We start from the raw sequence: 57,671 nt of genomic DNA on the forward strand, positions 1-57,671 counted from the left end.
ATCAATGTTTCTGACTTATAACTATGGTACTTTTGTTCATATAAAATCAACAATATTATGGCAACTAAAAAAGTAGAAATAGTAGTATCTCCAAGACCTGCACACTTCGTAGGTGATGGTTTTAGAGTTCATAATTTTATTCCAGGCGTACAGGGACTAGACATGAAAAGAATGGACCCGTTCATTATGCTTGATTATAATTCAAAATTTCATTTCAACGGTTCAGAAAGACCAAGAGGCGTGGGTGTTCATCCACACAGAGGTTTTGAAACGGTAACAATAGCATATAGTGGTAAAGTAGAACATCATGACAGTGCCGGTGGTGGCGGTGTCATTGGTGAAGGTGATGTACAATGGATGACCGCAGCAAAAGGTGTTCTTCACAAGGAATATCATGAAACAGAATGGGCAAAACAAGGAGGAATCTTTCAGATGGTTCAGCTTTGGGTAAATCTTCCTGCAAAGGATAAAATGAGTACGCCAAAATATCAGGCTATTGAAAACTCCAAGATGGAGAATGTGGATTTAGGAGAAAATGGATTGGTGGAAGTCATTGCCGGAGAATATAACGGACATAGTGGCCCTGCCGATACTTTTACACCAGTTCATATGATGAATGCAAAACTTAAGGCGGGAGGAAAGGCTGAATTCAATTTTCCTGCTCACTTTAATACAGCAGCCCTAGTTATTGAGGGCAATATCATCATCAACGGAGATGAAAACATTAAGGCAGATCATTTTGCCCTATTTAAAAACGAGGGTGAAACGTTTACCATTGAAGCAAAAGAAGATTCTGTAGTTTTAATCATCAGCGGAGAACCAATTAATGAACCTATCTATCCTCACGGACCTTTTGTGATGAATTCCAGAGAGGAAATCATGCAGGCATTTGAGGATTTTAATACCGGAAAGTTTGGCTATCTGGAGGATTAGTAAAATTAAATTTTCCTTAATCTTTGATTGTTCCTTTTTTATTAACTTTATATAATGATGTCGGGTTATATGTAAAGGAACAGGATTTATATTGTATTTAAATGATGCAACGGACAAAGTTTATCGATTTTAAAATCAATAAGATTCCGTTCTCAACAACAATTAATAAGATCTTGTTCCTTTATAAAACCCATAACTTTTAATACGAAAATTATGAAACCAGAATTTGAAAACATACCCCTTACAAAAACCGATAAAAGATTTGAAATTGATGTCAATGGACACTTTGCTTTCATTAATTATCGCGAAACTACTCATCAGATTGCTTTAATTCATACGGAAGCTGAACCAGAGCTTGCAGGAACAGGTGCCGCAGCAGCCGTGGTGGAAAAAACCTTACATTATATTGAAGAAAGCGGTAAAAAGCTTCTTCCGTTCTGCCCCTACGTTTTTGCCTTTATTAAAAAGCATCCTGAATGGAAACGTATTGTGGATGAAAAATTTGAAGGATATGATAAACTTTAAATTCTTCTCAGGAACATTCATTTAAATAAAATTTTAAAAAGCATTACATCATTATGTCAAATATTGGACTTATCATCGAAGAAAAAGCAGCAGATATAGGAAATTTTCTGGTAGGAAGGCTTCTTCCGTTCCGTGAAAAAAGAGCGGTCGGACCCTTTGTTTTTATTGATCACATGGGACCTTCTGAACTAAAGGATTATCAAAATCTTGATGTTCCTCCACATCCGCATATCGGATTATCTACATTAACGTACCTGCTTGAAGGATCTATTTTCCACAGAGACAGTATCGGAAGTGCTGTAGAAATAAAACCGGGAGCTGTAAACTGGATGACTGCCGGAAAAGGCGTTGTGCATTCAGAAAGAACTCCTGAATACCTTAGACATAGCGATAAAAGACTACACGGGTTTCAAATCTGGGTAGGTCTTCCAAAGCACCTTGAACAATCTGAACCTACTTTCCATCATATTGAAGAGAATGACATTCCTGTTTGGGAAGAGGACGGAATTCAATATAAGCTCATTGCAGGGGAAGCATTCGGAAGAACATCTCCTGTTCCGGTACACAGCAAGCTGTTTTTCCTTGAGATCAAAACAAAGGAACCAAAGAAAATCAGCATTGGGAAAGATCTTTATGGAGAAGCGGCCATGTATGTTTTGGATGGAACGGTAACCACAGAAGGGAATTCTTATGGTTCAAAACAACTTATGATTGCAAAAGATACCAAGCTTTGTGAATTTGAAATGAGTGAAAACGGTACGGTTTACTTATTTGGAGGGGAACCTTTCGATGAGGAGCGTTTTATATTCTGGAACTTTGTGAATTCTGACAAGGAAATGATTGATCAGGCTAAAATAAACTGGAACGATCAGAATCATGATGCATTTCCGCTAGTTCCGGGGGATGAGCAGGAATATGTTCCACTACCAAAGTCCATTTTAAACAGAAAATAAACCCAGACCACGATAAAAACCATGAAAATATTAGCGTTTGCAGGAAGCACCTCATCTACTTCAATTAACAGGGAGCTCGTAAAATTTGTATTAAAAGATTTCCAGAATGAAGAAATCAATCTGATTGACCTTAACGATTTCACGATGCCTGTTTTCTCCGTAGACCTTGAAAAGAAAGGATTTCCGGATGAAGCCCATCATTTTTTAAAGGTGATTGAAGAGTGTGATGTCATTATCTGTTCACTGGCTGAGCATAACAGATCTTACAGTGCAGCATTTAAAAATGTTTTCGATTGGTCATCAAGGATCAATGTAAAAGTATTTCAAAACAAGCCTATGCTTCTGATGAGTACTTCACCCGGAGGTTATGGTGGCGGAAATGTTATGAATACAGCAAAAACATTTTTCCCACAGTTTGCAGCAGATATCAAGGATACTTTTTCGTTATCTAAGTTTTATGAAAATTTTGACCTTGAAAGCGGGGTGATTAATCCTGATATGCTCAGCGATCTGAAAGCAAAGATTGAAAATTTTAAAAACCAGATTAAAACCAATGACTAAAGGAAGGCTGGAGGCATTCAGTGATGGTGTATTAGCGATCATCATTACAATTATGGTCCTGGAATTAAAGGTTCCCGAAGGATCGAGCTGGGGAAGTTTGAAACCGCTTCTTCCGAGGTTTTTGGCCTATATTTTCAGTTTTATCTATGTAGGAATTTATTGGAACAACCACCATCATTTATTCCAAACGGTAAAAAAGGTAAACGGCAGTATTCTTTGGGCTAACCTGCATCTTTTGTTTTGGTTATCCCTGATGCCTATTGCTACGGAATGGATAGGAACAACCGGCTTTGCAGAAAACCCTGTTGCCGCCTATGGTATAGGTCTTATCATGTGTGCTATTGCCTACACCATTCTGGAGAACCTTATTATCCGAAATGAGGGTGAAAATTCAAAGCTAAAAGAGGCTATAAATTTTAAAGCAAAAGAGTATATCTCCATCATATTTTACGTCCTTGGAATCGCTACTTCATTTTTTTATCCTTATATTGCCATAGGTTTTTATTATCTCGTGGCTCTCATATGGCTGATTCCGGACAGAAGAATCGAAAAATCATTAAAAGACAATTAATATGGAAACACACGAATATCCCAACGGCGACATTACTGTTATCTGGCAGCCTCAAAAGTGTATCCACTCGGCTGTATGTGTAAAGCTGCTTCCCAATGTCTATAATCCAAAAGACAGACCTTGGATAAAAGCAGGAAATGCTACTCCTGAAGAACTAAAAAAACAAATAGACCAATGCCCTTCTGGAGCATTAAGTTATACATTCAATACAGAAAGATAATGGCGGTAACGGTAAAAGCAAGTTTAGGAAAAACAAAATATTATACTGAGGTAACGGCCGGTGAAAACACCATCATTACTGATGAACCTATAGATAAAGGCGGACAGAATAAAGGGTTCAATCCCATGGAAATTCTGGCAACATCTCTGGCAAGCTGTACAGCAGCAACCCTTAGAATGTACATTGAAAGAAAAGAATGGGATGTAGAAAACATCAATGTGGAAGTAGAACTCGAAAATTATCCATTAACCAAAAGAGCGATTTTCAAAAGAGATATCAGCTTTGAAGGAATTCTGGATGATGAGCAGATGAAAAGACTACACACCATTGCAGATGCCTGCCCTGTTCATAAGATATTAACAAACGACATAGAAATACTAACTAAATTCTCATAAAATATGATCGAAGTAAAACAAAACAACGACGAGAAACACGGAAGTTTTGAAGCTTTCATAGATGGAAGACGCGCAGGAATGATGACATACACTTGGGCAGGAGAAGAAAGATTTATTATAGACCACACCGAGGTGGAAGAAGCCTACAACGGAAAAGGTGTAGGTAAGGAAATGCTTTTGGCAGCTGTAGGTTTCGCCAGAAAGAACGGGAAGAAGATTATTCCTCTCTGTCCTTTTGCTAAGGCTAGTTTCCAGAAAAGTGAGGAACTACAGGATGTTTTGGTGAATTAATCACTGCTTTCCACCCTTACAATACAAACCTTTCAGAGTATGAATCTGAAAGGTTTTTCTTTTAAAATAAACTCAGAAACAGTACATTTCTCTACTTTTCCTTACCTAATTGATACCAGCAGGTCTATAAAAACTGACTATGAAGTAAATTCAGTATTCCCGATGGTTCTTTTTTATATATTTGCTAAAATTTAAAAATTAAGCATGAATCCAGGAACTATCCTTTTGCTATTTGTATTTATCTACTTTATCGGCCTTTTGGTGATTTCTTATTTCACCAGCCGAAACTCTGATAATCAGTCATTTTTTATTGGTAATAAAAAAAGTAAATGGTGGCTCGTTGCATTCGGAATGATAGGAACCAGCTTAAGTGGGGTTACCTTTATTTCAGTTCCGGGAACAGTCGGAAAAATGACAGGCTCTGAGTATATCTACGGCGGTTTTGAATATTATATGATGGTGATTGGTTTTTTCATCGGATATTTTATTGTTGCAGCCATATTGCTTCCCTTGTATTATAAGATGAATCTAACCTCTATTTATACTTATCTAGGAAGAAGATTCAATGTAGAGGCGCATAAAATAGGCTCTATATTCTTTATTATTTCCCGAGCTATTGGTGCTACGGCAAGGTTATACCTGGTTGTCAATGTTTTGCAGATATTCTTATTGGAAGGCCTTGGAGTTCCGTTTTGGGTAACTTCCCTTGTACTCCTGCTGATGGTGCTTCTCTATACTTTCGAGGGCGGAGTAAAAACCATTGTCATTACAGATACTTTACAGACTTCTTTTATGATCATCAGTTTGGTAGCCTGTATTGTTTACATTCTATCCAATCTAAACTTATCTTTCGGTGAGGCATATACCATCTTGGAGCAGAAAAATTATACTCATTTTATTAATTTTGATCCAAATTCCAAGACATTTTTCCTAAAAACAATTCTGGGAGGAATCTTTATTACCATAGCCATGACAGGATTGGATCAGGAAATGATGCAGAAAAACATTTCTGTAGATAACCTTAAGAATTCAAAGAAAAACATGCTAACCTTTGCAGGAACACTACTTTTGGTTAATCTGGCTTTCCTATTCTTAGGAGGCCTACTCTATCTTTTTGCTCTGCAACATGGCGCAGAATATGGAACAACAGGAACTGATCCTGTGAGCAATATTTTTGGTTTCAAAGATGCTGCAGGAAATATTAAGAATATTATGGGAGATGACCTTTTCCCAGCCTTATCTCTTCAGGGATACTTCCCAATGACTATTTCCGTTATTTTTATTATTGGATTAATTTCAGCATTATTCCCATCTGCTGATGGTGCATTAACGGCTGTGACAAGTTCCTACTGTGTAGATTTATTAAACCTTAATGAAGATAAAACCAAAACTGAAAAAGAGAAAAAACGTCTTCGTATGAAAGTACACTTGACCTTTACTGTGGTTTTCTTCATCCTAATTATGGTTTTCAAGGCATTAAATGATAAATCTATTGTTTATCTGATTATGGAAATTGCGGGATATACCTATGGACCACTTCTAGGGCTTTTTGCTTTCGGAATTTTCACCAAATTTCAGATTTCCAAAAAGTATTCTATACTTACTGTTACCATTTTGGCCCCCATAATAACTTACTTCATCAACTCTGCAGTTACCAATTATACAGACTATAGAATTGGAGTTGAACTTATTGTCCTTAATGGGCTGCTTACATTCATCGGACTATGGCTGGTGAAGAATAAGCAACATTTAAGGGTTGTTTAATACACACAATCAACAAAAATAAAAAACCATGAAAAAAATTATTTCATTTTTCGTATTCGTTTTGGCATTTGGCTTTATAAATGCTCAGGAAAACTTTGAGGTATCTACTTTAAGAATCGGGCCGTATAAAGTTTTTATGCCAAAAGCTGAAGCTGAAAAAATTGCAGGGATAAAACTGAAGAACTCAGACGGAGAAAAAAAAACTATTGTAAAATATACCGGAGAGACTATTCAGCTTGATATTTATGATAATTATATCAACGAAGCTAATCCAAGTGTCCCGTCTATTACCTACATCACAACAAGCAGTAAAAAATTTAAAACCAAAAGCGGAATTGGAGTAGGCAGTACAAAGGATGACCTGATTAATGCCTATAAAAATTATCCTAACTTCAGTGTTAATGAGGATTGGGATGACAATGGCAAACCTGTGAAGAACGCCGGATATTTTAATCTGGAAGACAGGCAGGCAGGAACACAATTAAGTTTTAAATTTGTTAATAATATTGTTACTGAAATTTCAGTTTACCTTAACGAAGGCTGTTAAAAGCAGAAAAATATTCAAATACATAAAAATCCGGATTTTTAGATCCGGATTTTTGCATTTCCATAAGCCAGTAAAAAATTGTAAATTCGCGTGCAAATAAATCAGATATAATGAGTAAAAGTATTGAAGAGTTAAAATCTCTTACTACGCAGATCAGAAGAGACATTTTAAGAATGGTTCATGCTGTAAATTCAGGACACCCGGGCGGAAGTTTAGGTTGTACAGAATACTTCACAGCACTTTACGGAAAGGTAATGAACTATAATCTTCCTTTCACTATGGAAGGCAAAAATGAAGATCATTTTTATCTATCAAACGGGCACATTTCACCGGTATTCTACTCTACTTTGGCAAGATTTGACTTCTTCCCGGTAGCTGAATTGAGCACTTTCAGAAAGCTTGATTCAAGATTACAGGGACACCCTACTACTCATGAAGGTCTTCCGGGAATCAGAATCGCTTCAGGTTCTCTAGGACAAGGACTTTCTGTAGCTCTTGGTGTAGCTGAAGGTAAAAAATTGGATGGAGATCAGTCTCTTGTTTACACTCTTCACGGAGATGGTGAGCTTCAGGAAGGTCAAATCTGGGAAGCATTAATGTATGCTGCTGCTAAAAAAGTAGATAATATCATTTCTACCATTGACTACAACGGACGTCAGATTGATGGAGATACTGATGATGTATTAAGCTTAGGAAATCTTCATGCTAAACTTGAAGCTTTCGGATGGATTGTTTTGGAAGAGAAGAACGGTAACGATCTTGAAGCTGTAATTGGTATCCTTGAGAGAGCAAAAACAGAAACAGGAAAAGGAAAACCAGTAGCAATTATTCTTCATACAGAAATGGGTGCCGGAGTAGACTTTATGATGGGATCTCATGCTTGGCATGGTAAAGCTCCAAATGATGAGCAATTAGACACAGCATTCAAGCAATTGTATTTAGAAGCTCCTGCTGATTACTAATATCTTAAACAATCTCGATTAATAAAAATAAAAATGAAATATACATATACAGAAAAAAAGGACACTCGTTCAGGATTCGGAGCCGGATTAGCGGAACTTGCTGACAAAAATCCTAATGTAGTAGCACTTTGTGCAGACCTTATCGGTTCTTTGAAAATGGAGAAATTCATTGAAAAAGCTCCTGAAAGATTCTATCAGGTAGGTATTGCAGAAGCAAACATGATGGGACTTGCTGCAGGTCTTAGCATTACAGGAAAAATTCCTTTTACTGGAACTTTTGCTAACTTCTCTACTTCAAGAGTATATGATCAAATTCGTCAATCTATTGCTTACTCTGGGAAGAATGTAAAAATCTGTGCATCTCACGCAGGTCTTACTTTAGGAGAAGATGGAGCTACTCACCAGGTATTGGAAGATATCGGTATGATGAAAATGCTTCCTGGAATGACGGTAATCAACCCTTGTGACTACAACCAGACAAAAGCAGCAACTCTTGCAATTGCTGATCACGATGGCCCTGTATATTTAAGATTCGGTAGACCAACTGTTCCTGTATTCATCCCTGAAGATATGCCTTTCGAAATTGGAAAAGGAATCTTGCTTCAGGAAGGTACTGATGTAACTATTGTTGCAACAGGACACCTTGTATGGGAATCTCTTGTAGCTGCTGATGAGCTTGAGAAAGAAGGTATTTCTTGTGAGGTGATCAACATCCACACTATTAAGCCTCTTGATGAAGAGATTATTTTAAAGTCTGTTGAAAAAACAGGTAAAATTGTAACTGCTGAAGAACATAACTACCTTGGTGGTTTAGGTGAATCTGTTGCAGGAATGCTTGCAAGAAAAAGACCTACAAGACAAGAGTTTGTAGCAGTAAATGATACTTTCGGAGAATCTGCAACACCAGCTGAATTGATGAAAAAATATAAAATTGATGCTGAAGCAGTGAAAGAAGCTGTAAAGAGAATTTTAGCGTAATCATTTAGCCTAATAATATAAACCCCGGCTGTTTCTTTGAAACAGCCGGGGTTTTTGTTTAAGAATTTAACCACCCGTCAAATCTTTGATTTGCCACCTCTCAAGTGGAAAGTAATGGTTGTACTTATAATTGTCATGGTTGTAGTTCCTACCCTACTTACTTATTATTTGTTATTGATCAGATTGATTCAGTGGAATTCCTACGGCAATCAGAACAGGACATAATATTTCCTTTATGTATTCCTCTTCTCTTCTGATTGAAGCCTTAGAACCCGAAAAGTAATTACTGATCCTGTAGTTTTTCACAAACTGATTTCGCTTCTTTCCGATAGCATAATGAAACGATCCACTTTCATCACTAATGAAATAAGTCATTTCATCAAAATCCATAATTTTCGTGGCAATAAATCTTTTTTTATAAATACATTTTTGGGATTTGTCAAAGATATATTTCACAGGCACTCTAAAGATAAGGTCAAAAAGCAAGTATATCATGTAGATAACCCATATTCCAAAAACGATTTTAAAGTTAGCTCCGGACATTTTATCCATAAAGTAATAGATGATCACCATAAAGGCAATTACCCCCAATGCCAGCCACCATACCAAGGTTCTCAGGAAGTTGTAATTGGGCATGAAACTTATTTCACTTCCGTTTTCCTCAAATTTATACCGGTCTGTTACGTTCATTACCAGATTCGTTGATGTTCATGATATCCTCTGTCTCATTTACCATCTTTTGGATCCCTCTTTGGTTCAGAGCCTGTCCTATAGTAAGATGTTTTTCTTTACCATCTACTTCGAAGTAAATAGAAAGTATCACATTCGTGGTAAATAAGCCCAAATATTTGGTTGACAACACATCAAAATTAGTAAAATCCTGAATATTATAAGTTTTAGATGGAACAAAAATGGTATGCTTGCCGGTAATTGTTTTTCTATCCATATCGATAATGAACTTCTTCGTAAAGAAATTGATGATAATAAGAACAACCGTTGCAATAACAATAAGGCTTAAGATTCTGACATTATTAAAAATAAAAACTGCAAATGCAAGCAGAAGAATAGAAAGTACAGTAATAAACACTGGTTGATTTTTAAAGATGTACTGATTTCCTTCTTTTTTATAAAATTTATATGAACTCATAATAGATTGGTTTTATATTTTTGATTGGGTATTTTAATAGATATTTTTTTATGAAAGTGAGTGGCCTTTACTGATAGCGACTGGCAATTTCATCTTCATTAATTGTCTTCAACGTATTAAGATCTGTTTTGAAATAAGTATCGTGAATAGAAAAATAAGCATCTGTTTTCACACTTATCTGTTCTGATGCCTTTTCCCAACACTCAAGAAACCATTGTTCAAACAACTTATACTTTTCGTCATTATACTCATCCAGAATTTCATCAAAATCATCATCTTCATAGTTATCTTGAAACTCTGCAGCAGTTGTCCATATTTTTTCTGGGATCAATGCATTCCATTTTTCATTTTCATGGGCAGCATTGTTTTTCTTCGTAGGCAGTTTTATTATTTCTGTAACCAGTTCACCAGTTCCGTCTACTCCCCAAAACATAATATTCAGATAATCATACTCATATTCAAAATAGAAAGCTTTGATATCAGATTTTACTTTATTTTCAAGATAAACAATATCTTCTCCTTTAAGCAGATGAATCAAATCTTCGGTAAGCTGTCCTTTAATCTCTTCAAGATATGTCTTTAATTCGATATTGAGCTTTTTAAGGTCTTTCATAGCCTGAAACTTTTTAAAAGTTTAATTTATCTGTCTATTTTTCGTCCTACCAGTTTTTCTAATTCTGAAATATTGGAGAGAATCAAATCATAAGGATCACTACTACTGTGAGATGTCTCTGAGACAATTATTTTATCTTGCTTCATATTATTATATATTGAAATGTGTGTTTTTTTATCTCATTCTTTTAATTGCCCCAGGTATCCATCCACTCCAGATATTCACCTTTATATTCATTATCATTAAGTCTGATAATAATATCTTTCAGATCTTGTTTTTCAAATTCATAATCTGAAACGGTAAAAATCAGGAAAATATCTTTGCCTGTAATATTCTTGAAGAAATTCTCATTTTTAAGTTTTTCCAATACTTCGATGCATGTAGAATAAAGCTTACCCTGAAATTCATTAAACCACTCATCATTATCTTCATTTCTATCCAGTTCTTCTCTTAATTGGGTACAAATATTATTGAACTCATCATCTGCCCCTTGCATTTCGTATGCCCATTCTGCAGGTTCATATTTATAATATACAGCATCATCTTCATCAATATTCTGAAGGGCTTCCAGAGTGTTGGACGACGGGCATACTGTCATTGCTCCCTCATCACTATACAATGCAAAACTGTAAATATTGTCAGTACCATGCTTTTCATACATTTCTAAAAAAGCATTTTTCGCAGCCGTTTCTATTTGCTGTTTTAAAATATCAAAATCCATATTCCTCTTCTTTTTTAAAATGGGCGGTAAAAGTACGTCTATCCTTTTGAATCAGATCATTATATTCTATAAAGGTATAGCCAGATTCACGATTATAGCTACCTATTTTTATTATATAGTATCCATCCGGGAATCAAAATAGCAGCCCCAGCAAGCATGGGAGCCAGTTCTCCGTATTTGAACAACCAGGAAGTTTCTCTGGATGGTCCTATTTTAATAACCACTACCAGGCAAAAACCTATAATAATGAGAATAATTCCTAATGCTTTTTTCATAATATTAATTTTAATTGTTAGTAAATTAGTCTACAAAAGTGTTGTAACTGCTCAAAACAAAACCAGCTTCCCTTTCTAAAGCATCAAGATCATTATTAAGTTCTTTATTATTTTCATTCAGACTGCGTTGCACAATTCTCATTTTACCTAGAAAATCATTAACAGAATTATTAAAAGCTGTATAACTCTTCTCTTTTTGCTCCTCAGACGATGGAATTTTTTCATCAACATTTCGTGTGTATAGTTTTTCCATCTGTATATATTGCTGGGAAAATTTTTGCTTATAGGCATTCAGATCTGTAACATCATAGGATTCATCAATGATTTTCTGAGCTAGCTCCATTGTTTCTCTTGATTGGATAATCTGCTTTTTCAGTGGATGATCCTTAAGAACTTCTACTTCTGCCTTATCAGTCCTTGGTGTAAGTTTTGCAAACAATTCATTGGCTGAATTACGATTTTCCTGAATAAGTTTTTTTGCCTTTTCATTAATTTCAGTGACTTTTTTTCCCTTATCATCTTTCCAGTCTTCGGCATCCTTATATGCTTCGAGTTCTTTCTTTAATAACTGTAGCTGTGAGGCAGAGTCTTTCATCCTATCAACAAGTACCTGAAAATCTTTTCCCAGGACATTGGGAGCCTTTATTTCCTGTCCGGCCCACATCATTACCGTAGGTGTAAATATTGGAGAGATTCCGGAATATTGTGGATTAGCCACTACATTCTTTACATATTCATCCATCTGCATCAATGAATTCTGAAAGTTTTTAATAAAGTCTGAGTGGGCATCATCCATCTTCACCACGTTATTGTTAAAAGAAATAATATCCCTGTTATCATCTCCTGAATTAACACTAAAAAGATCCACTTGTCTGGTATCATTCTGAGAAAGCTTCTCTTTAATTTTTTCCAGTTTATCACAAGATACAGCAGAAAAAGTAAGAATAAGCATTCCTACAACAATCAATGATTTTTTCATAATCTAATATTAAGAGTTAAATAGGTGTTTAAATATACATTTTATTAAGATCTTCCAATTCATTTACAACCTCCTGCATGGTTTTCTTCCTGAAAGACTGAGAGACTAACGGACGCTTAAAACGAGATACATTTTTAAAATTGGCATATAGATTACACCCCAAAGGAATAATTCCATATCGAAATGTCTGCAGTTCAAATCCCTCAAATTCAGTTAAGTTGTAGATTGCCTTTCTACTGTTCAATCCTGAGTTCTTAATAATAAGTTGTCTGGATATCGGATCAAAATAAATCTTAGGTGGAATAAAAGAAATCACCGTCAATAACAATGAAAAAATCAATATAACAATTCCGGTCTTCAGATAACTGGTATATAAGATCACTATTATTGAAATGAAAACCCACAGCAAGATAAGAATTTGTGGAAATGAGATATATTGTTTCACCCAGTAGCCCTCATTCTCTTTTTTTAAATGTTTAAAATTTTCCATAATCATTCAGAAAATTTATTACCCTATAAATGAAAATTTATCTTCAAACATTTTTCCGATTAAAGGTAAGGGTTTTTCTACTTCATTGGCGGCATTAATAATCCCAATAATGGCAAATATCAAAGGTAAAAAACCAAATATCCCCAAAATCCCTAGGCTTGTAACAATAAATAAGATGTTGATGATAATAGATAAAGCAATGGAAAAAATCACCAATCCTAAAGATTGCTTCAAATGATATTTTAAAAGGCTGTTAGGTTTTTCTTTTCCCAAAATAAAGGAAATTAGCCATCCGAAAACAGTAATATACGATACAATAGATAATGTTTTGTTGTCCATAATAATTCAATTTTTTGTTGATATTTTTGATTTTGTTAATGAGCCAAAATTGCAACAGGATAGCTCTGTTTCAATTTTCTATGTTACTACAAAACAACCTCAACTCAAAATACAAGTGTCTACAAAACGTCTACAATTAGAAGTAAAACACTGGTTTACAACAATTTGAAAAATAATTTAAATTTCACTTTTTTGAAATAGCAATTGATGAATATCTGTGATTTTTGTACTTTCACCTTATGAAACTGAAGTACTCTTTTTTATACTTTATCTTTTTCCTATCTACTTTGTGGCCGGCACAGAATACTTTCTTTGATGACCTTAAAAATCAACTGAACAAAGACAATATTTCCGTCGTGGAAAAATTTAAAATCTATAATGAACTTACGGAATACTACAGAGTCAGCGACCAATATCCTATTGCTGAAAAGTATGTTCAACTGCAATTAAAACTGGCTAAAAATGAACGTAATTACACTGAAGAAGTAAAGGCACTCGTTCAGGATGGAATTATCAAACTTAATAAATCTGAATACAGTAAGGTTCCCCAGATCATTGATGCCGCCAATGCAGCTGCTCATAAAACCAACGATGACATCGCTCCTCTATATGCTGCTTACTTGAACATCTATTATAATAATACCTTAGGAGACATTGAAAATACGATTAAACTTATTCAGAACGTTCTTCCATCGGTTGAAAAACATCCTACAGAGATTCTCTTGACCGCAAAGCTCAATTATCTTTTATATGGAATTCATTCGGAACTTAATGATGCTGAAAACGCAACGAAATATGCACAGAAAGCAGTAGAACTCGCTCAAAAATCCGGAAATAAAAATATGCTGAGTTCATCGTATTCTGCATTGGCTGTCTGTTACTCTTTCCGGTATGATAAAACCGGTAATATAAAGGATCTGAAACCCGTTATAGAAATATGTAAAAAAGCAGTTGCTCTTTATCATCAGTTTCCGGGGCATGTTTCGGCCCATGCTTATGCTATGGCCCTCCTGAATCTTGCCAACTACTATCTAAGCTACCCAACCATCACTCCGGAAATCCGAAAGGAAATTCAGGATAAGGCTAATGAAGTCCTAATACTTACAAAACATACTACCTATAATCAAAGTCTTCAGGCAGGAGCACTCGGAATTTTGAGTAACCTTGCTAATCGTGATCAAAACGATGCTTTATCTGAGCAATATCTTTTAAAAGCGGAACAAACCCTTCTTACACAACAGCCTGTATATTATCATGTCATGATTAATGTAGTTTCTGATCTTGCAAAACTATACGTACATCAAAAAAAATATCAAAAAGCTTACGAGTATCAGACCAAGGTAACGGAATACAACAATCTTCTTTATAATAAGGGACAGGCAGAAACTACAAAAAGACTGGAAGCACAGTATCAATCTAAAAAAAAGGAATCTGAGCTGAAAGTTCTTACAGAAAAAACTTCCAGTTTAAGGAAAGAAAAGCTTTTATATATTGGCTTAGGAATTATAGGCTTAATCGGAGCATTTTTTATGTTCAGGTCCTATCATTACAAATTGAGATACTCTATAGAAAGAGAAAAAAAACTGAATACAGAAAAGCATGATGCTGAAATTCAGGTAAAGCTACAGACGGAAGAACAAGCTAGATTAAAAGCAGAGCAGGAATTACTTACCTTACAACAGCAAAAACTTCAAAGTGAGGTGTTGGCTAGCCAGCTTCATATCCAGCATAAGAATGAAGTTCTTCAACTACTTCAAACAAAATTATCTGATGCCGACGTCAATATTCATCGGGTTGTAAAGGAGGAAAATCGTGTAGATAATGACTTTGAAAGGATTAAATTTACTATTCAGGAGCTGCATCCTGACTTTTTTAAAAATATTAATGACAGGGCAAAACAAAAACTTACCCCTTTGGATCTAAAATACTGTGCCTACATCTATCTTGGGATGGATACCAAACAGATAGCCAATCTTCTAAATGTAGAACCTAAAAGTGTAAGAATGACCAAATACAGGCTGAAAAAAAAGTTTGGACTGAATGAAAATACAGCTTTGGATGTCTTTTTCCAAAGTGTATTTTCTAATTAAATTATATACATTGTAGCAGCTTCTTTCTAAAGACAAAAATCAAAGATTTTATATTACTTTTTACCGGTATCTAAATTTTCTTTTATAGATAAATTATCTAGTCCTGATACACATTTAACAAAACCTACTATTGTGTACAATAGAAAATATTACAGCCTCTATCCCTTTGAATAATATTTCATTTACATACAATGAGATATTCCATTTTTCTTTGATCAAAAACATTTCCTTTTTATTAAATTCTTTTCCAAATTCCTTAAGATAAGGATGTACATTTTTGCAAAAATTTCCCTGAAAATAATAATGAAAATTACATACAATTTGCAAATTTTATCACATTAACGTGATCTAATTATTTTTAGTTTTGAAAACATCAACGTTGATGAAATAATCTTCTATTTAGGTTGTATGTGTACAGTACAAGATAAATATACAGATTATGCAACCCAATGCCAGGGGATTCTATGGCACAAATGATTTATTAAATTAAAAAATTTATTAACATGAAAAAATTAATTGGAATGAAGAGAAACTTCTCTTCTTTAGAAAACAAAAAAATGAAAAATCTTCAAATGATTAAAGGAGGAGATGGTACAGCAGTAAACTATGTGGTTACTAATCGTGGAGAATGCTATGACAAAGAAACCTATCTGGATCATGAGTATGCATCAACATTAGAAATTTGCTAAAACATATTACTCTAATCACTTGTAAGGGAGGAGCAATCCTCCTTTTACATTTGAATAAACAGGAGAAAACTCTTATAATAAATTGATGCTACAGATGGAAATAAAAATACCACGGAAACCACGCCTCATGACATGCACCTTATATCTGCTTTTGACAGGTATACTCATTTTATCCTGTAAAAGCAAAAACCATAATTACATAGTTTATTACAATAGGGTAAATGAAATTGACAGTATTTATAGGATGGCCAATCAGCCTGAAGAAGCTATAAAGCAATACCGAAAATTATTCAAAAGATACAACCCAAAAAATCAGGAGCGTATTAAGGAATATGAAACCTACATCATACTTGCAGAACAATATCATCAAAATTTTGGTGGAAAGAAAAGCCTTTATAAACTTATTCCCTTGCTTGCTCCTTATGAGGGTTCCTATAAAAAGTATTTTGGCTTATATCAAAAATACGAAATAGACAGCAGTGAAGTAAAGCAAAAAATTACTGATTGGAAGAAAGGATTGAATAAAAGATTAGTGGACTCTTTTAGCATTGCTTTCATCAGGGATCAGGCAGAGGGCAGAAAAAACCCTCAATTGATGGTAAAAAACGATAAAATAAACGCTCAATTATTAAAATGGACCTTTGATAACTATGGTTACCCATCAATGCAAAAAATAGGGCTTATTGGGAATAATGGTGTATTCATGCCAATGCATCCCTTGTTCAGTCATATGGTAGATGCTGAAGAGTATTCTTATTTAAAAACAAAAATGTTGGAATATATAAAATCTGGAGACTGTGTCCCCCGGGATTACGCCAACATGGTAGACAGATATAGTCTTCAGATAAGCAAAAAAGGAATGGTGTACGGAATATATCCCAGCTATGATGCAATGATAGACACTGTAAAAGTAAATCGCAACAGAAAAAGCATAGGTTTGCCCAGCTTTAAGCACGCCTCCAAAATCACAAAAGATTATTTAAAGAAATGATTCTTATTATTTCCAATAACAGCGAAAGAACTACTGTTAAAATCATCAAATGGCTTTTGAAAATGGATAAAAAATTTATCCGTGTACATGAGAATGAAGTCTTTGAAATTAAAGTGATTAATAAAAGTATTTTTTTGGAGAGTAACAGAAACTCTTTTTTTCTGGAAGATATCTCTAGTGTATGGTACAGAAGAGGAAGATTGAAAATAAAACGTTTGAGATATGAAAACCAATCGGTTAATGCCCATATGAATGAGGTACAGCACTGGCTGGAAGACTATGTAAGGAAAACTCTGGAATCTAAAAAACACATTAACAAGGAAAGCAATAGTGATATCAATAAGCTTTTGGTCTTGGAAAAAGCACAGAAAATAGGATTGGACGTTCCCAAGTATTTTTTGGCAGACCATACAGACACTATTCTATTGGGTGATACTATTATTAAAACAATTGCAGGAAATCCAATATTAGATTCAGTAGATACAGATTTGAATGGCATTATGTATACCACGGTTGTTCAAAAGAAAGAAAAGTCCAGCTTCTTTATTACTTTTTTTCAGGAGAAAATTGACAAAAATTTTGAAATCCGAACCTTCTATCTCAACGGAAAATGCTGGTCTATGGCTATCTTTTCTCAAAATGATGAACAAACGAAAACAGATTTCAGAAAGTATAATTTAACAAAGCCCAACAGAAATATCCCTTATCAACTTTCCAGTGAAATTGAGGAGAAAATTCATCTACTGATGCTTTCTCTTGATCTCAATTGTGGTTCCCTGGATTTCATCAAGGGAAAGGATGGCCGGTTTTATTTCCTTGAAGTAAATACCATTGGTCAGTTTCTGGGTATGTCCTATGCATGTAACTATTCGCTGGACAAAGAAATAGCTGATTATTTATGAAGATAAAAGTTAAAGAAAAAAATAAGTTACCTCTAACCTTTAAACATATAGACGTTTTTGAGGATCAAAAATTTAAACAGAAAAGCGATATCATCTATTTTGTAGAATGTAAAAAGTACCAAACAGACTTCTACATAAGAGAAAGGCCTATAAAATCTTTAAATCGTCTATTATGAGGTATTTTAATTTATTTTCTACCCTAAAGATTACAAAAGGAGCAGGCAGAATACTAATCTCAGACCTGCAGAGAAATGTATCAGAGTTATATCCTCTGGAACTTAATGAAATGATTGAGGAATTAAAAAACCTTTCCATTGAAGAGGTTTTAGGAATGTATGATGAAGAATCAAAAAAGATAGCTCAGGAATATCTGGATATACTGCTGGAGAATGAATATGGGTTTATTACAGATAATTACCGGGAAGAGGGTTTTCCGCCCCTATCTCATGAGTATTTTGAACCGAGCATAATAACCGATCTTTTTTTGGAGATGGCAGATATCAGTATACTGGATCAACTTAAAATTTCAGTAGAGAATCTTGAAATTAAACATCTGGTTATTTACAGCTCAAAATCATTACTCATAGAAGATTTTATATACATTGACAAGATATTTAAATCTTCCGTGTTATCAGGAATAGAAATATTTTCTCCATTTTATGAAGAAATAAATGACATATTCATACAGAACCTCAACAAAGGAACAGAGAGAATATACAGTCTTATTTTTTATAATTGTGCTAAGGAAGCTTTCAAAACCAAGGATGAATTCAGGTTTACTTTAAACTTTTTGGAAGACCATTTAAAAATATCTTCCTGCGGAAAAGTAGATATGAAATATTTCAATACGAACCTGCCTAAAATTCTGGAAGCCATCAATCACAATTCCTGTCTGCATAAGAAAATAGGAATTGATAAAGATGGCCATATTAAAAATTGTCCCTTAATGCAGGAAAACTTTGGGAATATCCGGAATGTAAGCCTAGAGGAAGCATTGCAACACCCAGACTTTAAAAAATACTGGAACCTCACCAAAGACCATATAGAAGTTTGTAAGGACTGTGAGTTCAGATACATCTGTACAGACTGCAGAGCTTATACGGAAAGCTCTCATTATACTCCCAATGGATTAGACCTCTCAAAGCCTCTAAAATGTGGCTATAATCCCTATACTAATGAATGGGAAGAATGGAGTGAAAATCCACTAAAACAGAAAGCCATCCATTCTTACAACTTATAGTATTTCTCTTTACCTCTTATTTAAAAAACTTCCATTTTGGAATAATCGCCAACATCCCAAAACCTGTAAAAAGGAAAAGGTTGGTAACATCGGTATATAAAAACGTTGATAAGTAATAGTTGTGCATGAAAAAATGCAGTACCAATAGAACAGGAAACATAATAATTCCTATTTTTTTATAGAAAAACATCAGCACCAGACCTAGCATCATCAATACATCAATGGAGAAGATGATATAAAAATACCATTTTGGAATCTCAAGAAATTCATGTTGAATATATTCATCAACATCTATTCCCAGTCCCATTACTGTAAACAACATCAAGGCAGCAAATGCCAGTACAAATCCCCATCCTTTCTTCGGATCTTCGTCAAAATACGTGTATTCTTCCATAGGTACAAAAATAAAGAACTTATGAGAGATTTCATAAGTTCTTTTATAGTTATTCGTTTAAAATTTGAATTAAATAGAGATAGCGTTGATCAGTCTATTTTTGTCACTTAAGTATTCTTCCATAGAAATCATACTTTCAGTTCTCATTACATCCTGAATATCATCAATCTGATAAATAATTCTTTTGGCATCATCTGTATTCTTTGCTCTTACTTTACAGAAAATATTATATTTTCCGGAAATAACACTTGCCTCGATTACGTTAGGAATAGTTGACAATTCTTTCAATACTTCTTGAGTACGGTTTGATTTTGTCAAAAGGATTCCGATGAAAGCTGTAAAGTGATAGTCCAGCTTACCATAATCGATGTTAAGAGATGATCCCAAAATAATACCTGCATCTTCCATCTTTTTCACTCTTACGTGAATTGTTCCAGCAGAAACGTCCATCTGCTTTGCAATTTCAGTAAAAGGCATTCTTGTGTTTTCTACTAAGAAATCAAGAATTTTCTTGTCTATTTCGTCCAGTTGATAGTTCATATTAGTTAAATTACAATTTCTTTAAAAAATCTATGTATTTTTTGCAAATTTACGAAAAATAATTTAACTAAAAAATATATATCAAATATTAACAATAATTAACACGGATGATAAAAATCATTAAAATATTCTGATTATTTAGCATTTGATTTTATAGAATCTGTTTTTATTTCAGCTTTGTCCGCAACGGTTTTTTTGTCTTTTTTCTTCTTTTTAAACAAAGAATTGAAGCTTTTACTCCACATAACCCCTACTCCATAGGCTTGATTAGCAGCTCCATTTGTACTTATCATACCGATGTTAGTAGGCTTAGAATACCCTCGTAGAACCAAAGTACCATCATTTTTCTTAGAAAGATCATATTCAATGGATCCTTCACCCGAAAGATAATTATTTTGTACTCCACTGTTATTGGCATCAGTTTTAGACAATGGAATTCCCAAGCCAGTTTTTATGTTTATTCTAGGTGAAACAGCAACACTAAGTCCTGCATTGGCTCTGTCTCCAATGTTAGAATTTTGATCACCTTTTACATAGTTCAAGTCAATCTGGAATTCATTACTCATCGTATTCAGGACGGATCCCAACTGCTTTAGAAGCATATTATATCCTGAGGATTCAGCAACGCTACCTACGTTTACATCTACTCCACCTGTGTTGGACACATTGAAGGTACTCAAAAGAAGCACGGAACCAAACTGAAGTACTTTTTCTCCTTCCTGGCTCATTTTAGCTGCCAGTGTTTCTCTTACCTGACTGGAAACATCCATTGCTGTAAGGTTCAGTTCCACCTTAGGATCCATCAAAGACTCGGTAATGTTGGCCTGCAACATAATACTGATTGGCTGAAGTTTTCCCATACTCAGATATTCTCCTGCATTAGAAACCATTCTTACATAGTTGGCTGTAATATCCAGCGCCGGCTTCATAGCGTCACCATCCCATCTGATACTACTATTCTTTTCAATTTGGAAAGTCTTGTTAAGGATTGCTTTAGAAACAAATGTACCGTTATCCACCTTATATGTTCCGCTCATGGCAATATTTCCTTGTCTGTTCATCTGGAACTTCAGTGGATCTGCCACTCCTTTTACAGTAATATTTCCTACATCATCACCAACAAGTACATTTACAGTGGTTCCTTTATCCACAGCCAAATTGAAATCAATATTCATATTGGCACCTGTCTTTTTCTTTTCTTCCAGGGTTACTAAACCATCTTTTCCTTCTTTCAGGAACCTCAGCATCTTGAATTCTTCAACATTGGATGTAGAACTGGAATTAAAAGTAAAAGTACTTCCGTTAAGGGCTTTCATATTAGGGGTTGTAATACTCAATCCCGAAACCGGTCCGTCCACATAAAGATCTCCCTGTCCATATACTCTCCCCCAAAATAAATCAAAGTCTTTTTGAGCAGTATTAAGCATCAACAGGTTATCTGCTCTCATTACGAGAGATACCCCCATTGAAGAAAGCGTTTCAAACTGGATCGCCCCAGAGATATTCCCTTTCGAGTTTGATCTCCCGTCGTGAACCTCAATATTGTTGAGGATTGCCAATCCTTTGGTTAGCTGGATCACTGTATCATCAAATGAATAATCTACTCCTGTAAAGAGAAGCTTTAATCCAAAATCTTTTAAGGCTATATCTCCACTATAATCAAGGTTACGAAGTTTCCCATTAATTTTAAGATCTCCGGTTGCCTTACCTCTAAGATTTCCAAAAATAGTCTGAACAAACTGCTGTGTAAATGATAAGTCAAAGTCTCTCATTTCTGCTGTCAGATCAATAGTTGGAGAGGCTGTATTGTTATTAACTGTACCGGTAAGGTTCAGACTATTGTTTCCAAGCACTCCTGCTGAATGAACTTTAACATCAATGTCATATACATTCAGTGAGAATCCATTGGTGGCAGAAATAGAGATATCTCCCATTTCATTACCATTCATTTTAATATCATCTACGGTAAGATCTACCAATGGCTGTAAAGTGCTTTTATCCATTCTGATCTTTACACTTCCGTTGGCAAGACCTTGTATATCCATACCATTTCCTCCGGATTGCATCTCCAGAAGTTTTTCGATGGCAAAATCACTAATATCAGCATCTACATAAAAATCTTTGGCGGATTTAAATTGTGCTTCTTTGATAAATAAAGCACTTTTATCAGAATAAACCCTCAGATTCCGAATGTCAAAATCTGCAGTTTTCTTTCTATAAGTAATAGAATGATTAAGCTCCGGACTGGTATCTATTGCCCATGTAACTTCATTGAATTTAACTTCAGTAGGTTCAAACTTAAATACATAATCACCTGCAGCATCTGTAGACTGATCAACGTTAATGGCATATTCTTTAAGCTTTTCGTTGAGCTCATCATCCGGACTTCCATGTTTAAATACGGTTGCCAAATGAAGAGTATTTCCATTTTCATTGTTCCCTTTAAGTTCAAAATCCTTAATAATATTCTTATTGTATTCTAATCTGTTGATTCTGGCATACAATTGCTGATCAAGATTGGCTGTGTTTATTCTTATTTTGACACTATCTACCGAGGCACTATCTTTATTAATATTCTTCCGATCATTAATTTTATAGTCAGGATTAGAGGATGCTAAGGCTTTATCGGCATCAGTAATCTCTTCCTCTTTTGTCATGATGTACTTTAAAGCTGATGCATCAAGATTCAAGATCAGGTTATTGGAATTCCCATCATATTCTCCTTCTACCAATGCTCCATGAGGCAGCTTCAATTCGGGTAGGAAATAATTAACCAATCCTTGTTGTACGTCAAACTTCATCGCAAAATTCTGGTCTCTGTATAATTTTCTTGGTGGTGGACCCACCAGTATTCTTCCTACTCCATTCTCTACCATTCCTGCCAGATCAGCAAGACTGTATTTACCAGATATTTTCCCTGTAGCAGCCCCTGGTGCATCTACATCTATCACACGTCCTCCGGCTTCTATAAAGGTCTTTACTTTAGCATTGGGAATATCATATTTTTGAGTGGCTGTGGCAAAGTGCAGGTTATTGGCATTAACATCCAATGTAAGATCATTAATGGACGACATAGACATTTTACCCTCCACCTGGCCGCTTACAATCTGGCTTCCTGGTTTATTGGTAAAATAGTTCATGTTCAGATGGGTAACGTCAGCATTTACATCCATAGCTACTTTAGAAGTACTGAAGTCTATCAGTCCTTTGATAGTAGCCTTAGCCTGCTCATCGTTAACCGTAATAAGCCCGTTATATTTCTTATGATCCAGTTGTCCGTCAAGATATAGATTATTGATAACCTTATCCATAATTTCAATGCTGGAAATCTGGGATTTAGTAGTAAGACGCATTGTATTTACATCAAAGCTCTGCCCATTCAGATCAAATTTTCCGGAGATTAAACCTACTGTTTTATTTTTTGTAATTACAGAGGTATTTAAATCTTTTACATCAAGATACCCTGAATATTTTGGCATTGCAGTACTATATCCTGTTAGAGTAAGCTTGGAAATTTTTGCCTGCCCAATCCCTGTCATCAGATTTCCGTTATCCACATAGATTTGGTCCGGATTTACCTTTGCTGTTCCGTTATATTTTAGCTTTCCAAAATCATCGGCAAAATTCTTCATCTTGCTGGAGATAAAAGTAGGCATCATTGCTTTTAGGTCTTTGTAGGTAAAGTCTGTCGAAAGATCCTTTGTTTCGATGGAAAAGTGCCCATCCAGAAGATTGTCAACCTTCATCGTTTTGGTCGCAATATTCACGTCAGGATTTCGGATCAGGAAATTTTCAAGGTGAAATTTATTTAAAGGACCTGTCATTTTCCCTGCAAGGTTAAATGGCTTGAAATTATCCCAGTTCGTCACAAAATAGCTGATATCATATCCGCTCACCTGACTTCCCTGTTGTATATTCATATCCCAACGAACTTTATCTGCAAAATCTGCCCAAGAGCCATCGTGAAGATTGAATTTAATATCTCCCTGAAGCAAGGTATGATCCGTATTTAAAGTAAGATCTTTTAAGGATAAAAATTGTTTAGTTAAGGATAATTCCGTTGAAAAAGTATCAACGATATGAGATTTTCCCCATCTGGAAGTCACAAAGGACATATTATTAATAAGCGCCGAAACATTGGGACCATTTACCTTAACGTTGGGAGCTTTTAAGTTGAAATTTGTCGCAGTAAGCCATTTCCCCTGTTCTCCGGAAGAGTTTTCATTAATAATAGAAACCTTAGAATCAAGGATCTGTACTCTCGAGTTTAATTGAAAGGGAGGTTTTTTGGGATCTCTTTTTTTCCCATCATCAAAGAGTTCTGTAAATCTGACAAAGTTGGAGATACTGTCTCCTTTATAAGTAATGACTTTTACTTCTGCATTAACGAGTGTCAGGGAATTAAAGCTTAAAGAATTACTCTTTCCTGAAATAGCATTTACAGCCAAAGATATCCAGTCGGAGTCTGCACGAAATTCACGTGCTTTAATGAAATCTAATCCTTTATAGTCTTTTACTTTTAGTCCTTTTATTGTTACATTTCCGAAATAATTCACATCTACACTTTCCGTAGAAAATCCGGATTTAAAATCATTATTCACAAGCTTTAGAGCCTGATCTGCCGCCCATTGTTTGGTCACCGGAAGGTTAACTGCAACCAGCACTCCTCCTACCAGAACAATACCTAACCAAAAGAGAATCAGCAAAAGCTTCGCCCACCAGCTGTAACTGGTCACATCTTTTATAGCCTGTTTCCCAAACTCTTCTGCCGTTTCTATGGGATGATTAATTGCATCTGAAGCCAGCTCAGATGCCTCTTTAACTGTTTCCCGAACCTTGCCCTCTACATTTTCCACAGTCTTCTGTACCTGATCACCTAGGTTTTCAGTTACGGATTTTTTATTCTCATTCTCGTTATTATTCTCTAACTTTGCCATTATTATGAGCGACTCTATAATTTTAGGTATTGAATCGTCTTGCGACGACACCTCAGCAGCTATCATCAAGGGGAATTCTATTCTTTCAAATATTGCTGCGAATCAGGCCATCCATAAAGAATATGGAGGTGTAGTGCCTGAATTGGCTTCGCGAGCCCATCAACAAAATATAATCCCCGTTGTTGAAAAATCTTTTACCAAAGCAAATATACAACAAAATGCTATCTCTGCTATAGGATTTACACGCGGCCCCGGACTTTTGGGATCACTTCTTGTAGGAACATCATTTGCTAAGTCTTTGGCTATGAGCCTTAATGTTCCATTAATTGAAGTTAATCACCTTCAAGCCCATATTTTGGCCCATTTCATCGAAGATGCAAATCCTATGCCGCCTACTTTTCCTTTTCTTTGTCTTACCGTAAGTGGTGGACATACCATGATTGTATTGGTAAAGGACTATTTTGATATGGAAATCATCGGAAAAACAATTGATGATGCCGCAGGAGAAGCTTTCGACAAGATCGGAAAGATCTTTGATCTGGATTACCCTGCAGGACCTATTATTGACAGGCTTGCAAAGGAAGGAAATCCTGATGCTTTTAAGTTCAACAAACCGAAGTTGGAAAACTTCGACTATTCTTTCAGTGGTATTAAAACTTCTGTTTTATATTTCATTCAAAAGGAAGTTAGAAAAAACCCTGATTTCATTAAGGAAAACCTCAACGATCTTTGTGCTTCGGTACAAAAATGCATCATTGAGATCTTAATGAACAAGCTAGAAAAAGCGGCCAAGGAACTTGATATCAAGGAAGTTGCCATTGCCGGTGGTGTATCTGCCAATTCTGCTCTTAGAAAAGCTATGGAAGATAACAAAGAAAGACTCGGCTGGGGTATTTACATTCCAAAATTTGAATATACTACTGATAATGCTGCCATGATTGCCATGGTTGCACAACTGAAGTTTGAAAGAGGAGAATTTACAGATTTGAGAACTTCAGCAACTGCAAAATATGATTTATGAAAATACTCTTAGAAGAAAAATTACTGGGAACACATTCTAAAAAGAACTCAAAATATTACTGGATTTTAGAAACAATTACAGGAAAAAATGAGAACTCAGAGGATTCTTTAGATTATTTTCCGTCAAGTTCTGAAAAAGGATATATCCAGGATATAAAAGAGGAAATTTTAAAATCAATAAATTCTGAACATCTTTTCAGTTTTCCTTACACTCCAAAAGAAGGAGATTATTTGTCCATTAAAAATAACCTGAGAAAGCAGGAATATTTAAATCTGATTTTCATTAATAACAATTGGATAGAAGAAATATTTATGTGCTCTTATCGGGACTGTGATGGCGATATATACACAACCATCAAAACAGGAGTTGCATTTTTAACTCAGGATATATGAAATTATTTTACGGAGAAATAGCTCATCAACAAGTTATTATCAATGATGATGAGCAACAACATATGGTAAAGGTTCTTCGCATGAAAGATGGAGAAGAAATTCATGTGACGGATGGAAAAGGGAAACTGGCTTCCGGAAAACTTATTATAGAGGGAAAGAAAGCGAGTATTGATGTAGCTGAAATTAAGGAAGACCTCCCAGACTTTAATCCCAGACTTCATATTGCGATTGCTCCAACGAAGAACATTGACCGTATAGAATTTTTTGTAGAAAAGGCTGTAGAAATGGGAATTTCTGAGATCAGTATTATTGTGACTGAAAAAACAGAACGTAAGAACATCAATATAGACAAAATCAGAAAGCAGGCTATTGCTGCCTCAAAGCAAAGTTTAAGGTTCCATTTTCCGGTCATTAACGACGCTATAAAGCTACCTGATTTTCTGAAAAGCATTGATCCTGAAACTACTTTTGTAGCGCATTGTCATGAAAATCTGGAAAGAATAGATCTTAAAAATATACCTTCTCTGGAACAAATTACTTTCTTAATTGGCCCTGAAGGTGATTTTTCTGAAAAGGAAATTTCATTTCTGGCAGAGAATAACATCAAGGCTGTTTCATTAGGTAACCAGAGATTGAGAACTGAAACTGCCGGCGTGTTCGTCGCAGCCTGGAATTATTATAATATGATATAAAACTTATTTTGAAAAAGGTGGATAATATATGATTATTCTGTAATCCATTTACCATTTTTTCTATACTGATAGGTTTCCCCGTGTTCGTCATTAATTTGGACGCTTTGAAGAACCAATTTTCCTTTTTCCCAGGCATAAACCTTGAAGTAGGTATCTGTAGGCCCAATGTGATAATCAGAAACGATTTTCTTTTTTACAGGATCTATTTTAGGATTAATAATGGTATCCATCGGTTTATAGTATTCATACTTTCTGGTATTTTTGTTATAAAGCCAAAAGCTGGACGATGAAGTATAGTTTCCTGCCTGATTAACAAGTTCTATATCATTTAATCCGTCAAAATTAATATCCTGATTAATACTAAAAAAGGCTTCTCCTTCATTTAAAACCGAAATGGTATCAACAATAATTTTTTGATGAAGAATCCCTTTATCAAATATTTCGATGGATTTAAAATCAATGGTTTCATTGGATCTTTTTATTCCTTCAAGTGTATAAACATACCCATTTCCTCTTAGGGTTTTTGAAAAAGGGATGGTGACTGTATCTACATCCTCTTCCACTTGTAAGGGTTTAATAATACTGCTCTTCATTAGCCATATTTTCTTTTTCGGCTGTTGCTTTTTTACCACAGCTCATTAAGATTATTCCAATGAAGAGCACTATTTTTTTCACACTTCCAATAGCCTGTTTTTGCGTTTAAAAATATGATAAGGGAAAAATGCGGCAATCACAAAAGGGATTAAATTCAGGGCACCTGCAAGAACAAATTCGTAGGTGTATAAATGGAATATAATGATGAACAGCATAAAAAATGTAAGCAGTTTTCTATTAAAAGCTCCTGCAAAACAAAGAAACTGAAGTCCAATCCCCGTTACAGTCAGTACAACCCAGAAATTATCATAAGTATAGACTTGTTTTATCCATTCCGGGACTACTCTGTCTGCCATCAGATAGTTTTCATAGGTATTTAACTTTGCGGCATCTTTGTCTATCCACAGCAGTTTATCTGTATGTTTAAGAATATTTTTTGCAGTTCCTAAAAACTTACTCATCCCAGCCAAACTGTATGTTATTAAAAGTCCAAGATAAAAATACTGAACCTGTTTATAATCTTTTTCATCAAGATTCTTGGGAAGCAGAAAGATGCTCAGGAAAAATCCGAGTATTATAAGATGATTGGTATGACGGATTCCAAAATTTGCAGATATGGGAAGATTAATGACCGTGATCAGTAAAAATATCAGCACATTAAGTATATAAGATTGTTTGATAAGCGAAGCCACGATGCATATTCCACAAGCAACTAAAAGCCCTATGAAAAGCGGCGCACCCGGATACTCCGGAAACATCATTTTCTGAATCCACAAAGCAGGTTCATAAAGTTCCTTTGGCCTTCCCGTAAGTTCAGCAAATCTCCCATATTGAGCCACCAACCAATACAAACCAAATATTCTTATGGCATAGTAAGCAATTTTATAATTGAATACAGTAAGCTGAGCGTATTTCATTAGAGTTTGGTAATAAATGTTTTAGTAATATTCATCTTTTTCTCATCCACTTCTATTGGCCTATACTTCTCCTTGTACAATAGATATCCTTGGAACTCCGGTAGGGCATCTTTAGCAAAAATAAGAAGCTTTTTCATATTCCCGTTCCTGTCATTATTTTGATCTATCTCTCCTCCATAGGCATTGATAATACCATCCATATCGTTATCCGTATAGTATTTCGTATTGGTATTTAAAATTCTTAAGGTATCGCCATTTTTAACTCCGTAAAGCTTATACCTCTGTCCAAATTCTTCTCCCCCGCAAGGCACTGTAAACAACTTCCAACTGGCAAAAGGATATATTTCCTTTCTTCCAATTTCTCCCATAACAAGGCTTATTAAAGACATTATGAAAGAAAAAATGAATAAATATTTGGTGTATTTTTTCATGAATCTAAAGTATATTTTGTTCGGCTAAATATTTTGCATAAATCTCCTTTCCGCTACTGATGGAGTTTACTGCCCATCGGACTTGCATTTCCAAAAGCTTTTGTTCATTAAGCTTATAGTCAATATTTGATTTAAGAAGCTTCTGCTTTAGCTCATACATGCAGATTCCTGCCGCTACAGAAACATTATAACTTCTTGTAAAGCCAAACATTGGAATAGCCAGTGTTTCATCTGCAAAATCAATTACTTCTTCAGAAACTCCTGCCTGTTCAGTTCCGAAAACAAGGGCTATAGGTTCTGTAATTTCATATTCAGGAAGCATTACTGCATTTTTTTCAAGAGATACAGCCAAAATTTTATATCCTCTGTCCTTAATATTCTGCAGAGAGGCAATATTCTTAGGCATTTTTTCAACTTCAACCCATGTTTCTGCCCCTTTAGTAACGGTAAGATTGGGATTGAAAACATTCTCTTCCTCCATGGCAACTACCTTATGGAAAGCACAGGCTTCCACTGATCTTATGATAGCCGCAGCATTTCTGAACTGGTACACATCATCCATCACAGGAAGCACAAAATCAGAACTTTCTTTAGAGAAATGTTCAATCTTTGCCAGTCTTTCTTCTGTTAAAAACTGTTTTAAATATTCAAAAGTTTGTGCTAAATCTTTCATTCATTTTCAAATCTTTGCAAATTAACGTAATTTTGGAGTATGAAGCCTAATTGAGGCCCAATTCTTAATTAAAAATAGTACATGAAGCGAAAAGTCCTGCTCATCTATACCGGAGGAACCATCGGTATGGAAAAAGATTATGAAACCGGTAGTCTACGTGCCTTTGATTTTGGTAATATCTTTGAAAAGATGCCTGAAATGAAGCTTATGGAATGTGAAGTTTTCGTACATCCCTTTGCAAAACCACTGGACTCTTCGGATATGGGGCCTGAAGAATGGAAAGTAATTGCTAACTATATTCTAAAAAATTATAATGACTATGATGGTTTTCTGATTCTTCACGGAACAGATACTATGTCTTATACTGCTTCGGCACTAAGCTTCATGTTAAAAGGTTTAAGGAAACCTGTGATCATGACCGGTTCCCAACTTCCTATTGGCGATCTGAGAACGGATGCCAAGGAAAATCTTCTGACCAGCCTTTATTATGCAAGTCTTTATGAGAATGATGAAGCGGTTATTCAGGAGGTTGCCATTTATTTCGAATATAAATTATTACGCGGTAACAGAACATTGAAGTATTCTGCGGAGTATTTTGATGCCTATTCAAGTCCTAATTATCCTATTTTAGGGCAATCCGGTGTTCATTTAAACATTATCAAGGATAATCTCTTCCGTTGTGATCCTGAAGTAGAGTTTCACGTGGATGAACATATTTCCGAAGATATTCTATTCTGGAGAATTTTCCCGGGTATGCATTTGAGCCACTTTAGAGAAATTCCTAAAATGAAAGTTCTTATTCTGCAGGTTTTCGGTTCAGGAACGATCTTCAGTAGTTCTAAAACACAGGAAACGCTTCAGGAAATCAGAAATAACGGTACTGAGATTGTGGTGGTAAGTCAATGTATTTCAGGAGGTATATCGTTCGGAAAATATGAGAACAGTAACATTTTTTCAAGAATAGGAGCCATTAGCGGTAGAGATATGACTGCAGAGACGGCCATTACTAAAGCTATGCACTTGATAGACAACCCTAATTACTCTGGAAGTTTCGCAGATAACTTTACCAAAAGCCTTTGCGGAGAAATTACTGCTGAAAAAATGCACTAAAAATTTGGTATTTAAATAAAATATCCTATTTTTGCAATCTCAAAAAGAGAGGTGTCCGAGTGGTTGAAGGAGCTACCCTGGAAAGGTAGTATACGGGTAACTGTATCGAGGGTTCGAATCCCTTCCTCTCTGCAAGAAAATAAAAGTCTGTGCTAGTTTTAGCACAGACTTATTTTTTTGGTCCAAACATCTTATTTATTTTCAAATTTCATACCCATAAGTATTTCTACTCAATACAAGAATTGGTTATTTATACTATATTGAATTTGCGCTGTTCTTCGTTTCTTTGGAGTATAAACTAACCATCTAAAATCCAAATCGATATGACATCAACTAGCGTAAACGCAAATTCTTCCGGCCAAGTAACACTTGGAAACGGGGCACAGTTCTGGGTGTATCTTTCACCGCAAAATGATACTTCTAAAATGATTTCTACCTGGCGCGTAACTTTTTCGCAGGGAAACTGGAGTGATTTCATCTCAAGTGAAAATCCTACTAAGCAGATTCAAACTCCTCATCTTTCAGGAATCTTTGATATTAAGGTAGAATTATTAAGTGGATCTACGGGTACATGGCGTCAGATTCCGCCTCAAACAGGAAGTAATAATGAAATAGGTTGTAATTCCAACTGCGCTTCCATGGTAGGCATCGTTGCAGACAGTCAAAATCCACTTATCGGTTCCATCAACGCCCATTTTTGGACAACATGGGACGCTATGTGCGGTGTTGGAGCGAATTAAACACAAATAAACCAGTCCATAAAACCAAATTGCCACAGTATTTTACATATTGTGGCAATTTATTTTTCTCTATTATCAGGTTCAATAAAGCAATCCCTGAGTACAGGAATTTGTTTATTTACTTTTTTACTAAATTCGCTTATTCAAATAGAACTCCTCAATATGTATAAATTCCGGACAGTATTCTCACTGTTATTATTTTCAGTTTTCTTTCTATTCCCACAATTGGCAAAGGCCAGTGCTTATTGGATGGAAATTCACGGATCCGGAAAAGTAAAAGATCCTGTTAAGATTCAGGTATGCTACGGATTTATTGATGATCTCAGTGAGAGACATCGTACTACAGGACCAGAGTTTCAGGAAATCAAAAATTTCAACTTTTTTGTTATTAATACTAAAGGAGAAAAATTAAAGATTGTGCTACAACCTAAGGGAGATCATTGGGAGGGTTCTTTTATTCCTAATCAAGAGGGAACCTATCGTATTCTGGGCATTAATGACCAGCAACCCGTTTTGGTACGTTCCAAAAATCAACAGGAAAATGTTCGTCCCATTGATTTTATGTGTGGCGTCTATGACATTGGCACTCATTCTGAAAACAAATCTCCTGTACAGTTTATGGATATCATTCTGCAGGAAAAAAACGGCATCTACACCATTTTCCCTTACCGAAATATGAAACCTGTTGAGAAAGGAACAATGCTACGAATTTTCAATCCCGAAAACTGGGAGAAGAATATTCCTGTGGACGAAGACCATAAGGCTGTTTTTAAACCTACTATGCCAGGGCTTTATGTTATCAGACAAGACTGGAATGAAATGACACAAGGAACATTTCTGGGCAATTTCTATGGCAAAATACGTTACCGTAATAATTTTTGTCTTTGGATCAATTGAATAGAATGATATAAAATAAAAATCCCGGACTCAATAATCCGGGATTTTTTATATGGTTACGTTTGAAGATTTATTTTAGAATTTCAAAGAAACGCTTCCAAGAAAACGGGATGGAGCTTGTGGCGTTAATCTCACAGACCAAGCTTTTTCATTGGTAATATTGTCAAACTTCAATCCTACTCTATATTTTGGCTGATCATAGAAAATACCCAGATCAAACATTTTATAAGATGGTATAATCACTTTGGCTGTTTGTGTATTGGTTTGGTAGGAAGAAGATCCCATATTTCCACCACCACCTATTCCAAGGCCTTTTAATTTACCTTGTGGAATTCTGTAACTGACCCAGAAATTAAACATATTGGCAGGACCGGATAAGGCAGGCCTCAACCCGTTAACAGAAGGGTTTGCATTGGTAAACTTACTATCGTTGTAGGCATATCCAGCAACAATATTTAATCCGTCAAAAGGATTAGCCGTTAGTTCTGCTTCTATTCCCTTGCTCAATTGGGTTCCGTCCTGGATAGAATAATTGATATCATCAGGATTTGTTCTCAGTATATTATCAACACGGATGTTATAATAGCTCAATGTCCCAACAAGCTTGTGATTGAAGATATCTGCTTTTACTCCAAATTCCAGTTGATTGGCATATTCCGGTTTAAATGAGTTTCCATTGATATCTACTCCGCTTACATTATTAAAACCGTTCATATAGTTTCCAAACAATGAAACTTTATTCTTCAACACTTCATAAACAAGGCCAAATTTTGGAGAAAGTGCGGTTTGCCCATAAGGCCCCGACTGTGTACCACTATTACTTAAACCTCCTTTTATTTCACCTGTAGTAATATCATAAACTCCCTTAAATTGAAATCTGTCTACCCTCAAACTGGCCATTACCATAAGCTGATCGGTCACATTAAAGACATTTGATACGTATGCAGCATAGGTATTATCACCGTTGTTTTCTTTTCTAAATGCCGAGGTTGCCGTAAGAGCATCAATGATATTACGGTTTACTCTAAAGTCTGCTGACGGATGAACGAAATTAAACACCTTTGTATTGGTATGGTATCGGTCAAAATGATTAGAGTTGTTATAATAATCTAATCCTACAACCATTCTGTTTCTAAAACGTCCGATATGAAAATCTCCGATAAAGTTCTGTTGCAAATTGGTCGCTATAAACGAGGTAGTCCCCACCATCACCTGAGCACTTGCAGTAGAGTCTGTTTTCCCGTTAATAGCAGAAATATATCCATTAATTGTTGATCTTGCACGAGACATAATCGTCTGGGAAGTCCAGTTTTCTGAAACTTTATAATTGAGCTGGGCAAAAATGTTCATCATTTGTGTTTCATAGGCAAGGTCATCACCTAGGAAATTTTTATAGTAAGGAAACTTCATGTCTGCAATAGACTGGGTTTTATTACCTCCTGTATAAGGATTAAAACGTACTACCGAGGTTCCTTTTGCCTGATTAAACTCTACATCCAAAAGAAGCGACATACGATCGTTTATTTGATAAGAAAAACTTGGGGCAATAGCTAATGAATTGGTAAAACCCAGATCCTGAAAACTCTTTTCAAACGTTCCCGCTGCATTAAGACGAAAAAGAGCAGTTCTGTCTTTATTAATTGGAGTGTTTACATCCACCGTTAATCGATTATAGCTCCAGCTACCACCAACATAACCAATTTCACCTCCAAAATCATTATAAGGCTTTTTAGTAACACGATTATAAACCCCGCCATAGCTGCTGGCAACACTTTTCCCGAATAAAGTTGCTGAAGGTCCTTTAATAGCTTCTATACGCTCTAAATTAACAGGATCAATAACTGAAAATGCAGCTCCTGCCACTCCATTTCTGGCATTGGGTTCTGTTTCAAATCCTCGTGAACGAAATGTAACTCTTCCTTGATTGGCTATCATAGGAACTCCTGCACCGGGTACATTTTTAGATATACTTCCAAGATCTACTGCGACCTGCTCTTGAAAAAGCTCCTTGGTTACAGTATTGTACACTTGTGGATTTTCCAGATTCTTTAAGGGTAATCTTGCCACAAATCCGCTTTCTTTCTTAGAAAACCTATTGGTATTTTTCATGATTACAACTTCCTGTATTGCCTGAATATTTTCCTTGGTCAGTTGATAATCCAATGTTGTCATTTCACCAGTTTTCACCTCAACCGGAATACGTACTTCTTTAGATCCTAAAATTTGTAATTTTATCGTATACGTACCTGCATTCACGTTAGTAAAGCGATAGTTCCCCTCATCATCCGTCAACGTTTGGCGATTTGCCTCCAATAGCGAAACCGATATAGCCCTCAGGGGTTGCCCATCCACCATATTTACTCTACCAGCTATCCCGCTTTGTATATCCTGTGCATATATTTTTGTTAAACTTATCAGGGAAAAGAAAAAAATCAGAAATGGTTTACCCCATTGTGTCATTTTACCTGTTAAAGCGCCCTCCTGCTCTGCTTCTTTGACATGGAGCATTGGCTTCGTTGGAAGCTCATTCTTACTTGATTGTATCATTTTTTCAGCCTTATTTAAAACAATTATAAATAAAGGTGCAAAATAAAGGAATAGTAAACTTTCTTACAATATTAATTTAAACTATTCTAAATAAAATCTTAAAATTACACTATTGAGCCAGTTAATTCATTTTTGTTATATTCTTATCGTATTATCTACATCAGGCTCTATAAGCCTAATTAAAGCATCTCTATTGAAACGAATTATTAGTTATCCATATTTTACTAACAAGTTATCAACAATTCTATTTTTATAGGATCTATCTAAGCTCTTATATTATTAAATATTATAATCAGTTTTTTATTATTCCTAAATCTATCCTAAATCACCCTTTACTTTTGTCTTGTTTTTAAACAGTATTACATCTGTTTACATAATTACTCAATACATAAAGCATCTAAATTTGTCATGATAAAATATTCTCAAGCGGGATTTCAAGTTTCCTTATCTAATCTTATGGTTGTACAAGCTTTAACATTTATAGTAAAACAATTATCTGGTATATTCAATATGAGGAAAGTTATTGTAGCTTTTAGTATATTAGGTTGTATGGGAAGTGTAGTCAATGCACAGATCAGTCCACCCGGCTTGGGAGATGCCAATACTGCTTTTTGGTCTGCCTTTGGAGTAAAACGAGAACTGGATTCCCTGGGGAAAAAGCAAACAATGAGCTATATTGCTCTAGGGCGAAAAAGCAGTCCGGATAATGACAATCTACTGGCTAAACAAGCCATTTTTGTATTAAATCATGAGATTTACAATTCCTTTGCTCCTCACCAGCAATACAGCTATGCCATCAGCTACAGAAGACAGCCTCAATACGAAAGTGATGCTCCTTATGAAAAAGAAAACACTGAACAGGAATTCAGGATCTACGGACGATATGCCTATACTTTTAATCTTGGAAAGAAATTTAAACTCAAAAATACTGTCCGACAGGAATTCAGAAAGTTCTTTGATGCAGATTTTCATAAGGTGGAAGAGGATTTTCAATTAAGAACCCGTATCAAAAGCCAGTTGACCTACAATTTATCTCCTACAAATAACCAAAAACTGGCCTTAAGTGCCGAAGCTCTGTTTTCTGTGAGCCATCTTAATGAACCGGATCAGCACTGGAATTCTTTTGGTTATCGGGAAATGCGACTTTCTGCTTATTATATGTTCAATATTCCGCATTCTCCTTTTACTGTAGATATCGGATATATGGATGATCTGATTCGGGGCAGTAAAAGTATTCACAAGGGTGGCGTGCATTATCTGGCGGCTGATCTGATCTGGAACATACCTTATAAAAAATAATATTCAATGAATATAAAAATCCCGACCATTTCTGACCGGGATTTTTGCTTGGAAAATATAAGATTTTCCACAATATAATTAAGTATGAATGTTTGGTATAAAATTTTAATTGCATAGGGTCAAAAACTGACGGCTCATCTGTACTTTGAATTTTGCTTCAGCTCTTGAATGATGATAAATAGAATGTTCAAATGCTCGTACTGTTTTCAGTTTCTGATCAATAAACTCAGCAATATCAACAATGGAAAAAATAAAATCCTTGTAAGTCTCCATATTCACGGTCTGCCCATAATAAGGCAGATAGGCTTTCAAAAATGGAATTACTTTCTGATGACGATTGTAGCTGATACAATATCCTACTCCTTCTACGGATGTGACAATATGATGATCATTGATATAATCCAGAATATTTTTATTTCCGTTTAAAGCGTTATTGTTTTTCGAACAATGTTTGTTGACTTTATCCAAAATATGCTGTGCATACTCCATCATTGAAATATTTTTAAATTCAAATATATGGTTCAATGCTTTTTTAGAAGAAGTTCCTTTTTCGCAATCGGTACAAAAAGAGATACCGATTCTCTCGTGATAAGGAAAAAAACAGTCTTTAATTTCAATGAAAGCATCTGCCTTTAGCCTATTCTCTGTAAAGTTGTAGTACAGATAAGGGCTATATAAAGCTACAAGAGCTTTTAGATAGTCTGTTTCATTTGTATTATAATATTCTTCAAACCATTTTTCAAGGTTATCATAATAATTTCTTTCAAAGTCTTTAAAGTTTAAGTAAAACGGCAATTCCATAGCTCTGTAATTTTGATATGACAAAGCTATTACGCTAATGCGACAAAACTTGACGCAATATATTTTTCTTGTGAAATGTAATGAAGAACCAAGATCCTAGAATCGAAATGCTTGACTTTAGGAAACAGATTTTCAGACTGAAATATGAGCTTACAATCTCAATATTAACAGAGATTTTGGGATAATCTGATATAGAATTGGTTATAACCTAATTAGTTTCTCTTTTCTAGCCAACAACTAAGTTCAGAACATCGCGTCTACAACAATTATTTATCGTAATTTTTCATCAAATACTCAAAATAATGGATCATTTTCATATAGTTTTCAATGCTTAGATATTCGTTGGTACTGTGGATACTTTGCTGCTCTGAGCTGTTGATTTTAATAGGCATAAATCTGTATACATTTTTACTTACAATTTCATATTTACCGGCATCAGTACCGGCCATGGTAAGGTAAGGAGATACGATGGCTCCGGGATGAATCTCTTTCACTCCCGCTTCTATTAATTTGAATGCTTTTGTATTGGTAGGAGATACTGCAGAGGCTTCTCTTGTATTATCAATCTCTTCTACTTCTACGTCAAAGCCCTTGGTTGCCTTTGCAATATGCTCACGAACATCTTTCACTGTATTCCCTGGTAGAAGTCTGAAATTAACGACAAATTCTACTTCGGGAGAAAGTACATTGGTTCCATCGCTTCCCTTCATCATTGTTAAAGCCGTTGTGGTTCGTACCAATGCATTGGTTGTATTATTTTTGGTGAGTTGGGAGATAAGCACTGGTTTTAAAAGCCATTGATTAGCCAATGCCAATCTGGTCGTAAATGGCATGGCTCCTCCAATATTATTAAAAAATTCTTTGATTAATGGGGTGATCACAGGTTTCATCTGATCATCTTCCAGCCGTTGCATAATCACAGCTGCCTTTCCTATGGCGCTTTCCATTGGAGGCATAGAGGAATGCCCTCCAAGACCCTTTACTTTTATTTTTGCGGAAAGAAATCCTTTTTCTGCACAACCTACTACAGCAACGTCTGCATCTACCCCTGCTACGTTTCCTTTTCTCATGATTAGTCCGCCCTCATCATATACGGCATCAAACTTCAGCCCTTTTTTCTTAAAATAATCTGCAATCTGTATGGCTCCTTTTTGCCCACCTACCTCTTCATCAAAACCAAAAGCAAGATAAATATCTCGCTGTGGAGTTTGTTTATTTTTAATCAAATTATTCATGGATTCCATTAAGGAAAAAAGCATTCCTTTCATGTCTATGGCTCCTCTTCCATAGATTCTTCCGTTAGCAACAGCTCCTGAAAAAGGGGCATAATCCCAATCTTCAGAAACTTTGGCAACAGGTTCGGATGGTTTATCATCGGGTCTGAAAACATTTTCCTCATTATTTTTTATATCGGCATCTCCCGGAGGAACTACATCCATGTGAGACAGAAATAAAATAGGTTCCAGCTTCGGATTACTTCCTTTAAGTCTATATACTAAACCATACTGATTCACCTCAACATATTCTGTATTCTGGTACACCAAAGGATAGGAATTTTTCAGATATTCTTTAAACTGACCAAAAGGGGCATAATTAAATTCTCCCAAACTCCCTGTAGAAACAGTTGGAATCTTTATTCCTCCCGACAAGCGCATCACTGCTGAGTCATTTTTCACAGGCTTCCATCCCTCACCAGCTCCGGATGTATTTTTCTTAAAAGGATAAGTGTAAGTCTTGATCAAGAGTACAGCAACAAGAATAATAAGAATACCCAGAATGGTTAAAAGGATTTTTTTCATAGCAGAGAAGTTTTGTGAAGTGGTTTGATTGTATAAATATAGTAAAGTATTTGATCTTTAACAATTTTAAAACCGGGCTTTTGAATATTACATTGTATTTAAAAACTTGTATGTCCATACTTTATTTTATGTAAACAAATAATCCCTTTCTAGATTTAGAAAGGGATTATATTTATTTAAATCAGTAAAATATTAATTCAATATTTCATTCATTTGGGTCAGAATGATTGGTTTTCCATCTGTAACTACAATTGTATGCTCGTGCTGTGCCATATAACCGCCTTTATTTCCAACCATTGTCCATCCGTCTTTAAGCTCAACAGCTAGATTTGAGGAAGTGGAAATAAATGTTTCAATGGCCACAACAGAGTTTTTCTTAAAGCGTCTGGAATCAAAACGGTTTTTGTAGTTCAGTAATTCATCAGGCTGTTCGTGTAAGCTTCTTCCTACTCCATGTCCTGCAAGATTTTTAATGACTTTAAAGCCTCTTTTCTTTGCTTCGGTTTCCATGAGGAATCCAATATCTGCAATTTTAACACCACCTTTTATGCTATCAATTGCTTTTTGTAAAATATCTTTAGAGGCATCCACCAATTTTTGATGTTGATGAATATCTTTTCCAATAATAAAGGATCCGCCATTATCAGCCCAATACCCATCCAATTCTGCAGAAACATCAATGTTAATCAGATCACCGTCTTTCAATACTCTTTGCTCTGTAGGAATTCCGTGACAAAACTCATTATCTACGCTTATGCAGGTCCATCCCGGAAATCCGTAGGTGAGATAAGGAGCTGATTTGGCCCCAAGATCTGCCAGTATTTTCCCTCCATATTCGTCAAGATCCTTTGTCGTCATACCAGGCTGAGCATACTTTGTCATCTCTCTTAGAGTGTAAGCCACAGCTTCACTTACTTTCTGCATTCCGATTAACTGATCGTCGTTTGTAATTGACATACAATTTATTTTGATTATTGATATAAATTCCAAAGACCAAAAACTTATTTGAGCTGTTATTAGTCACTGGAAACTACAAAGTTAAAGAAATAAAACATTCATTTCTTAAATCAATAAAAATAAAACGAGGAGTACCCAATGATACTCCCCGTTATAACTACTTGCTATGTAGATGTTTTTGCTTTAATTTATATTTTAAATAAAATTAAAAACCTCTACCAATGGTTAAAATATTCTCATCCTTACTAAACATCCCTGAGGTGTTTTCTGTAATAACTTTGAAATTATGACTAATTGGATTTCCTTCAGCGTCTGAAAAACGAAGAAGGCTGGATAGCCATTCCGTATCCTTTAACGCTAACTTCACTACAGGAATATTAGTACTCTCAACTGTTTTTAATTTTTTCCAGTTTCCTTGTGAAGTCATTTTATAGAAATGATACTTCGCTTTATAGGCCATTTTAGGCCATGTAAATGTTACATTACTTAATCCTTGTCTTCCAAAAGTTCCTTTATATTCTATGAAAGGAGATTTCGGTAATACATTTTCTGTAATGGTTGTAATCATAATTTTAGATGCTTCAGACGGAGCATATTCTGTAACAACAACATCAGATTGAGGATTTCCTGTATAGTTTGCTTCAGCATATTCTACCTCAGCTTCAACGGTTACACGATAATATAACGGATCACTGAATGGTACTTCCAGTAAATCTGCAAAATCATCTTCTAATGTCCAGACTTTATCATTCAAAACACCAGCGGCTTCTAAATCCAGCTCTTTTACAAGCGTCATTGTTCTTACAGAAACAGCATCCTGCATGGTAAGTGCACGATAAAGTTTTGCTTTCTTAACATTATAGATTTTCTTGTAGGAATTGATTGTAACCTGCATTTTTGGTGAAATATCCAGTTCTTCATCTTGTAAAACAGGAATCACACTTTTGATCTCCGGTGTTTTTAATGGGAATGAATTAACCATTTTTACAGGTCCTACCGCTGTACTCATGCCACCCTGCACAAGCTGTGCATTGACTTCTTTTACAGAATAGAAATAAACACTTGTAGAAGCACCATCTAATGTAAAATCTACAAACGTTGTTTTATTATTTCCTACCACCTTCATCATTGGTGCCATATCGAAATCCGGAGAGGTAGGGTTAAGATATGCCCCGTTTCTATCCCTGATGACCTGTGCCTTTGGAATCGGTTGATAATCTCCTCCTTTAACATGCTGATACAGAATTGGAATTTCCGTTAATGGAACATATGAATTCTGAATAGTTTGCTTAATAAAATCATAGAATGTTACTCTACCATATTTACCACTTGGATGTTTCGGAATAATTTCATAATCCAGATTAGTCATCTGAGGCGGGGTTACAGGACTGATATTCTCCTTAAAATGTTTATTATGATCTTTAATAAACAAATTGATATTCTTGAATAAATCTTCATTATCCGGTAATGGAAACCCAAATCCATTATGTTCTGTAAAGAGATTTGTCGCTGAATTATAGCCAGCATTTGCCAATTCTAATAACCTTGTATTGAAGAATTCATCATTGTTTTTGTCTCTGATATATTCTATAGAGTTAACTGTTGGCTCCTCATAATTCCCTTCTGTATAGTTATAGAGTGAACTTAACAGAATATCATCATTACTACGAAGGTACATCACACTAAAAGGTCTGTGTTCAAACTGTGTTGTAAATGCATAGGATGAACGTCCGAAATAATCCGGCCTTGTTGCAAACTTAGATCCCATCGGCGCCTGCGGAGTTGCAGGAGCTTCAATTCTTCTTCCAAACATCATGGTTGGAATAGAAATCCTTGAATTATATCCTACATACGTGGTATCTATTACTCTTGCTCCGAAAATACTGTATTTCTCTAACACATCCGGGGCTTGAGGAATCACATGATCCTTGGTCAATCGACATGGTGCATTATAGTGAAGATAAGCTCTGTATCCTGGATAGAAATTTACTTCTTCCGTTCTTGGAACATTGGGCTGCAGAGGGTTTGTATCACTATGGGATTCGTCTAAAGCAAAAACTTTTAAATCACCGCTTCCGATATTATCTATGCGGATCACCTTAAGGATTCTTTTCTCTGCACCCTGTTGTCCTACTGCAGACACACGAATACTTCCTCTGTACCATTGTACACTGTCTTTACCTGGAATATCCGAAAATTGAGGATGTTTATTCAAGATATATCCTGGGAAATCAATTTCATATAATCCTGTAAATGGAACTCCCGGTTGATTCACTCTCTGAATGTTTGCATTCTTCTTAATACCTCTAAATTTTCTGTAGTAGGTATTGTAGGTAATATCCGGTGCCTGTCCTGATTCAATGGTAACTTCTTCTGTATGAATCGGCCAGTTATCTCCAATCTGAATTTTAAGAGAATGAGGATTTACTGCTCCCCATGAACTCGTATTTTGCATATTCTCAGCTACCATGAAAGATACATTGGCACTTGGCACTAAAAAGTTCGCTGGATCAAAAGGAATCGGCGTGTTTTGTCCGAATGCATTTCCAATCTGCATTTTCAGAATATGAAAAATCGGAAAGTCCGGACTTGAACCTGGTACAATATTATGGATAATATAATCATCTGTTCCTACGGTAAAGATTCCTCCAACATAATTAGGAAAAGCTGATCCGGGAATCGTTGGGGTCACACTCTGGTTAACTCCTGTACTGGTTAATCCGGCACTGGCTAAAGGCAAAGCCTTGGTTTTAATGACAGAAATCAGAGGATTTCCAGGCAGATCTGTTACCGTATCAATCATTCCAAAAACCTGCTTTAATGCTTCAGGACGGTAGAAAACTTCAATTTTATCTGCAAACAACTCTTCGTTATCCGGCAAAGGATTAAAGGTAGATAGATCTACTCCGTTAATTGCCTTTTGGTAGGAAATCATATCCTGTGAAGCATCATACTCCATAGTAAGCCTTACCAAAGTCTTATCAGTAGCCGGATTTAGTTTATACATATCCTGCTCATTCTGTGAGGTAAGCAATATCGGCAGCTCTTCCTGTATTAGGAATGCACTGATACTGGATGGAGGCAATAGTGTATTGACAGGTTTAATTTTTGATTCTATCTGCTGGGTAATGGGTGAAGACTTTGCTCTTGAGAACCAGTTAACACCATAAGAACCATACATATGGATTCCTGATTTTGTTTCTTTATGTACAAATGCAGGGTTTCCAAAATCCGGGATAGCAATGGCTACCGTTTCGTTATGTGCTTCATCTCCGTTTGAATATACATTCAGGAAGTTAGGATCATTTGGTAATTCCGGCAGATTCCATTTCGTTTCTCCTTTAGTTTTATATTCAATTCCTACGGATACGGGATAGGTGAATTTGGACATATCAAACTCTTGAGTCGAGTAATAAAACGGACTGTTTGCCGGCTCATCCGGAGCTAGTTCTTCAACCATTAGGCTTAAATATCTTCCTGTGCCGTCATGGGTATATCCATCTGCATCGGTAAGGCTGCTCATAGTAGTTCCCGCTGTAGGATCTGCTGAAACCATTCCCGGAACCAGTGTTTTTAAACGAACCGGAAGAGACAGACGCTGATCTTCTAAGGAAGTTGGCAATGACATTGAGAGGTGATCAATTTTAGTTGATGGTTCACCTGTTTTCAGATCTACAAGAGTTTCATAGTGAGCAATGTATAGATATTGACTTCCATCGTAAACTTCATCTCTTAAATCCAAATGTCCTAACCCAAGCATTCTTGCTACGTGATAGTCTAATGCCGCCATCTGAAGATTATTGAAATGTGAAAACTCCAAAGGGGTTGAATCGTCCGGGTTATCGGTAGAATAATATTGGTCAATGGCTAAAGGATTATTCGGATTCTGGCTAAGATCTATATACCTTTTAACAGAATCTCTGATGGTGTTTCCTTGATCAGGCATATGCCCCCATTTTGTCTCATAGTTTTTGATGTTTACAAATTCATCATCGTTATATCTGGCCCAGACAGCATGAACAGGTCTATCAGGATTAGGTTCCAGTCTGCGTAAAACCTCTCCATCATCCACAGAAAGTCCAAATTTTCCGATTTGTTCCCAGTTTCTTTTGAAAATAATATCTTCATAGAACTCAAAACTAACCTTGGTAATAATTGTTGCTGTTGGAATAAAACGAATACTTCTTCCGTTTTCAGCAAAGATTTTTTGTGAAAAGTCTGAGATAGTCTTTCTGAAAGTTACATTTTTAGAAAGCCCAGCAAGATTGGTTTCTACAGAAAGTACTTCTGTTTTAGCCACCCCGTTGTTACTGGATGTAAGCTGTGTTGCAAAGAACAGTTTTTGATTGGATTCTACCTCAATAAGATTACTTCCATACTGCTCTAGAAATCCCATAGGATTTGAAAAAGGATCTGTTTGGTTTCTTACCTCATTATATTTGTTTTTATTTTTGAAGTATACACGGAACATCCCGTCTTCACTATTACCATACAACCATACTCCTTCGGAATCAATAACCGTGGTTGGTTGATTCGTAAGATAAAGTTCTCTTACCTGAGGTTCGTATCTGGTTCTATAAACATTCACAAAGTCATTTTGCTTATTAAATCCTTTAGGCGGACCTGTATGATGGTCTCCTTTTGGTAAATGCTCTGTTAACTGCCCTTTTAGGGTCCATCTTAGGTGAATACCTGAAGTACTTTCTTCTCCCTTGGACCCAGCCGCCTGTAGATACAGGCAGTTGGATTGTACAAGAGGGTTAGTAACAGGAAGAATTCCTGAAGATGCTTTTTTATTATTTATATTGAAAGACATTTCTATTAGTTTATTTTGATATTTTCTACTTTAATTTTATCTGCCAGCTTGTACTCGGCACCATTCCATGTTTTATAGATAAACTGGAACATCATAGCTGCTTCTCCAATGTTTTGTTCTGCGTTCATGATAAGAACCTGCGAATAATCTTTGGAATAAATCATTGAATAGTTCGGATCTCTTTCAGGTTTTAATCCTACACCTCTTTCTTTAAGAACTTCGACCATTCCGTCCAGATTAAGAGCTACATTTCTGCTAACAGCTTCAATAGGAATTCTAGGATGGTTGAAAGGTTCAGGGTTTCTGATAAGAATCGCAACTACATTTCCTGTTGTGGTATCAATAATTTTATTGAACTCAGTAGTAGGAGCATCTTCCTGTGGATTAATTCCGAATAATCCCTGAACAATTCTATCAAACGGATGCTGATACTGCATTGCAATAGACTGGCTTAAAGGATTGTTACAGATTTTCTTCGGATCTGTTTGAACAATTTCCCAGGCTGCCTTAAGCTTTTCTGATGTTAAAGCTTTTCCAATGCTGTAAACTGCTTGCTTTGTCTGTTCAGCACCATTTGCATCCTTATACTTAATGAAACAGCTATTAACCTGTTCCGTAAAGTCTGCATAACGGGAAGTCTGGAATACAAACTTGTGAACTTCTTTCGCATATTTCTGTTTAATTTCCTCGGTCATATTGGTAACATCTACATTGTTATTTCTTCCCCAATAGAAGTTCATAACCTGTGCTGTATAAAGTTTTTGAGGTTTCAGTCCTTTAAACTTAATGGTACGATACACAGATTTTGGAGGTTCCATATTCACAATTCCGGTACAGTTTTGTCCATTATTCAACATATTAAAATATTGCTGCATTACTGGTGGAATTGCCGGGTTAGGATCTACTGCCCAATTTTCAATAGTCTGAGCGATATTATCAGGATTAGTGATTACTGTGGTTTCATCAGAAAACAGTCTTGGTGGGTTCACGATGGTAATATCTTCTACCGGATCCTTGATAAGAATCTTCATAGAACCTCCCAATTTTTTCATATTCTGATATTCATCCCATCCATCCATCAATTTAGAAACATAGCTTGATGTAAAGTACATTGAGACTTTCGTTGTTTCATCATTGTAGAATAACGGTTTGGCACTTACGATATTTCCATCTGCATTTGGATAAGAACGTTCATAATCAATATAAGGTCTCAATGATGTATGAGGATATAAGTCCGGATGTGGAGTAAGCTCTTCTCCCGGAACAACCGGAAGCAGATTTCCGTCTTTATCACGGATTCTTCCGATGGTATCTTCTATAACATTGGTAGAGTCTTTAATCTTAATTTCCCCATAGGTAGAATCCTTATCTAAGTGGAAGAAACCTAAAGGTCCTGCTGTACGGAATGCATAAGCATAGCTTAATGTCTGTGACGGAGCTTGTCCGTTATCTACAGTATCCTTTAATGTAAACTTCACATAATATCCCGTATCTGGTCTCCATACTGGTTGAATAGACCTGGTAATTGCATTTACTGCAGCCTGTGTCTCCGATGTAACAGCTGCCAGAGTAGGAATATTTACATTGTATGAATAGTCTTCCACAGATAACCAACTTACTTCATGGAATAATGTGAAACATTTCTTCTGACTAGAACAGTTTCCTAGATCTCTCAAAATAGAAATGATATCTTCACATGCTGTGTTATACTCTTCGCCATACATTGCATGTCCTGACCAACCCATAAACATAATGGATACAATTGTATTGATCTGTCTTTCTAAAATTCTATTAAGATATTCATAAGACGGATTATTATTGATAAACTCATTATAAGCATCCAATAAAGGAGTTTCACTATGAGGTGGCTTATCATTAAATATTCCGAATTCCTGTTGTGAAAGATAAGTGCTCAGATTACATAATACAGAGTCTTCGCACGGATTCATTTGTAGCAATAGGTTATTAATCTGTCTAAGTTTGTTTTTTAAACGATTAAAACGATCAATAATTCCCTGTTGATCAGGATTATTTATATTCATGCTACCCATAAGGTCTTCTAATAATGCATCATATTGTTCAACATTAAGTTCATACGCAAGAGTCGGCACCCAGCTATTTCTTAATGATTCCAATATTGTCTGATAAATACCTAACTCAAGATTTCTTCTGATAAAATTTAAACCTATCGTTCCACCTCCACCTATTCTTGAAAATGGTGCGAAGAAATAGTTATTATACATTTCAACCATCTGAGGGTACAATGAGCAAGCAGCTTCATATTTTTCTTTTGCAACACCTTCGCAACCTCTGGATTGAAGTTTTTCCAGTTTTCTTTCAAGCTCAGTATATAACTCAGGATTACTTGGGGATACAGTACCTACTACACCTCCTTGCTGTAAAGCTATTTGGTATCCTTGGTTGATAAGATCTGCCATCTGCTGTTGAATAAGATCAATTTCAGCATTATCCACCGAATCCGGAGTGATTACAATTTTTGTAATTCCACCCACCGGAATCACTGAAGGTGAGATCGGCGTTTCAAGATCCTGTTTTGAATAATATTTCTGTTGAACATCATATTGTACAAAGGACTGTGTATTGGTTAAATCAATCAAAGGAGTGTAATAAGACACGGTTACCCCTGTACTGTATGTACTCAACTTCAGCTTGATCTTGGCCGCTGGATTTGGCAGCATGATCGTAAGCGGAGAATGATTTTTAAACAATAACGACTGTGCAAAACCATGGTTATTCGCTTCATCTGAAACTTTTGCATGATCCCCCTGCATAACAGGGTTTCCATTTGGATCTACTGCATATTGTACATCTCCAGCAATCTGGTAAGAAGCACCTTCACTTTGGAAGAAGTTGGATGAAGAAGCATAATACAATGTATTCAATGGTTTCTCAAGGAAATCAGACGTTGAATCTTGGATTGTCTGTCCCTTACAGAATAATGTAGATGGCATAATTCCGTATTGTTCAGGAATAAACCAGCCAGCATTTCCCTGTTCTGTATAAGAGAATGGTGTCATACCCAATAATCTGATCGCATTGTACTGATTATCTTTTTTCTGCCATTGCCCAACCTTAAGGTTACTCAATGCTCCATTATTCGGTTCCATTGCTTTGAATGGATCATATTTATTCCAGCCTGAAGTACCATCATTGGCCATAATTTCAATGGCTTCTAATGTATACTGGTGTTTTACCTGTCTTAGTTCCAGGCCTTTCATTACTTTATCCGGCGGAATCATATCCGTAGAGTTCGCGGCAGGATTTGTAAACCCTCCAATGATAGCACTGGTAGCAGCTGCCGGAAGTAATCCTTTTGTTGTCTTAATATCAATATAGGTATCAAGAGGAACTACTTTCGTAATCGTAGAAACATCAGGATAGATTGTAGTACTTGTTCTTTGAAGATCAAATGTTTCATTAGTTAACATACTAATTCCTTTCACAAGACTGTCTTCCTGACCAGGAATTTCTGTAAATGGCTTCACCGGAGTTCTGTCCACTTCTTTATTGAATTCCCACTTCAGTTCCAGTTTTGCAGAGAAGCTGATCTTAAAGAACAGAATCTTTAACTTAAATGCAACTGTAAATGCTCCATAGATCAGGAATGGTTTCGGAGACTCTACTGCGAGAAGAATAGATACCGCCGCATAAATACGGAAGATCTTCACGTTGATATCAATCACTAATCCGGCTTCAAAATAAGCACCCATCTGAGGTTTCTGGAAACTAATTTTTCCACCTAATTCCAGATATGCTAAAACAAAGATGCTGACAGGCCCGAATTTTCTATCAAACCTAAACTCTCCTCTTGCACCGGCCTGAATTCCTTTTCCGGAAATCATCAGGAATGCTTTCAGGGTAAACAGATCCTTTAATATTTTGGCCTGAATTGGCTTTTGTTGTGTTCCGAAATTAATATACCATGCGGATGGATTATTAAAGAAGAAACCAGCCTGAATTTCAGCGTACAGCTTAATAATATCTCCTGAACTTTCAGGGAATTTATAGTCTGCACCAAACCCGAATTCCAATGAATTATCTCCAAAAATGAAGAACGCAAAGAATGGTGGATCATCCTGAAAACTTACTCTTTTCGACAGAAGCTTCATTCTCGCATCCACCATAACCATGGATGGAAGTGATAATAATAACATGGCATTGGCTGAAATAATATTTCCGTTAGCCATAGTATCTCCAAGCAATGCTCCGACTCCTAAAGAGAATGGGAAATTGTATTTCTCCGTTTTATCCGGACCACTGAATTTCTCAACACCTACTCCTCTTTCCGGAGCTGTATAGTATTCATACCAGGTATTCTGAGAAGTCATATTAATGGCTGCTTTCTCAGCAACATAACGATATCCTAATAATCCACGGAAACCGTAGATGGACACTGGTCCTAAGGCAATCGGGTTCGGAAGCTCAATATTGGCATCAATCAGGAATGCAGGATACTTTGGAGCTAAACGCATGTTTACACCTCCTGTAATTCTAGGGTTTTTAACTTTAAGGCTTACTCCTCCTTTATACTCCTGGAATGCTCCCGGCTCCGGAATAGACAACCATCCTTTGATCGCCACATTCGGATCACTTGAGTTAGCCGGAATAACCATATCGATATGGATCGTCTGAATATGAAGATAAGAATCCGGATCTTTTTGAGGATCATTTTCGTCATTATCAGTTGTATAGTAATATTTAATTCCGTCTCCACGGGCATCAATTCCTGCAACCCCGATACTTACTCCTCCGTCAAAGCCAAAGTAGTTGTATTTACGCATCACTCCTTTTCTTTCTCTTTCATGAGAACCAAAGTGAATAGCAGTAACTGAAATTTCAGTAGGGCCAAGTGGAATTTTAATAGGTTTTGGAAGAACCATGTTTCCTCCGTTTACACGGAAATCAATATGGCCGTCACTGTAGATCCTTAATGCGGAAATACTTAGTTTCTGTCCTTTTAAAAGTTCTCCAAAAGTTCCCAGGAATTCAATGTCTGCAGCAGCACCGATATAAAACTTATTGCCCTCTTTTCCGAGTTCAACAGAGCTTAAATGCAGCTTCATAACATTCCCTAGCTGTACAGGAAAAGGTGGAGCGGTAGCGGCTGTAAGACGAAAATCTCCATCGGCTTCGATATGACCTGCCACTTCAAGCTGAACGGGCTGTCCGCCAACAACAGGCATATCTGTAGGATAGGTGAATTTAGGAATAATCAAACCTCCTTTAATATTGGATGAAACCACTGAATTCTTGTTCAATGTAACATCAAAAGATTTGAAACCTACTTGAAATCCATTCTTTCCACCTAGCCTTTTCCACATCATGGCATTATTACCATTTAAAGTGGATAAATAATTCTGGTAATTGGCACCGTTGTTAAAAACAATCGGGTCGGCCTGTGCCAGCGGCGTCAGAGAAAGCGGAAACTTAAATGCAAATGGTGCATCTGAAGTTGCTTTTAAACCTTGTAAAATGGTTTTCAACTCTGCATAATTATTGGCTGTTACTAAACCAATTTCTCCTGTAGTCGCATTCTTATTGTATAATGATACAGGATAGCTGAATGCAAACTTATCGTTATAGTATTCAAAACCTCCTCCCTGATGGACTACAGGAACGGATTCCAGCATAATAGTTCCGGAAACACCTCCTGTTCCTACAAGCATGTCATAACCTCCCAGTCTTAGTGTAGCACTTGAACTGCTTGGTGGATTAGTTTCATCGTAGAACCATTTTGGTGGGAACGTTACGGAGACAGCTCTTGCATAAACTCCTGTAAAATCTGGTGAATATCCGTAGGCATCTGCTTCAGGGATATTTTTTGTTTTACTTAAATCCAGCTTCAGTCTGTCCAGCTGAACCAATAATCCCGTATTTCCAATTTCTGAGTACGTACTTGGACCTAATGATCCTGCAATATCTACATCATATCCGATTCCTGAAACAGTATCTGCATAAAGCACCGCTTTTGCAAAATCGAAATAGGTTTTAGCATCGGGATTTGGATCTGGTATTAATTCGCCACTGCTATTAGTAGTCCAAGGTTTTAGAATATTCCTAGGAAACTCGATGGATGCTGATGTTTCCAGAGTAATCTTTGCACTAGGTGTAATGATACCTTTAATATACTCATCAATATCTTGTGGTAAAATATTCTTAAAGAATAATTTTAGCTGTTCCTTTGGAGCTGAATTAATGATGTTTCCTACGATGTAGGTTGAAAAAGCAGCCAAAGCGGCTCCTCTGGAGTATGCTGTATTTAAGAAATTTATCAATTCACCAACTCTATCACTAGAAGTAGGATAAGGAATTGGAGAAGCAAGAAAAGATCCTAGTTCAGCATTTAAGTCATCTACAAACTTTTTTATAGGATCACCTGTAGTATTAACAAATACATTGATGAATTCATTAACTACAGTAGTTTGGTCTAGATTTAAAGTTGCTAATGCAATGTTAAAAATTTCTTCAACTGAGAATGAAAAGTTATCCAAGTTGAATTTAGAAATATATCCAATAATTGGCCAATTGTACTGAACCGTTACTGGAAAGGAAGAGATCTGCCCGTTTTGAGCATCCCTATTAAGGACAAATTTGAGTCCATAGACTAGGTCAAAATTAATCCTTTCTTTAGCTACAATACTTAAGCTATAGAACGCACTATCTCCTGAGGAACTTACACTTGTCTGAAAGTCCTTATAGTAAACTCTGCTAAAAACTTGTTGGGAAATATTCTTTACAAATCCTAGAGAAGATGGTATGTTGTCTAAAGTGATTAAGTTGGATAGCTTAGGATAATATGGTAATAATTGTGTATTTGGCATAATATCTTAAAAATTTGATGTGTTGGTTTTTATTATTAAATAATCAAAAGATGATTATTTAAAATACCCTAATCATATCCTTGATAAGTCAACATCTAAAAATTCAATTTTTTCGTTTTTGGGGTTTATTTCTATAGTCCAATTGGACTTTGTAATATCCATGATGATTTTATAGACAGGTTTTGTCTCGTCATTATTTCTATAAACCTTATAGAGAAAATAGTTCCCATTATTAATAGCTTTGGCAATATCAAGGGAAACACCTTGAACAACTTTATCATTGAGGGTCTTAATTTTACCATTAGCTTTTAGTAATTCAAACGACTGTTGACGAAAAATTTCCGGAACTTTTTTTAAAAAAGCTTCATCTGGTAAAGGAAAGTCTCTTTCGTAATTGAAAATTTTGATGCTTTTATCCTGATATATAACTTTTTTATAAATTAAATCTGTAAAAGGATTAAAGGTATTTTTATTAAATTTTTCATATTGATATAAAAAAGAATAATTTTCATTTCCAAAATAATAACTTTCAATAACTAATGTTTTATAATCCGTTTTATTATAAATATTATAATTATCATCTAAGATTTCCTGTGTTATTATTTCTTTATCATAATGGAGGAAATATCTTCTTTTTTGGTCAATGTTATCCTTTATAATATAATATCCTTTATCAGCTTTACTATAAACATTACTATTTTTAATAATAGTAGGTTCTGCAGATTTCAATACTAGCAAAGAATCATACTTTTTTTTATCTAAGTATAAATAATAATCTTCCTTTCCATCTTTTATTCTATAATGGAAATATTGATTGGGTTTATTTACTTCTGAATAATAATCTCTGGCTCTTTCCCTTGTAGTCTGATAATTCCTTTGTATATCTTCTATTTGAGCATAAGACTGTATTGAAAATAATAATAGTATTGCTGGTAGGATATTTTTCATATTATATTGTTTTATGTATTTTTTTTCGAGTATTTATTGGCAATCGCCCACTGCCAGAAAAATGAATTTTGTACAAATTTAAATGTTGCTGTATCAGATTCATCATTATTATAGTCCATTACATTATTTGTGGTTCCTCCTGCAAATGTCAATAAAGCATCTGGTGTTCCTGGTTCCAATCCTGAAAAAGAATGTGATACTCCCTGGCTATGCAGATATTCATGTGCTAATGCATAAAAATAAGTTGTTGTATAAGATGATTTATATTTATTATTATAGTTAAACATACAAATTATTCCATCATCTACATATGTGTGACCTAATACTCCATTTTCAATGGCCATAAGACTAAAATAAAATACAACAACGTCATTTTTAGAGTCAGCAGGAATTTGTGTTTTTAAGAACTCTGCAAATGTTTGATTATCTTGTTTATTATTATAATTAATCCTGGTTGCAGTTGGATCTTTAAACTTATTAAATGTAGAATTATTATAGAAAGGTAATTCTTCTGTATGAACTTTTGCGTCAACCAAAATATTGGATTGTAAAGCAAATTTTTTCATAATCTCTATTTCATTGTCATCATAGGTACCCTTAGCAGTTTCACTTACATCTTTCACTTTTATTATAAGAACTTTCTTTTCAGTAAGATTCTGGTTAGGAACAATATACATTTTTCCAGCTAGTCTATCATTAGACCAAATACTTATAATACTCAACTGCGTAATTGGAGCTATATTTTCTAATTCAAAATCTATCCAGTTCATTGAGGACGGTGATGCTGTTGTTCCTGTAGGTAAATCATTTGGTTTAAATTTCACCACTCCTATTTCTTCATCTATAGACTGTTCGCGTCCCACATTTACCGAATTTAATTTCTCTTTAGAAGTTCTTGCCAAAAGCTCACTTCCTGTCAAACTTCCTAATGTCTTAATTTTAAAAAGCTTTTGATCAAAGCATAATTTTAAATCTGTTTTTGGACGAGAATTCTTTAATCTTACTTTGAGTCTAAGTTTTATAGACGGATTAGTAGATCCTTGTCTTGGTATGTTCAACCAACTTGGTGCATAATCCTTATCATAATTACTGCCGGGCTCTGTTTGAGTTGTATCAAATGATGAAAATAGCGGACCCTCTTTCAGTTTCCATTTCACTGGAATCACTCTATACATCCCTTTTACATTAACGTATAAATCTTTCCTCGGAATAGCAGTATAAGGACCTTCTCCCGAAGAATTATAAGAAACCGTTTCAAAGAAATTATTAAATACCTGGCCGTTTAATGGAGATGTAGAAACATCCACCTTAAACTCTTCTGCTACTCTATATCGTAAACGATTATTTGTAGAATCTATAGTGTCCCCCGGTTTACCTTTTCTTTCACTATCGCCTTTTCTTAACCAATCTAAACCATAGAATACTGATGGTACCCCTAGTACCGTTTTAACAGTTTGCAAAGGATAATTAAAGTATTGCATCCATCTATTTTGTGGTCTAAAATCTACTGTAATATCAGCAAATTCACTACAAAATTCATTTGGAAAATTCGCTGAATACAATTTAGTAAAAAACAACTGATTATCAACAGAGTAAAATACTACGGTTCCAGAATTTACTGTTCTCACTCCGGATGAATCATCATAAGATAATACAGCGTTGTATTTAGCAAATTGTAAATGATCACTAGCTCCTGCCACATTAGGCCCAAGTTTTATAAAGATATTGGTAGCATCAGCCGGTAGAGAAGCTTTTAAAGTAGTGAGATCCTGCTCTGTTAATCCTAATATAAATACAGGGTGGTTATCAACATTTTCATCTTTTCTAAAAACAAGTGAGTTAATAGGTGCAGCAGCTCCTTCTTTTATTTCTCCTCTCCATATTTCTGCATTGTCCTGCCCCAATACTTTTTTACAAAAATCTGACGAAGTCCCTATAGCCTCTTTTACATATCCTGACGTCATATATTTTGCATCTATTCTCTCAGTAAATGACGCATTGTTTTGGATAGAAGAAGCAACTGGTGCTACAAAAAATGTTCTCAATTTTTTATCTGCAGTTGCACTATTTGTTGAATCTATAATAACCTTTGTATTGTATACTCCTAATTCGCTGCCTTTTTTTACCAATAAATTTCTAAGATGATTTACCCAGCTCAATTTATGACTTCCTATACTAAAATCAGCTTCTTCAAATATAGTATCTAATGTTACAGGCCCAAAAAAACGATCAAGATCATAATTATTACTGTCTTGAGTTATATAAACAAGACTTGTATAGATTTTTTTTGTGGTTGTATCTTTTCTAGGTAAAACAATGTCATAAACTGACACCGAGTCAGATATAATATTAGTATTAATTTTAGGGGTATCCGATTTAAACGTTAGATTACTATACATATTACTTTTGAGACCCTCCCTTATTTGTAAAGCAATATTTATTTTGTTCTCATAGATTATAATAGGCCAACCCTTTGATTTATTTTCTGTAGTAGGAGTCCTTAAGCTTTCTACTACAGCATTTATTCTAATTTCATTATTATCATCATCATAAAACTGAATACTTCTATTAAGGTTATTCTTTATATAAAAATATATTTTATCCTTATTGGTAAATTTGCTTATTATATTTGAATATATCTCAGTACTGGTAATAGATTTTCCAGCGTTAGTCATAACACCCGTTTCAACAAGAGAGCCATCATCATAATAAATATCCTTAGCGTGTACTCCATAGAAAGCTGCGGGGTCAATAAACTTATAAACATTCTCCTTAAAGATTTTTGCTCTGCTAGTTCCGCCTACATTACCTCCAAAAATAAAATTTGCTGTAGGAGCTTCATTTACTCTTAAAATACATTCCTCTGCTTCCGCAAAATCCTTATCGAAAACAAGTCCTGAATCTGGATTTTCCTGAATAAAATCGCCTTCATCTAAAACGATTTCGAAGCCCCCCGCATCTGTTAAAAATTTTCCGAGTTGTTTTCCCCCGTCAATATATAATAAGTTATAACTATCCTTGGGATAAAACATCTTTAGAATATCTTGTGTAGGCACTCCTGAAACATCAAGACCAAGCTTACTCGCTTTAAAGTCATCTGATGATCCATAAAATTCAACGTAAGTATCCCATGCGCTGCTAACAAATGGTAATGGACTTGAAGGATTCACTACATCTACTCCTGATACTTTCGTAAAGAAGTCTCTTTTATCAATTCCTCTGTAAACAAAGTACTTGATTTTAAAACCTAAACCTACATCCTTGGTTGGCTTTAGTAATATATTAATCTTATTAGGATCAGAATTTCCACATTTTGCAAAGAATAAAAGACCATCAGTAACAGCATAAGCAGGTAAAGTTCCTTTAAATTTTGTAGTAACCTGAAATTTATTATTGTCTACCGGCCCAAAGGCTTTATCAGTGGAAATTTGATTAAATAATGATAAGTCTGTAAAAAAATAAGAATATGGTTTCTTTGTATTTTCTGACATTTGTTCTAGACTTTTAAATTAAAAAAATTATTTAGATTCAATAAATTCCAAATTTTAGAATTCATTGAAGTGTGTTTTTGTAATAACTTCATTGTGTTATTATCAAAATTTAAATGTAATCTCTGCCAGAAAGACAGGTACATTGTATGGTTAAAAATTTGGTGTTTGTGTGTTGTTTCATATTTTTGTTTGTGTAATTGGTTACATAAAATACATTGCCATTGTAATGTGAATAGGATCACTTATCATCGTCAATGTGATTTTAAAAATTGGTTAATTAATGTGATGGTACGTTTTAGAATTTGTGATTTCTTCTTCTTGATGAAGCAATCGAGTGTTTGAAAAAATGTGGTCATAATTGTTGTATTTTTATTACAATACAAAAGTATTTGTGACCAACGTCAAAACTCGTCGTGTTATAATTTATGGTGTAAAAAAATTATAATTATCAAAACATAAGTACATACTATCAACCAATATTCAACTCTAGAATAAAAATTTTTCACCAGTATATATTGCTGTATTTTTTTGAATTAGAGGGATTCTAGCCATTGTTCCCAATTAAAAATTGTTCTACATGTCTTTTAAATTACAGCTATCATATCAAAGTATACAACAACAAAAAGGGTCAACTCCGAAGAATTGACCCCAAAACATTAACTGTTTATTGACTGAATTATGATATTTCTTTATTTCCAGCCGCCACCCAGGCTCTTATAAATATCCACCACAGTACTTAGCTGCTTTTGTTTGGCTTCTATAAGTTCCATTTTGGCATCCAATGCATCTCTTTGGTTCAAAAGAACTTCAAGATAATCTGCTCTGGAGTTTCTGAATAATTGATTAGCAATATCAATAGACTGATCCAGGGCTTTTGTTTCCTGAGATTTCAATTGATAGTACTGATCTATATTTTTGATCTTCGACATTAGATTGGCTACATCCAGATAAGCATTCAGAATAGTTTTATCATATTCGTACAATGCTTGTATCTGTTTTGCATCTGCAGTCTGAAAGTTGGCTTTAATAGCACTTTTATTAATAAGCGGTCCTGCCAGTTCGCCAACCAGATTATAGGCTATAGACTCAGGCATTTTTACTAAATAAGATGGCTTGAATGCTTCCAATCCTAGTGTTGCGGAGATTTCCAGAGAAGGATAAAATTCTTTTCTCGCTGCTTCCACATCCAGTTTTGAAGATTTTAATTCCAATTCTGCCTCTTTAATATCAGGACGATTGGCCAATAATTGTGACGGAATCCCGGTATATACAGTCGGAGGAATGGTAGACATAAAGTTCTCCTTTGTTCTAATAATCGGCTGTGGATATCTTCCCAATAAAGCATTGATCTCGTTCTCCTTTTCCGTAATCTCCTGACGAATGGTATATTCTGAAGCTTTAGACTTGGCCAGTTCTGCTTCAAATTTCTTCACCGCCAGTTCCGTTGCAGCTGCAGCCTCTTTCTGAATCTTAGAAATCTCTAAAGCTCTTTGCTGAAGCTTAATATATTGCTGTATGATATCTAATTGATTATCTAGAGCCAATAATTCATAATAATTATCTGCAACTTCCTCAATAAGATTAGACAACACGAAGTTTTTACCTTCTACCGTAGAAAGATAATGAGCAACCGCTGATTCTTTTTCTGTTCTCAGTT

General features: G+C 35.3%; 48 protein-coding genes and 1 tRNA gene (1 of these 49 cut by a window edge). 25 read left to right on the top strand and 24 right to left on the bottom strand.

Translation table 11 applies throughout. The features are described 5' to 3' along the window. Positions 1-57 precede the first annotated feature (57 nt). The 12 genes from C1638_RS16345 to C1638_RS16400 all read left to right on the top strand — a co-directional run bounded on the left by C1638_RS16345 (position 58) and on the right by C1638_RS16400 (position 8,700). Entirely contained in the window at positions 58-933 is an 876-nt protein-coding gene (locus tag C1638_RS16345) for a pirin family protein (RefSeq protein WP_109622740.1), read from the top strand. Between the two features lie 213 nt (positions 934-1,146). Next, positions 1,147-1,458, top strand: a complete 312-nt coding sequence (locus tag C1638_RS16350; RefSeq protein ID WP_109622742.1) for a GNAT family N-acetyltransferase — start codon at positions 1,147-1,149, stop codon at positions 1,456-1,458. A 53-nt stretch (positions 1,459-1,511) separates the two neighbouring features. Beyond that, complete coding sequence (locus tag C1638_RS16355) at positions 1,512-2,411, top strand: pirin family protein (protein WP_109622744.1); 900 nt, start codon at positions 1,512-1,514, stop codon at positions 2,409-2,411. Between the two features lie 21 nt (positions 2,412-2,432). Further along, entirely contained in the window at positions 2,433-2,972 is a 540-nt protein-coding gene (locus C1638_RS16360; protein ID WP_109622746.1) for an NADPH-dependent FMN reductase, read from the top strand. After that, positions 2,965-3,543 (top strand): TMEM175 family protein, encoded by a 579-nt coding sequence (locus C1638_RS16365; RefSeq protein WP_109622748.1) that lies wholly within the window; start codon positions 2,965-2,967, stop codon positions 3,541-3,543. Before C1638_RS16360 ends, C1638_RS16365 begins: the two co-directional genes overlap by 8 nt. A 1-nt stretch (position 3,544) precedes the next feature. Then, complete coding sequence (locus C1638_RS16370; protein WP_109622750.1) at positions 3,545-3,763, top strand: (4Fe-4S)-binding protein; 219 nt, start codon at positions 3,545-3,547, stop codon at positions 3,761-3,763. After that, positions 3,763-4,158 (top strand): OsmC family protein, encoded by a 396-nt coding sequence (locus tag C1638_RS16375; protein ID WP_109622752.1) that lies wholly within the window; start codon positions 3,763-3,765, stop codon positions 4,156-4,158. Before C1638_RS16370 ends, C1638_RS16375 begins: the two co-directional genes overlap by 1 nt. 3 nt (positions 4,159-4,161) lie before the next feature. After that, positions 4,162-4,449 (top strand): GNAT family N-acetyltransferase, encoded by a 288-nt coding sequence (locus C1638_RS16380; RefSeq protein ID WP_185140439.1) that lies wholly within the window; start codon positions 4,162-4,164, stop codon positions 4,447-4,449. Positions 4,450-4,653: 204 nt separating this feature from the next. Then, the gene (locus C1638_RS16385) at positions 4,654-6,213 is read left to right on the top strand and encodes a sodium:solute symporter (protein WP_109622754.1); all 1,560 of its coding nucleotides are present in this window, start codon (positions 4,654-4,656) and stop codon (positions 6,211-6,213) included. Between the two features lie 28 nt (positions 6,214-6,241). Beyond that, on the top strand, positions 6,242-6,760 hold the full coding sequence (locus tag C1638_RS16390) for a hypothetical protein (protein ID WP_109622756.1): 519 nt from the start codon (positions 6,242-6,244) through the stop codon (positions 6,758-6,760). A gap of 107 nt (positions 6,761-6,867) precedes the next feature. Beyond that, positions 6,868-7,722, top strand: coding sequence for a transketolase (locus C1638_RS16395; RefSeq protein ID WP_262509810.1), 855 nt, complete (start codon positions 6,868-6,870; stop codon positions 7,720-7,722). Positions 7,723-7,755: 33 nt separating this feature from the next. Then, the gene (locus C1638_RS16400) at positions 7,756-8,700 is read left to right on the top strand and encodes a transketolase family protein (protein ID WP_106917237.1); all 945 of its coding nucleotides are present in this window, start codon (positions 7,756-7,758) and stop codon (positions 8,698-8,700) included. A gap of 171 nt (positions 8,701-8,871) precedes the next feature. On the opposite strand, the gene C1638_RS16405 is transcribed toward C1638_RS16400, so the two are convergent. From C1638_RS16405 to C1638_RS16435, 8 genes are all read right to left on the bottom strand, one after another. After that, complete coding sequence (locus tag C1638_RS16405) at positions 8,872-9,390, bottom strand: hypothetical protein (protein ID WP_228428193.1); 519 nt, start codon at positions 9,388-9,390, stop codon at positions 8,872-8,874. Continuing rightward, entirely contained in the window at positions 9,368-9,847 is a 480-nt protein-coding gene (locus C1638_RS16410) for a hypothetical protein (RefSeq protein WP_109622761.1), read from the bottom strand. The genes C1638_RS16405 and C1638_RS16410 overlap by 23 nt, the downstream gene beginning before the upstream one ends. 67 nt (positions 9,848-9,914) lie before the next feature. Then, positions 9,915-10,460 carry a hypothetical protein gene (locus C1638_RS16415; protein ID WP_109622762.1) on the bottom strand — a complete coding sequence of 182 codons (546 nt, stop codon included), beginning with the start codon at positions 10,458-10,460 and terminating at the stop codon, positions 9,915-9,917. 187 nt (positions 10,461-10,647) lie between these two features. Then, a complete protein-coding gene (locus tag C1638_RS16420; protein WP_109622764.1) occupies positions 10,648-11,181 on the bottom strand; it encodes a DUF4303 domain-containing protein in 534 nt (177 codons plus the stop codon). Between the two features lie 98 nt (positions 11,182-11,279). Then, a complete protein-coding gene (locus C1638_RS22390; protein WP_165826550.1) occupies positions 11,280-11,456 on the bottom strand; it encodes a hypothetical protein in 177 nt (58 codons plus the stop codon). A 25-nt stretch (positions 11,457-11,481) separates the two neighbouring features. After that, positions 11,482-12,435: a YiiG family protein gene (locus C1638_RS16425; protein WP_109622766.1), complete on the bottom strand. Its 954-nt coding sequence runs from the start codon at positions 12,433-12,435 to the stop codon at positions 11,482-11,484. Positions 12,436-12,463: 28 nt separating this feature from the next. Then, positions 12,464-12,925, bottom strand: a complete 462-nt coding sequence (locus tag C1638_RS16430) for a hypothetical protein (protein ID WP_109623253.1) — start codon at positions 12,923-12,925, stop codon at positions 12,464-12,466. Positions 12,926-12,943: 18 nt separating this feature from the next. Further along, complete coding sequence (locus tag C1638_RS16435) at positions 12,944-13,264, bottom strand: magnetosome magnetite crystal formation protein family (RefSeq protein WP_109622768.1); 321 nt, start codon at positions 13,262-13,264, stop codon at positions 12,944-12,946. Positions 13,265-13,503: 239 nt separating this feature from the next. On the opposite strand from C1638_RS16435, the gene C1638_RS16440 reads away from it, so the two are divergent. The 5 genes from C1638_RS16440 to gwsS all read left to right on the top strand — a co-directional run bounded on the left by C1638_RS16440 (position 13,504) and on the right by gwsS (position 19,176). Further along, a complete protein-coding gene (locus C1638_RS16440; RefSeq protein WP_109622770.1) occupies positions 13,504-15,354 on the top strand; it encodes a helix-turn-helix transcriptional regulator in 1,851 nt (616 codons plus the stop codon). A gap of 503 nt (positions 15,355-15,857) precedes the next feature. After that, on the top strand, positions 15,858-16,043 hold the full coding sequence (locus C1638_RS16445; RefSeq protein WP_109622772.1) for a grasp-with-spasm system A modified peptide: 186 nt from the start codon (positions 15,858-15,860) through the stop codon (positions 16,041-16,043). Positions 16,044-16,170: 127 nt separating this feature from the next. Next, complete coding sequence (locus C1638_RS16450; RefSeq protein ID WP_109623255.1) at positions 16,171-17,034, top strand: hypothetical protein; 864 nt, start codon at positions 16,171-16,173, stop codon at positions 17,032-17,034. Next, complete coding sequence (gene gwsG / locus C1638_RS16455) at positions 17,031-17,936, top strand: grasp-with-spasm system ATP-grasp peptide maturase (RefSeq protein ID WP_109622774.1); 906 nt, start codon at positions 17,031-17,033, stop codon at positions 17,934-17,936. The genes C1638_RS16450 and gwsG overlap by 4 nt, the downstream gene beginning before the upstream one ends. 172 nt (positions 17,937-18,108) lie before the next feature. Beyond that, positions 18,109-19,176 (top strand): grasp-with-spasm system SPASM domain peptide maturase, encoded by a 1,068-nt coding sequence (gene gwsS, locus C1638_RS16465; RefSeq protein WP_109622778.1) that lies wholly within the window; start codon positions 18,109-18,111, stop codon positions 19,174-19,176. 16 nt (positions 19,177-19,192) lie between these two features. Here gwsS and C1638_RS16470 read toward each other — a convergent pair whose 3' ends face one another. The 3 genes from C1638_RS16470 to C1638_RS16480 all read right to left on the bottom strand — a co-directional run bounded on the left by C1638_RS16470 (position 19,193) and on the right by C1638_RS16480 (position 25,047). Next, on the bottom strand, positions 19,193-19,570 hold the full coding sequence (locus C1638_RS16470; protein WP_109622780.1) for a hypothetical protein: 378 nt from the start codon (positions 19,568-19,570) through the stop codon (positions 19,193-19,195). A gap of 69 nt (positions 19,571-19,639) precedes the next feature. Beyond that, on the bottom strand, positions 19,640-20,110 hold the full coding sequence (locus tag C1638_RS16475; protein ID WP_034682046.1) for an Lrp/AsnC family transcriptional regulator: 471 nt from the start codon (positions 20,108-20,110) through the stop codon (positions 19,640-19,642). Positions 20,111-20,244: 134 nt separating this feature from the next. Further along, positions 20,245-25,047, bottom strand: a complete 4,803-nt coding sequence (locus C1638_RS16480) for a translocation/assembly module TamB domain-containing protein (protein WP_109622781.1) — start codon at positions 25,045-25,047, stop codon at positions 20,245-20,247. A 4-nt stretch (positions 25,048-25,051) separates the two neighbouring features. On the opposite strand from C1638_RS16480, the gene tsaD reads away from it, so the two are divergent. From tsaD to C1638_RS16495, 3 genes are read left to right on the top strand one after another with little or no spacing between them, the layout of a single operon-like run. Then, positions 25,052-26,068, top strand: coding sequence for a tRNA (adenosine(37)-N6)-threonylcarbamoyltransferase complex transferase subunit TsaD (gene tsaD / locus C1638_RS16485; RefSeq protein WP_109622783.1), 1,017 nt, complete (start codon positions 25,052-25,054; stop codon positions 26,066-26,068). Continuing rightward, a complete protein-coding gene (locus C1638_RS16490; protein ID WP_109622785.1) occupies positions 26,065-26,460 on the top strand; it encodes a hypothetical protein in 396 nt (131 codons plus the stop codon). Before tsaD ends, C1638_RS16490 begins: the two co-directional genes overlap by 4 nt. Further along, complete coding sequence (locus C1638_RS16495) at positions 26,457-27,152, top strand: RsmE family RNA methyltransferase (protein ID WP_109622787.1); 696 nt, start codon at positions 26,457-26,459, stop codon at positions 27,150-27,152. The genes C1638_RS16490 and C1638_RS16495 overlap by 4 nt, the downstream gene beginning before the upstream one ends. A 32-nt stretch (positions 27,153-27,184) precedes the next feature. On the opposite strand, the gene C1638_RS16500 is transcribed toward C1638_RS16495, so the two are convergent. From C1638_RS16500 to C1638_RS16515, 4 genes are all read right to left on the bottom strand, one after another. Then, complete coding sequence (locus C1638_RS16500; RefSeq protein ID WP_123838390.1) at positions 27,185-27,745, bottom strand: XAC2610-related protein; 561 nt, start codon at positions 27,743-27,745, stop codon at positions 27,185-27,187. A gap of 78 nt (positions 27,746-27,823) precedes the next feature. Further along, positions 27,824-28,663, bottom strand: coding sequence for a hypothetical protein (locus tag C1638_RS16505; RefSeq protein WP_109622790.1), 840 nt, complete (start codon positions 28,661-28,663; stop codon positions 27,824-27,826). Continuing rightward, positions 28,663-29,031, bottom strand: a complete 369-nt coding sequence (locus C1638_RS16510; RefSeq protein ID WP_109622792.1) for a hypothetical protein — start codon at positions 29,029-29,031, stop codon at positions 28,663-28,665. Before C1638_RS16510 ends, C1638_RS16505 begins: the two co-directional genes overlap by 1 nt. Positions 29,032-29,098: 67 nt before the next feature. Then, positions 29,099-29,767, bottom strand: coding sequence for a TrmH family RNA methyltransferase (locus C1638_RS16515; RefSeq protein WP_076356466.1), 669 nt, complete (start codon positions 29,765-29,767; stop codon positions 29,099-29,101). 81 nt (positions 29,768-29,848) lie between these two features. Here C1638_RS16515 and C1638_RS16520 point away from each other — a divergent pair, with 81 nt between their 5' ends. The 4 genes from C1638_RS16520 to C1638_RS16535 all read left to right on the top strand — a co-directional run bounded on the left by C1638_RS16520 (position 29,849) and on the right by C1638_RS16535 (position 32,514). After that, on the top strand, positions 29,849-30,877 hold the full coding sequence (locus C1638_RS16520) for an asparaginase (protein WP_109622794.1): 1,029 nt from the start codon (positions 29,849-29,851) through the stop codon (positions 30,875-30,877). Between the two features lie 45 nt (positions 30,878-30,922). Continuing rightward, a tRNA-Ser gene (locus C1638_RS16525) sits at positions 30,923-31,009 on the top strand. A 191-nt stretch (positions 31,010-31,200) separates the two neighbouring features. Continuing rightward, positions 31,201-31,617, top strand: coding sequence for a hypothetical protein (locus tag C1638_RS16530; protein ID WP_109622796.1), 417 nt, complete (start codon positions 31,201-31,203; stop codon positions 31,615-31,617). A gap of 162 nt (positions 31,618-31,779) precedes the next feature. Then, positions 31,780-32,514, top strand: a complete 735-nt coding sequence (locus tag C1638_RS16535) for a hypothetical protein (RefSeq protein WP_109622798.1) — start codon at positions 31,780-31,782, stop codon at positions 32,512-32,514. 75 nt (positions 32,515-32,589) lie between these two features. On the opposite strand, the gene C1638_RS16540 is transcribed toward C1638_RS16535, so the two are convergent. Further along, complete coding sequence (locus C1638_RS16540) at positions 32,590-35,061, bottom strand: TonB-dependent receptor domain-containing protein (RefSeq protein ID WP_228428195.1); 2,472 nt, start codon at positions 35,059-35,061, stop codon at positions 32,590-32,592. Between the two features lie 510 nt (positions 35,062-35,571). Between C1638_RS16540 and C1638_RS16545 the strand changes: the two genes are divergently transcribed. Then, the gene (locus C1638_RS16545) at positions 35,572-36,360 is read left to right on the top strand and encodes a DUF2490 domain-containing protein (RefSeq protein ID WP_165826551.1); all 789 of its coding nucleotides are present in this window, start codon (positions 35,572-35,574) and stop codon (positions 36,358-36,360) included. Between the two features lie 105 nt (positions 36,361-36,465). Here the strand turns inward: C1638_RS16545 and C1638_RS16550 are convergent, their stop codons facing one another. The 8 genes from C1638_RS16550 to C1638_RS16585 form a co-directional block, all read right to left on the bottom strand. After that, positions 36,466-37,161: a hypothetical protein gene (locus C1638_RS16550; protein ID WP_109622802.1), complete on the bottom strand. Its 696-nt coding sequence runs from the start codon at positions 37,159-37,161 to the stop codon at positions 36,466-36,468. 266 nt (positions 37,162-37,427) lie between these two features. After that, positions 37,428-38,960: a M20/M25/M40 family metallo-hydrolase gene (locus tag C1638_RS16555; protein ID WP_109622804.1), complete on the bottom strand. Its 1,533-nt coding sequence runs from the start codon at positions 38,958-38,960 to the stop codon at positions 37,428-37,430. Between the two features lie 192 nt (positions 38,961-39,152). Continuing rightward, positions 39,153-39,917 (bottom strand): type I methionyl aminopeptidase, encoded by a 765-nt coding sequence (map, locus tag C1638_RS16560; RefSeq protein ID WP_109622806.1) that lies wholly within the window; start codon positions 39,915-39,917, stop codon positions 39,153-39,155. A gap of 205 nt (positions 39,918-40,122) precedes the next feature. Further along, positions 40,123-44,733, bottom strand: coding sequence for a hypothetical protein (locus C1638_RS16565; RefSeq protein WP_109622808.1), 4,611 nt, complete (start codon positions 44,731-44,733; stop codon positions 40,123-40,125). Positions 44,734-44,738: 5 nt separating this feature from the next. Further along, a complete protein-coding gene (locus tag C1638_RS16570) occupies positions 44,739-51,575 on the bottom strand; it encodes a hypothetical protein (protein ID WP_109622809.1) in 6,837 nt (2,278 codons plus the stop codon). Between the two features lie 72 nt (positions 51,576-51,647). Next, a complete protein-coding gene (locus C1638_RS16575) occupies positions 51,648-52,523 on the bottom strand; it encodes a hypothetical protein (protein ID WP_109622811.1) in 876 nt (291 codons plus the stop codon). Positions 52,524-52,534: 11 nt separating this feature from the next. Continuing rightward, positions 52,535-56,014, bottom strand: a complete 3,480-nt coding sequence (locus tag C1638_RS16580) for a hypothetical protein (RefSeq protein WP_109622813.1) — start codon at positions 56,012-56,014, stop codon at positions 52,535-52,537. Positions 56,015-56,703: 689 nt separating this feature from the next. Next, on the bottom strand, positions 56,704-57,671 hold the 3' portion of the coding sequence (locus tag C1638_RS16585; RefSeq protein WP_109622815.1) for a TolC family protein. 490 nt of this gene lie beyond the right edge of the window; only the last 968 of its 1,458 coding nucleotides appear in the window; its start codon lies off the right edge, out of view; its stop codon occupies positions 56,704-56,706.

The organism is Chryseobacterium oncorhynchi (assembly GCF_002899895.1).
Classification (GTDB): Bacteria; Bacteroidota; Bacteroidia; order Flavobacteriales; family Weeksellaceae; genus Chryseobacterium; species Chryseobacterium oncorhynchi.

What these genes read in the sequence shown, in the direction of transcription:
- C1638_RS16345 (WP_109622740.1), top strand. Translation starts at nt 58, where the DNA reads ATGGCAACTAAAAAAGTAGAAATAGTAGTATCTCCAAGACCTGCACAC.
- C1638_RS16350 (WP_109622742.1), top strand. Translation starts at nt 1,147, where the DNA reads ATGAAACCAGAATTTGAAAACATACCCCTTACAAAAACCGATAAAAGA.
- C1638_RS16355 (WP_109622744.1), top strand. Translation starts at nt 1,512, where the DNA reads ATGTCAAATATTGGACTTATCATCGAAGAAAAAGCAGCAGATATAGGA.
- C1638_RS16360 (WP_109622746.1), top strand. Translation starts at nt 2,433, where the DNA reads ATGAAAATATTAGCGTTTGCAGGAAGCACCTCATCTACTTCAATTAAC.
- C1638_RS16365 (WP_109622748.1), top strand. Translation starts at nt 2,965, where the DNA reads ATGACTAAAGGAAGGCTGGAGGCATTCAGTGATGGTGTATTAGCGATC.
- C1638_RS16370 (WP_109622750.1), top strand. Translation starts at nt 3,545, where the DNA reads ATGGAAACACACGAATATCCCAACGGCGACATTACTGTTATCTGGCAG.
- C1638_RS16375 (WP_109622752.1), top strand. Translation starts at nt 3,763, where the DNA reads ATGGCGGTAACGGTAAAAGCAAGTTTAGGAAAAACAAAATATTATACT.
- C1638_RS16380 (WP_185140439.1), top strand. Translation starts at nt 4,162, where the DNA reads ATGATCGAAGTAAAACAAAACAACGACGAGAAACACGGAAGTTTTGAA.
- C1638_RS16385 (WP_109622754.1), top strand. Translation starts at nt 4,654, where the DNA reads ATGAATCCAGGAACTATCCTTTTGCTATTTGTATTTATCTACTTTATC.
- C1638_RS16390 (WP_109622756.1), top strand. Translation starts at nt 6,242, where the DNA reads ATGAAAAAAATTATTTCATTTTTCGTATTCGTTTTGGCATTTGGCTTT.
- C1638_RS16400 (WP_106917237.1), top strand. Translation starts at nt 7,756, where the DNA reads ATGAAATATACATATACAGAAAAAAAGGACACTCGTTCAGGATTCGGA.
- C1638_RS16405 (WP_228428193.1), bottom strand. Translation starts at nt 9,390, where the DNA reads ATGAACGTAACAGACCGGTATAAATTTGAGGAAAACGGAAGTGAAATA.
- C1638_RS16410 (WP_109622761.1), bottom strand. Translation starts at nt 9,847, where the DNA reads ATGAGTTCATATAAATTTTATAAAAAAGAAGGAAATCAGTACATCTTT.
- C1638_RS16415 (WP_109622762.1), bottom strand. Translation starts at nt 10,460, where the DNA reads ATGAAAGACCTTAAAAAGCTCAATATCGAATTAAAGACATATCTTGAA.
- C1638_RS16420 (WP_109622764.1), bottom strand. Translation starts at nt 11,181, where the DNA reads ATGGATTTTGATATTTTAAAACAGCAAATAGAAACGGCTGCGAAAAAT.
- C1638_RS22390 (WP_165826550.1), bottom strand. Translation starts at nt 11,456, where the DNA reads ATGAAAAAAGCATTAGGAATTATTCTCATTATTATAGGTTTTTGCCTG.
- C1638_RS16425 (WP_109622766.1), bottom strand. Translation starts at nt 12,435, where the DNA reads ATGAAAAAATCATTGATTGTTGTAGGAATGCTTATTCTTACTTTTTCT.
- C1638_RS16430 (WP_109623253.1), bottom strand. Translation starts at nt 12,925, where the DNA reads ATGGAAAATTTTAAACATTTAAAAAAAGAGAATGAGGGCTACTGGGTG.
- C1638_RS16435 (WP_109622768.1), bottom strand. Translation starts at nt 13,264, where the DNA reads ATGGACAACAAAACATTATCTATTGTATCGTATATTACTGTTTTCGGA.
- C1638_RS16440 (WP_109622770.1), top strand. Translation starts at nt 13,504, where the DNA reads ATGAAACTGAAGTACTCTTTTTTATACTTTATCTTTTTCCTATCTACT.
- C1638_RS16445 (WP_109622772.1), top strand. Translation starts at nt 15,858, where the DNA reads ATGAAAAAATTAATTGGAATGAAGAGAAACTTCTCTTCTTTAGAAAAC.
- C1638_RS16450 (WP_109623255.1), top strand. Translation starts at nt 16,171, where the DNA reads ATGACATGCACCTTATATCTGCTTTTGACAGGTATACTCATTTTATCC.
- gwsG (WP_109622774.1), top strand. Translation starts at nt 17,031, where the DNA reads ATGATTCTTATTATTTCCAATAACAGCGAAAGAACTACTGTTAAAATC.
- gwsS (WP_109622778.1), top strand. Translation starts at nt 18,109, where the DNA reads ATGAGGTATTTTAATTTATTTTCTACCCTAAAGATTACAAAAGGAGCA.
- C1638_RS16470 (WP_109622780.1), bottom strand. Translation starts at nt 19,570, where the DNA reads ATGGAAGAATACACGTATTTTGACGAAGATCCGAAGAAAGGATGGGGA.
- C1638_RS16475 (WP_034682046.1), bottom strand. Translation starts at nt 20,110, where the DNA reads ATGAACTATCAACTGGACGAAATAGACAAGAAAATTCTTGATTTCTTA.
- C1638_RS16480 (WP_109622781.1), bottom strand. Translation starts at nt 25,047, where the DNA reads ATGGCAAAGTTAGAGAATAATAACGAGAATGAGAATAAAAAATCCGTA.
- tsaD (WP_109622783.1), top strand. Translation starts at nt 25,052, where the DNA reads ATGAGCGACTCTATAATTTTAGGTATTGAATCGTCTTGCGACGACACC.
- C1638_RS16490 (WP_109622785.1), top strand. Translation starts at nt 26,065, where the DNA reads ATGAAAATACTCTTAGAAGAAAAATTACTGGGAACACATTCTAAAAAG.
- C1638_RS16495 (WP_109622787.1), top strand. Translation starts at nt 26,457, where the DNA reads ATGAAATTATTTTACGGAGAAATAGCTCATCAACAAGTTATTATCAAT.
- C1638_RS16500 (WP_123838390.1), bottom strand. Translation starts at nt 27,745, where the DNA reads ATGAAGAGCAGTATTATTAAACCCTTACAAGTGGAAGAGGATGTAGAT.
- C1638_RS16505 (WP_109622790.1), bottom strand. Translation starts at nt 28,663, where the DNA reads ATGAAATACGCTCAGCTTACTGTATTCAATTATAAAATTGCTTACTAT.
- C1638_RS16510 (WP_109622792.1), bottom strand. Translation starts at nt 29,031, where the DNA reads ATGGGAGAAATTGGAAGAAAGGAAATATATCCTTTTGCCAGTTGGAAG.
- C1638_RS16515 (WP_076356466.1), bottom strand. Translation starts at nt 29,767, where the DNA reads ATGAAAGATTTAGCACAAACTTTTGAATATTTAAAACAGTTTTTAACA.
- C1638_RS16520 (WP_109622794.1), top strand. Translation starts at nt 29,849, where the DNA reads ATGAAGCGAAAAGTCCTGCTCATCTATACCGGAGGAACCATCGGTATG.
- C1638_RS16530 (WP_109622796.1), top strand. Translation starts at nt 31,201, where the DNA reads ATGACATCAACTAGCGTAAACGCAAATTCTTCCGGCCAAGTAACACTT.
- C1638_RS16535 (WP_109622798.1), top strand. Translation starts at nt 31,780, where the DNA reads ATGTATAAATTCCGGACAGTATTCTCACTGTTATTATTTTCAGTTTTC.
- C1638_RS16540 (WP_228428195.1), bottom strand. Translation starts at nt 35,061, where the DNA reads ATGATACAATCAAGTAAGAATGAGCTTCCAACGAAGCCAATGCTCCAT.
- C1638_RS16545 (WP_165826551.1), top strand. Translation starts at nt 35,572, where the DNA reads ATGAGGAAAGTTATTGTAGCTTTTAGTATATTAGGTTGTATGGGAAGT.
- C1638_RS16550 (WP_109622802.1), bottom strand. Translation starts at nt 37,161, where the DNA reads ATGGAATTGCCGTTTTACTTAAACTTTAAAGACTTTGAAAGAAATTAT.
- C1638_RS16555 (WP_109622804.1), bottom strand. Translation starts at nt 38,960, where the DNA reads ATGAAAAAAATCCTTTTAACCATTCTGGGTATTCTTATTATTCTTGTT.
- map (WP_109622806.1), bottom strand. Translation starts at nt 39,917, where the DNA reads ATGTCAATTACAAACGACGATCAGTTAATCGGAATGCAGAAAGTAAGT.
- C1638_RS16565 (WP_109622808.1), bottom strand. Translation starts at nt 44,733, where the DNA reads ATGTCTTTCAATATAAATAATAAAAAAGCATCTTCAGGAATTCTTCCT.
- C1638_RS16570 (WP_109622809.1), bottom strand. Translation starts at nt 51,575, where the DNA reads ATGCCAAATACACAATTATTACCATATTATCCTAAGCTATCCAACTTA.
- C1638_RS16575 (WP_109622811.1), bottom strand. Translation starts at nt 52,523, where the DNA reads ATGAAAAATATCCTACCAGCAATACTATTATTATTTTCAATACAGTCT.
- C1638_RS16580 (WP_109622813.1), bottom strand. Translation starts at nt 56,014, where the DNA reads ATGTCAGAAAATACAAAGAAACCATATTCTTATTTTTTTACAGACTTA.